The sequence below is a fragment of the Flavimobilis rhizosphaerae genome, from assembly GCF_014852685.1.
Lineage (GTDB): Bacteria > Actinomycetota > Actinomycetes > Actinomycetales > Cellulomonadaceae > Flavimobilis > Flavimobilis rhizosphaerae.
On record NZ_JACZDF010000001.1, the window covers coordinates 343,164 to 400,682 of the forward strand.

Annotated in this window: 48 protein-coding genes, 2 tRNA genes, 1 pseudogene and 1 riboswitch (2 of these 52 running past the window's edge); of the genes and pseudogenes, 25 read left to right on the forward strand and 26 right to left on the reverse strand. The window is 72.2% G+C overall.

Going from position 1 to position 57,519, the window contains the following annotated elements; translation table 11 throughout:
* Both IGS67_RS01480 and IGS67_RS01485 read left to right on the forward strand, forming a co-directional pair.
* Positions 1-1,402 carry the 3' portion of a glycosyltransferase gene (locus tag IGS67_RS01480; protein ID WP_192277132.1) on the forward strand. The gene continues 371 nt to the left of window position 1, outside the view, so the window shows 1,402 of its 1,773 coding nt (coding positions 372-1,773); its start codon lies beyond the left edge, outside the window; the stop codon is at positions 1,400-1,402.
* Positions 1,402-3,747, forward strand: a complete 2,346-nt coding sequence (locus tag IGS67_RS01485) for a glycosyltransferase family 2 protein (RefSeq protein ID WP_192277134.1) — start codon at positions 1,402-1,404, stop codon at positions 3,745-3,747. Before IGS67_RS01480 ends, IGS67_RS01485 begins: the two co-directional genes overlap by 1 nt.
* Positions 3,748-3,758: 11 nt before the next feature.
* On the opposite strand, the gene rfbA is transcribed toward IGS67_RS01485, so the two are convergent.
* Positions 3,759-4,625 (reverse strand): glucose-1-phosphate thymidylyltransferase RfbA, encoded by an 867-nt coding sequence (gene rfbA / locus IGS67_RS01490; protein ID WP_192277136.1) that lies wholly within the window; start codon positions 4,623-4,625, stop codon positions 3,759-3,761.
* Positions 4,626-4,969: 344 nt separating this feature from the next.
* Positions 4,970-6,295, reverse strand: a pseudogene (locus tag IGS67_RS01495) (ISL3 family transposase).
* On the opposite strand from IGS67_RS01495, the gene IGS67_RS01500 reads away from it, so the two are divergent.
* The gene (locus IGS67_RS01500) at positions 6,288-6,452 is read left to right on the forward strand and encodes a hypothetical protein (protein ID WP_192277138.1); all 165 of its coding nucleotides are present in this window, start codon (positions 6,288-6,290) and stop codon (positions 6,450-6,452) included. The pseudogene IGS67_RS01495 and the gene IGS67_RS01500 sit on opposite strands and share 8 nt — an antisense overlap.
* Before the next feature lie 119 nt (positions 6,453-6,571).
* Here the strand turns inward: IGS67_RS01500 and IGS67_RS14530 are convergent, their stop codons facing one another.
* From IGS67_RS14530 to IGS67_RS01520, 4 genes are read right to left on the reverse strand one after another with little or no spacing between them, the layout of a single operon-like run.
* The gene (locus IGS67_RS14530) at positions 6,572-8,581 is read right to left on the reverse strand and encodes a DUF7657 domain-containing protein (RefSeq protein WP_456237405.1); all 2,010 of its coding nucleotides are present in this window, start codon (positions 8,579-8,581) and stop codon (positions 6,572-6,574) included.
* A 6-nt stretch (positions 8,582-8,587) separates the two neighbouring features.
* A complete protein-coding gene (locus tag IGS67_RS01510) occupies positions 8,588-8,953 on the reverse strand; it encodes a DUF2304 domain-containing protein (RefSeq protein ID WP_192277144.1) in 366 nt (121 codons plus the stop codon).
* Complete coding sequence (locus tag IGS67_RS01515) at positions 8,943-9,695, reverse strand: glycosyltransferase family 2 protein (protein WP_235977477.1); 753 nt, start codon at positions 9,693-9,695, stop codon at positions 8,943-8,945. The genes IGS67_RS01510 and IGS67_RS01515 overlap by 11 nt, the downstream gene beginning before the upstream one ends.
* A 36-nt stretch (positions 9,696-9,731) precedes the next feature.
* Complete coding sequence (locus IGS67_RS01520; protein ID WP_192277147.1) at positions 9,732-10,214, reverse strand: GtrA family protein; 483 nt, start codon at positions 10,212-10,214, stop codon at positions 9,732-9,734.
* Between the two features lie 237 nt (positions 10,215-10,451).
* Here IGS67_RS01520 and rfbB point away from each other — a divergent pair, with 237 nt between their 5' ends.
* Positions 10,452-11,444 carry a dTDP-glucose 4,6-dehydratase gene (gene rfbB, locus IGS67_RS01525; protein WP_192277151.1) on the forward strand — a complete coding sequence of 331 codons (993 nt, stop codon included), beginning with the start codon at positions 10,452-10,454 and terminating at the stop codon, positions 11,442-11,444.
* A gap of 10 nt (positions 11,445-11,454) precedes the next feature.
* On the opposite strand, the gene IGS67_RS01530 is transcribed toward rfbB, so the two are convergent.
* Positions 11,455-12,117 carry a dTDP-4-dehydrorhamnose 3,5-epimerase family protein gene (locus IGS67_RS01530; protein WP_192277154.1) on the reverse strand — a complete coding sequence of 221 codons (663 nt, stop codon included), beginning with the start codon at positions 12,115-12,117 and terminating at the stop codon, positions 11,455-11,457.
* A gap of 114 nt (positions 12,118-12,231) precedes the next feature.
* Between IGS67_RS01530 and rfbD the strand changes: the two genes are divergently transcribed.
* Positions 12,232-13,110 (forward strand): dTDP-4-dehydrorhamnose reductase, encoded by an 879-nt coding sequence (rfbD, locus tag IGS67_RS01535; protein ID WP_192277157.1) that lies wholly within the window; start codon positions 12,232-12,234, stop codon positions 13,108-13,110.
* Positions 13,111-13,170: 60 nt separating this feature from the next.
* On the opposite strand, the gene IGS67_RS01540 is transcribed toward rfbD, so the two are convergent.
* The 3 genes from IGS67_RS01540 to IGS67_RS01550 all read right to left on the reverse strand — a co-directional run bounded on the left by IGS67_RS01540 (position 13,171) and on the right by IGS67_RS01550 (position 16,732).
* Entirely contained in the window at positions 13,171-14,442 is a 1,272-nt protein-coding gene (locus tag IGS67_RS01540; protein WP_192277161.1) for a nucleotide sugar dehydrogenase, read from the reverse strand.
* A gap of 206 nt (positions 14,443-14,648) precedes the next feature.
* A complete protein-coding gene (gene serC / locus IGS67_RS01545; RefSeq protein ID WP_192277164.1) occupies positions 14,649-15,773 on the reverse strand; it encodes a phosphoserine transaminase in 1,125 nt (374 codons plus the stop codon).
* Between the two features lie 149 nt (positions 15,774-15,922).
* Positions 15,923-16,732, reverse strand: coding sequence for an endonuclease domain-containing protein (locus tag IGS67_RS01550; RefSeq protein WP_192277167.1), 810 nt, complete (start codon positions 16,730-16,732; stop codon positions 15,923-15,925).
* Positions 16,733-17,022: 290 nt separating this feature from the next.
* Here IGS67_RS01550 and IGS67_RS01555 point away from each other — a divergent pair, with 290 nt between their 5' ends.
* The 3 genes from IGS67_RS01555 to IGS67_RS01565 all read left to right on the forward strand — a co-directional run bounded on the left by IGS67_RS01555 (position 17,023) and on the right by IGS67_RS01565 (position 20,028).
* Positions 17,023-17,721, forward strand: a complete 699-nt coding sequence (locus tag IGS67_RS01555) for a metal-dependent transcriptional regulator (protein WP_192277169.1) — start codon at positions 17,023-17,025, stop codon at positions 17,719-17,721.
* Positions 17,722-17,952: 231 nt separating this feature from the next.
* A riboswitch (cyclic di-AMP (ydaO/yuaA leader) is annotated at positions 17,953-18,103 on the forward strand.
* Positions 18,104-18,105: 2 nt separating this feature from the next.
* Positions 18,106-18,876 (forward strand): C40 family peptidase, encoded by a 771-nt coding sequence (locus IGS67_RS01560; protein ID WP_192277171.1) that lies wholly within the window; start codon positions 18,106-18,108, stop codon positions 18,874-18,876.
* 165 nt (positions 18,877-19,041) lie between these two features.
* Positions 19,042-20,028 carry a universal stress protein gene (locus tag IGS67_RS01565; RefSeq protein WP_192277173.1) on the forward strand — a complete coding sequence of 329 codons (987 nt, stop codon included), beginning with the start codon at positions 19,042-19,044 and terminating at the stop codon, positions 20,026-20,028.
* Between the two features lie 24 nt (positions 20,029-20,052).
* On the opposite strand, the gene ddaH is transcribed toward IGS67_RS01565, so the two are convergent.
* The 3 genes from ddaH to IGS67_RS01580 are packed head-to-tail and all read right to left on the reverse strand — an operon-like array spanning position 20,053 to position 22,215.
* Positions 20,053-20,859: a dimethylargininase gene (ddaH, locus tag IGS67_RS01570; protein ID WP_192277175.1), complete on the reverse strand. Its 807-nt coding sequence runs from the start codon at positions 20,857-20,859 to the stop codon at positions 20,053-20,055.
* Position 20,860: 1 nt separating this feature from the next.
* Entirely contained in the window at positions 20,861-21,685 is an 825-nt protein-coding gene (locus IGS67_RS01575) for a hypothetical protein (protein WP_192277177.1), read from the reverse strand.
* Positions 21,682-22,215 carry an OsmC family protein gene (locus IGS67_RS01580; RefSeq protein ID WP_235977478.1) on the reverse strand — a complete coding sequence of 178 codons (534 nt, stop codon included), beginning with the start codon at positions 22,213-22,215 and terminating at the stop codon, positions 21,682-21,684. Before IGS67_RS01580 ends, IGS67_RS01575 begins: the two co-directional genes overlap by 4 nt.
* Before the next feature lie 195 nt (positions 22,216-22,410).
* Here IGS67_RS01580 and IGS67_RS01585 point away from each other — a divergent pair, with 195 nt between their 5' ends.
* Complete coding sequence (locus IGS67_RS01585) at positions 22,411-23,259, forward strand: TspO/MBR family protein (RefSeq protein ID WP_192277179.1); 849 nt, start codon at positions 22,411-22,413, stop codon at positions 23,257-23,259.
* Between the two features lie 33 nt (positions 23,260-23,292).
* Here IGS67_RS01585 and IGS67_RS01590 read toward each other — a convergent pair.
* A tRNA-Arg gene (locus IGS67_RS01590) sits at positions 23,293-23,368 on the reverse strand.
* A 314-nt stretch (positions 23,369-23,682) separates the two neighbouring features.
* On the opposite strand from IGS67_RS01590, the gene IGS67_RS14250 reads away from it, so the two are divergent.
* A complete protein-coding gene (locus IGS67_RS14250; protein ID WP_192277181.1) occupies positions 23,683-28,482 on the forward strand; it encodes a hypothetical protein in 4,800 nt (1,599 codons plus the stop codon).
* The gene (locus IGS67_RS01600) at positions 28,479-28,757 is read left to right on the forward strand and encodes a hypothetical protein (RefSeq protein WP_210766950.1); all 279 of its coding nucleotides are present in this window, start codon (positions 28,479-28,481) and stop codon (positions 28,755-28,757) included. Before IGS67_RS14250 ends, IGS67_RS01600 begins: the two co-directional genes overlap by 4 nt.
* 122 nt (positions 28,758-28,879) lie before the next feature.
* Here IGS67_RS01600 and mscL read toward each other — a convergent pair whose 3' ends face one another.
* From mscL to IGS67_RS01615, 3 genes are all read right to left on the reverse strand, one after another.
* Positions 28,880-29,320 (reverse strand): large conductance mechanosensitive channel protein MscL, encoded by a 441-nt coding sequence (mscL, locus tag IGS67_RS01605; RefSeq protein ID WP_210766951.1) that lies wholly within the window; start codon positions 29,318-29,320, stop codon positions 28,880-28,882.
* A gap of 39 nt (positions 29,321-29,359) precedes the next feature.
* On the reverse strand, positions 29,360-30,058 hold the full coding sequence (locus tag IGS67_RS01610; protein WP_192277183.1) for an SAF domain-containing protein: 699 nt from the start codon (positions 30,056-30,058) through the stop codon (positions 29,360-29,362).
* A 92-nt stretch (positions 30,059-30,150) separates the two neighbouring features.
* Positions 30,151-30,411, reverse strand: coding sequence for an FmdB family zinc ribbon protein (locus tag IGS67_RS01615; RefSeq protein ID WP_102510209.1), 261 nt, complete (start codon positions 30,409-30,411; stop codon positions 30,151-30,153).
* A gap of 184 nt (positions 30,412-30,595) precedes the next feature.
* On the opposite strand from IGS67_RS01615, the gene IGS67_RS01620 reads away from it, so the two are divergent.
* Complete coding sequence (locus IGS67_RS01620) at positions 30,596-33,247, forward strand: penicillin acylase family protein (protein WP_328741357.1); 2,652 nt, start codon at positions 30,596-30,598, stop codon at positions 33,245-33,247.
* A gap of 13 nt (positions 33,248-33,260) precedes the next feature.
* Here IGS67_RS01620 and IGS67_RS01625 read toward each other — a convergent pair whose 3' ends face one another.
* Complete coding sequence (locus IGS67_RS01625) at positions 33,261-33,899, reverse strand: 5-formyltetrahydrofolate cyclo-ligase (RefSeq protein ID WP_192277185.1); 639 nt, start codon at positions 33,897-33,899, stop codon at positions 33,261-33,263.
* 81 nt (positions 33,900-33,980) lie between these two features.
* Here IGS67_RS01625 and IGS67_RS01630 point away from each other — a divergent pair, with 81 nt between their 5' ends.
* From IGS67_RS01630 to IGS67_RS01650, 5 genes are all read left to right on the forward strand, one after another.
* A complete protein-coding gene (locus tag IGS67_RS01630; protein WP_192277187.1) occupies positions 33,981-34,901 on the forward strand; it encodes a UTP--glucose-1-phosphate uridylyltransferase in 921 nt (306 codons plus the stop codon).
* A 4-nt stretch (positions 34,902-34,905) separates the two neighbouring features.
* On the forward strand, positions 34,906-36,138 hold the full coding sequence (locus tag IGS67_RS01635) for a molybdopterin molybdotransferase MoeA (protein WP_192277189.1): 1,233 nt from the start codon (positions 34,906-34,908) through the stop codon (positions 36,136-36,138).
* On the forward strand, positions 36,135-36,743 hold the full coding sequence (locus IGS67_RS01640; RefSeq protein WP_192277190.1) for a GNAT family N-acetyltransferase: 609 nt from the start codon (positions 36,135-36,137) through the stop codon (positions 36,741-36,743). The genes IGS67_RS01635 and IGS67_RS01640 overlap by 4 nt, the downstream gene beginning before the upstream one ends.
* Positions 36,744-36,865: 122 nt before the next feature.
* A complete protein-coding gene (locus IGS67_RS01645; RefSeq protein ID WP_192277192.1) occupies positions 36,866-38,194 on the forward strand; it encodes a hypothetical protein in 1,329 nt (442 codons plus the stop codon).
* Between the two features lie 68 nt (positions 38,195-38,262).
* Positions 38,263-38,335 (forward strand) — tRNA-Ala (locus IGS67_RS01650).
* 249 nt (positions 38,336-38,584) lie between these two features.
* Here IGS67_RS01650 and IGS67_RS01655 read toward each other — a convergent pair.
* Positions 38,585-39,088 carry a MarR family winged helix-turn-helix transcriptional regulator gene (locus tag IGS67_RS01655; RefSeq protein WP_192277194.1) on the reverse strand — a complete coding sequence of 168 codons (504 nt, stop codon included), beginning with the start codon at positions 39,086-39,088 and terminating at the stop codon, positions 38,585-38,587.
* A gap of 73 nt (positions 39,089-39,161) precedes the next feature.
* On the opposite strand from IGS67_RS01655, the gene idi reads away from it, so the two are divergent.
* The 6 genes from idi to IGS67_RS01685 are packed head-to-tail and all read left to right on the forward strand — an operon-like array spanning position 39,162 to position 45,120.
* Positions 39,162-39,776 carry an isopentenyl-diphosphate Delta-isomerase gene (gene idi / locus IGS67_RS01660; protein WP_192277196.1) on the forward strand — a complete coding sequence of 205 codons (615 nt, stop codon included), beginning with the start codon at positions 39,162-39,164 and terminating at the stop codon, positions 39,774-39,776.
* The gene (locus IGS67_RS01665) at positions 39,773-40,867 is read left to right on the forward strand and encodes a polyprenyl synthetase family protein (RefSeq protein ID WP_192277198.1); all 1,095 of its coding nucleotides are present in this window, start codon (positions 39,773-39,775) and stop codon (positions 40,865-40,867) included. Before idi ends, IGS67_RS01665 begins: the two co-directional genes overlap by 4 nt.
* The gene (locus IGS67_RS01670; protein ID WP_192277200.1) at positions 40,864-41,835 is read left to right on the forward strand and encodes a phytoene/squalene synthase family protein; all 972 of its coding nucleotides are present in this window, start codon (positions 40,864-40,866) and stop codon (positions 41,833-41,835) included. Before IGS67_RS01665 ends, IGS67_RS01670 begins: the two co-directional genes overlap by 4 nt.
* Positions 41,832-43,439 (forward strand): phytoene desaturase family protein, encoded by a 1,608-nt coding sequence (gene crtI / locus IGS67_RS01675; RefSeq protein ID WP_192277202.1) that lies wholly within the window; start codon positions 41,832-41,834, stop codon positions 43,437-43,439. The genes IGS67_RS01670 and crtI overlap by 4 nt, the downstream gene beginning before the upstream one ends.
* Positions 43,436-43,801, forward strand: a complete 366-nt coding sequence (locus IGS67_RS01680) for a lycopene cyclase domain-containing protein (RefSeq protein ID WP_192277204.1) — start codon at positions 43,436-43,438, stop codon at positions 43,799-43,801. The genes crtI and IGS67_RS01680 overlap by 4 nt, the downstream gene beginning before the upstream one ends.
* The gene (locus IGS67_RS01685) at positions 43,798-45,120 is read left to right on the forward strand and encodes a prenyltransferase (RefSeq protein ID WP_328741358.1); all 1,323 of its coding nucleotides are present in this window, start codon (positions 43,798-43,800) and stop codon (positions 45,118-45,120) included. Before IGS67_RS01680 ends, IGS67_RS01685 begins: the two co-directional genes overlap by 4 nt.
* Here IGS67_RS01685 and IGS67_RS01690 read toward each other — a convergent pair.
* The 7 genes from IGS67_RS01690 to IGS67_RS01720 form a co-directional block, all read right to left on the reverse strand.
* A complete protein-coding gene (locus IGS67_RS01690; protein WP_192277206.1) occupies positions 45,095-46,654 on the reverse strand; it encodes an SDR family oxidoreductase in 1,560 nt (519 codons plus the stop codon). The two genes, IGS67_RS01685 and IGS67_RS01690, sit on opposite strands and share 26 nt — an antisense overlap.
* A gap of 40 nt (positions 46,655-46,694) precedes the next feature.
* On the reverse strand, positions 46,695-47,186 hold the full coding sequence (locus IGS67_RS01695; protein WP_210766952.1) for a pyrimidine dimer DNA glycosylase/endonuclease V: 492 nt from the start codon (positions 47,184-47,186) through the stop codon (positions 46,695-46,697).
* Complete coding sequence (locus IGS67_RS01700; protein ID WP_192277208.1) at positions 47,183-49,330, reverse strand: MMPL family transporter; 2,148 nt, start codon at positions 49,328-49,330, stop codon at positions 47,183-47,185. Before IGS67_RS01700 ends, IGS67_RS01695 begins: the two co-directional genes overlap by 4 nt.
* Before the next feature lie 55 nt (positions 49,331-49,385).
* Entirely contained in the window at positions 49,386-50,510 is a 1,125-nt protein-coding gene (ald, locus tag IGS67_RS01705) for an alanine dehydrogenase (protein ID WP_192277210.1), read from the reverse strand.
* A 19-nt stretch (positions 50,511-50,529) separates the two neighbouring features.
* Positions 50,530-52,665, reverse strand: coding sequence for an ABC transporter ATP-binding protein (locus tag IGS67_RS01710; RefSeq protein WP_192277212.1), 2,136 nt, complete (start codon positions 52,663-52,665; stop codon positions 50,530-50,532).
* Entirely contained in the window at positions 52,665-54,401 is a 1,737-nt protein-coding gene (locus IGS67_RS01715) for an ABC transporter ATP-binding protein (RefSeq protein ID WP_192277214.1), read from the reverse strand. Before IGS67_RS01715 ends, IGS67_RS01710 begins: the two co-directional genes overlap by 1 nt.
* A gap of 125 nt (positions 54,402-54,526) precedes the next feature.
* Positions 54,527-56,281 carry a dolichyl-phosphate-mannose--protein mannosyltransferase gene (locus IGS67_RS01720; protein ID WP_192277216.1) on the reverse strand — a complete coding sequence of 585 codons (1,755 nt, stop codon included), beginning with the start codon at positions 56,279-56,281 and terminating at the stop codon, positions 54,527-54,529.
* A 54-nt stretch (positions 56,282-56,335) separates the two neighbouring features.
* On the opposite strand from IGS67_RS01720, the gene rsmI reads away from it, so the two are divergent.
* Both rsmI and IGS67_RS01730 read left to right on the forward strand, forming a co-directional pair.
* A complete protein-coding gene (rsmI, locus tag IGS67_RS01725; protein WP_192277218.1) occupies positions 56,336-57,175 on the forward strand; it encodes a 16S rRNA (cytidine(1402)-2'-O)-methyltransferase in 840 nt (279 codons plus the stop codon).
* Positions 57,176-57,270: 95 nt separating this feature from the next.
* Positions 57,271-57,519, forward strand: the beginning of a protein-coding gene (locus tag IGS67_RS01730) for a hypothetical protein (protein ID WP_192277220.1). The gene runs 1,107 nt beyond the window's last position; only the first 249 of its 1,356 coding nucleotides appear in the window; it begins with the start codon at positions 57,271-57,273; its stop codon lies beyond the right edge, outside the window.

Consider the following 57,519-nt stretch of genomic DNA (forward strand, 5'->3'; position numbering starts at 1 on the left):
CTCGACCGAGCACGTCGGCTCGCCGCTCGTCGCCGTGGCGCCGGGGGCGCCGGCCGCATCCCTCGCGCTCCTCGAGCTGCCCTGGGCCGTCCCGCCGCAGCACGAGAAGGACCCGGCTGTGCTCGAGGGCAACGACGTCGTCCTCATCGGAGCGCACGACACCGACGTCCACGAGGCTGCGCGCACGATCGTCGTCGAGCGGGACGGCCGCCCGGAGGGCGCCCTCCGGCCCGTTGTCGACCTTGCCGTGCACAACCCGATCCGGCGGCAGGCCAAGATCGGCGGGGCGACGCCGTGGCGTGCGGGCAGGCTCGTCGAGTCCGACGACTCCTGGCGGATCGTCGCCGACGAGCAGGCGGAAATCGTCGTCGACCCTGCGCGGCCGCTCACTCGCACGGTCGTCGAGAAGCTGCGTCTGGTCGCTTGGCTCGACCTGGGGGCGCTCGCTCCGCCCGCGACGTCCGAGGACGCCCGCGCGCTCGCGGGCAGGCTCGCCGAGCTCGCGGCGACGGGAGTCGTCCTGCACGGCGGTGCAGGCGTCGCGGGCACCGCTGACGGGCTCGCTCCGGAGCTCGCGCAGCGCATCGCCCGGACGCGGGCACCACGCACGGGCCTCGAGACGTTCCGGGCCGCCGTGGACCAGCGCCGGGTCGCCATGCGCGAGCACGCGGGCCGCTTCGCGCTCTCCTCGGCGCTCACGGGCGGGGCGCCCGAGCTTCCCAACGTCACGGTGCTGCTCGTGACGAACCGACCGAACCTCGTCGAGCAGTTCCTCGAGCGCGTCGCAGCTCAGACCTACCCGCACCTCGACGTCGTCGTCGTCATGCACGGGGTGCAGTCCCCCGACACGTCCGCGTGGGAACCGCGGCTCCGGGACCTCGTCTCCGCGACCCTCGAGCTCGATCCGTCGACCTCGTTCGGTGACGCGCTCGCCAGGGCGACGGCGCGGGCCGACGGCCCGCTCGTGCTCAAGATGGACGACGATGACCTCTACGGGCCGGAGTTCGTGTGGGACCTGGTCCTGGCACGCGCCTTCTCGGGGGCACAGGTGGTGGGCAAGCAGGCGGAACACGTCTACCTCGAGCAGTACGACGTCACGGTGCGTCGGGGGTTCGGCGTCGAGGACTACTCGGAGCAGGTCGCGGGTGGCACGATGCTCGCCTCGGTCGCCGACATCATGGCGGTCGGCGGGTGGCGGGGCGTGCCGCGGTCCGTCGACCGCGCGCTCATGCAGAGGGTAGTCAAGGCGGGCGGGCTCACGTACGTCGACAGGGGCGTCGGCTTCGTCTACGTCCGGCACGGGCGAGGGCATACGTGGAACGCGGACGCCTCGCACTTCCTGCGCAACGCCGAGGAGCAGTGGCACGGCGTGCACCTCCCCGCGCTCGGGATCGAGGGCTGATGGCCGGCGGTCTGCTGCGGCGTGTCGTCCGACGGCTCGGCGGTACGGCGCCCGAGCCGGCAGCCGCTGCCGGAAGGGACCCGCTCGTCTCCGTCGTCGTACCCGTCTTCGACGTCGAGGAGTACCTCGCCGAGGCGGTCGCGTCGCTCACGGCGCAGACGCACGAACGCCTCGAGATCCTCCTCGTCGACGACGCGTCGACAGACGGCTCGCTCGCCCTCGCGCAGAGGCTCGCGCAGGACGACCCGCGCATCGTCGTCGTACCCGTCGAGCACGGCGGGCTCGGCGCGACCCGCAACCGCGGGCTCGAGCGGGCACGCGGCACGTACGTGACGTTCGTCGACGCCGACGACATCGTCCCGCCGGACGCCTTCGCCGCGATGGTCGCCTCCCTCGAGGCGTCTGGCTCGGCGTTCGTCACGGGCGGCGTCGAGCGCTTCGACTCGACGCGCGCGTGGATCCCGGGCTGGGTGCGCGCCGTGCACGGCCGCGACCTGCAGGCGACGACGCTCGCCGACCTGCCCGAGGCGATGCGTGACATCCTCGCGTGCAACCGCATGTTCCGGCGCGACTTCTGGGACAAGCACATCGGCCCGTTCCCCGAGGGCATGGTCTACGAGGATCACGTGCCCATGCTGCGTTCCTACCTGCGCGGCACCCGCTTCGACGTGCTCGCACAGGTGACGTACCGATGGCGGAAGCGCGACGACGGCACCTCGCTCAGCCAACCCAAGGACGAGCTCGCGAACCTCGCCGACCGCGCGCGGGCCAAGGCCGACGCGTGGGCGCTGCTCGAGCGCGAGGGCACGCCGACGGAGCGGGCGCTGTGGATCGCGCGCGTCCTCGACCTCGACCTCGTGCCCTACCTCACCCACGGTGGCACGGCCGCGTCCGAATACCAGGAGCTCCTCGCGACCACCGTCGCGACCTACCTCGACCACGCCGCCGCGCTGCCCGAGGCCCGACGCGAACTTGCAGCACGCGTCCGGGGCCCACAGCGGCTCGCCGCCTGGTACGCCGCCCACCGCGACTGGCCCGCCCTTGCGTCGCTGACCGCTGACCTGGAACGGCGCAGGCCTCCGCTTGCGCGCCTTGACCGGGCTGACGGCACCGAGCGAGCAGCTATCGACGATCACGCCCGCGTCACGACGTCGCCGCCCCTGCCGACATGGTGGCGCGAGGTTCCGCTTGAGGTCGCGCCCACACTCACGCTCACCCGGCTCACCTGGGACGACGATGGTCTCGTCGTCCGCGGAAGCCTCAAGGTCCCGGGGATTTCTCTCACGCCCGACGATGTTGCGCTGACGCTCACCCTCGAGGGTGACGCAGCTGGGCCCGGCGCAGCCGGTCCTCGGGTGACGATTCTCGGCGCGGCACCGCGCCGGGCTGACGCCCCCGCGACCGGTAGTGACCTCGACGTGGTCGCCCACATTCCGTGGCAGGACCTCACGGCGGCACTGCCCGCGCCCGGCGACGCGACGGTTCGCGCAGAGGTCGCGCTCGCGGACACGGTCCACCTGCCCGTGACCGTCGGCGCAGGTACTGGAACGCGTGCGCCCCGCCCCCGCGCCGACGTCCTCGACGACACAACCATCGTTCCCGCGTTCACCGACGACGGGCTCGTCGTCCGTCGTCGACGTGTCAGAGCCGTCGTCACCGCCCTCGCCGTCGCGGGCGACCGCCTTCGCGTGGCCGCCACCATCGTTTCTTCGGGCGACGAGTCGCCCAGCCTCGCGTTCGGTGCGGGGGAGCAGGCCGTCGGCCTTGAGGCGTCGGACGGGACCTTCACCGTCGCGCTCGCGGCGCTCGCGGGCGCCGAGCATGACGCCGCGCTCGAGACCATCGTCGGGACCAAACCCGACCGCCTGGTTGCGTCAGCGGACCTGCGCGGCGCGCTGCCACGCGGCTTTGCCGCGTCAGCGCGCGGGACCCTCCATGTCATCCCTGGCCCCCGCGCGCGTCTTGTTGCGGTTGCCGCGGACGACGATGGGATTCGCTTCGACCTCATCGAAGCAGGGCTCGCCGACATCCCCGCGGGCAGTACGTGGCGGGTCGTCGTTCGCGAGAACGGCTCGGAGCGTCCACTCATGGTTACGGGTGATACACCCGCGACCGCGCGGGTCGACGTGCCGCGAACCGTCGGACCTGACGGCATCGATGCGTCAGTTGCGAGCGTGCGACTCGAGCTCGTAGGGCCGGACGGCGCAATCGTCCCGCTGCGCGTCGACGACCGGGTGCTCGATGCCCAGCCGTTCGCCGCCCCGTCGGGTGCCTACGACGTGCGCGTCCTTGCCCGCCGCGACGGCATCGAGATGCGCGTCGAGCACCTTGAGTTGCGCGACTGAAACTGCGGGTCTCAGCGCTCGCTGAGGAGCCTCAACAAGTACGCCCCATAGCCGGACTTCTCCAGCGCACGCCCGCGTTCTGCAAGCTCGTCGTCCGTGAGGAACCCCCGCCGCCAGGCGATCTCCTCGGGGGCACCGATCTTCATGCCCTGGCGGTTCTCGATCGTGCGAACGAAGTCGGACGCCTCAAGAAGCGAGTCAAACGTCCCCGTGTCGAGCCAGGCCGTGCCGCGGGGCAGGACGCCCACGTGGAGGCGTCCCTGAGCGAGGTACTCCTTGTTGACGTCTGTGATCTCGTATTCGCCTCGAGCCGAGGGCGCTAGGTTCTTGGCGATCTCGACGACGTCGTTGTCGTAGAAGTACAGCCCCGGCACCGCGTACGAGCTCTTCGGCTCCGTCGGCTTCTCCTCGAGGGAGATTGCGCGGCCTTCCACGTCAAACTCGACCACTCCGTAGGCGGACGGGTCGGAGACGCGGTAGGCGAACACCGCACCCCCGTCGACGTCTGCGTACGACTGCAGCTGGCTCCCGAGGCCAGGACCGTAGAAGATGTTGTCCCCGAGGACGAGTGCAGCCTTCTCCGAGCCGATGAACTCCTCGCCGAGCACGAACGCCTGCGCGAGACCGTTGGGCTCCGCCTGCACGGTGTAGCTGATCGAGATGCCGAACTGCGAGCCGTCACCGAGCAGCCGGTGGAACTGCTCCGCGTCGTGCGGCGTCGTGATGACGAGCACGTCCCGGATCCCCGCGAGCATCAGCGTCGACAGCGGGTAGTAGATCATCGGCTTGTCGTACACGGGCACGAGCTGCTTGCTCACGCCCATGGTGATCGGATGAAGACGGGTGCCGGAGCCTCCGGCCAGGATGATGCCGCGCATGGGAACATCTTGCCCCATCGCGTCCGGCGTAGCTGCATTGGCCCTCGAACCACAGCAGTGCCGGGTAGATGCCCTATCGGTCCAGGGCGGCGGCGATCTCTGCGCCGAGGTATGGGGCGAGGCTCACGCTGTAGGCGGGAGTGACATGGTTTCCGTCTCGAGTGACCTGAGCGCCACCCACCCACCCACCCACTGCTCCAGGCTTCGTCGAGGACCGCAGCTCACGGAGGACGCGAGTCGTGGCGGCACGCAGGAATCGCCTCGGCGAGCATCGTCAAGTGGTCAGCGCCTGCCGCATGTCCGGCACATACGAGCTGTCGGGCTCATCGCCGATCCGGTGGGGATCACCGTGTGAGTCCTCCCGCGGCGAGAAGCATCCGTAGTCGGTAGTTGTCGCGATTGCGGTAGCCGCGGGCGAGACGGCGGTGGAGCTCGATGATGCCGTTCATGGCCTCAGTGCCCCCGTTGTTCGCCCGGCCGGTGGTGAAGTAGGCAAGGAACGCGCAGTGCCAGCGGCGCAGGGTCCGTCCCAGGCGGGCGACTTCCGGGATCGGGCAGGTGTGGAACGACGCGAGGATCTTCTCGGCCAAGCGACGGCCCTGGGCCAGATCTCGGGCCCGGTGGGCGGCCCGTAGCTGCTGGGCGCACTGCCAGGCAAGGAACACCTCCTCGTGGGCCTCATCGGACTCGATCGCTCGGAGGAGGCGGGCCTGCTGCTTGTCGGTGAGGTTCTCGGCGCCGGCGCGCAGGATGGTCTGGATGCCGAACAGCGGGTCCCCCTTGCGACCGCGGTGGCCTGTCGTGTCCTGCTGGACCCGGCGACGCACCTCGTCGACGACCTGCGTGCCGAGCTTGACGACATGGAACGCGTCCAGGACCGCGGTGGCGTCGGTGAGCTGGTCGTCGATGGCGGACATGTAGCCGCCGAACGGATCCAGCGCCGCGACGTCGATCTTCTTGCGGAAGTCCTCGCCGCGGTCATCGAGCCAGTCGGCGTAAGCCTTCTTCGACCGGCCTGGCACCAGGTCCAGCAGGCGGGCGCGCACCTTGCCCTGCTCGTCGCGTGTGAGGTCGACCATCCCGGTCAGCTCCTAGGGACCCTTCTTGCGACGGTACCCGTGATGCCAGATGTGCGCGTCGACCCCGAGGCTGGTGACGCCCGCGAAGCGGGTCTCGTCGTCGGCGAGACGTTGGAGCTCGGGCTTCACCGCCCGCCACAGCGCCCACCAGGACACGTCGAGCCGGCGCGCCAGCCCTGCGATGGTGGCGTGCTCACGACGTAGCTGCCCGATCGCCCATGCCACGGCCCGCCTCGTGACCTGCGCGCGCGGTGAGACCAGCGTCGGGACCTGCTCGACGAACGTTCCTCGCAGGCAACCCGCCTCCGGGCACCGCCAGGTGCGTTGCCGCCACACCAGCCGGACCCGGACCTCGCCATGGGGCACGTCGTGCATGACCCGCCGCCTGCGGCCGCGGCTCGGGGCCACGCCCCCGCAGTCCGGGCAGCCCTGCAACTGCCACGGCGTCGAGACCGTCACCGTCACCGTCATCGCCGTCTCGGTCCGCTGAACCAACTCGACATGGACTGCCGGCAGGCCCAGCAGCACGTCACAGCGCAGACAAGGGTCAGTAGTGGTGGGCGCATCGGCGCACCCCGTAGCGTTGGACAACGTCGAGGTCCTCGAGGTCGATCAGTGGTTGGCGCTTCTGATCATCGGGGACCTCGACCCCTACGCCCAGCCCGTCACACAGCCAGCGCCACTCCCCACCGAATCGGCGAAGGGCCAGCTGTCGACGCTCATCGTTGACGGTGCGATCTTCCTGTGACTCCCCACCCGACTCCCTAGAGCTCGGAAAGGACGCTGCGCTTAGGTGCGCCTCCGGGTCAACGAAATGCCAACATCAAGAACTCGACGAACCGAACCGACTCGAGCCGAAGCTGCGGCCTAGGACCGTCGAACGACCTTGTACATGTGAACATCCTGACCGTCGACGCTCAGAGTGGGAGTCAACTCCTCCAGGCATTCTCTGTCTAGCTGCTCGTCCGATACGACCCACCCTGGGTCGACGACACTGAGAAGCTCGGCATAGCAAGGGTCGGCGTGAAGAAGTCGAACGGTGCCCCGGTAGGGCTCGAGCTTCATGCCCTCGCCCGCGCCGGCTGGCCGCCAGAGGTACTGGCCATAGTTGTTCCAGATATTCTCTTGGCCGGGCATCAGAGCGGAAAGCACTTCGCGGTCTGGATAGAGTGTAACTCCGGAAATGCTCTGAAGCCCCGCGGCGCGCACTTTTGCCGTCATGTCGAAGTCGCCAAATGCGACAACACGAGGGTTGCTCGACCCTGCCGTTACTTCACCCAGGCGCTTCGATAGTGGATCGTTTGTAAGTGGAGCAGTTCCCTGCATCAGGGGATTGACGAGACCCCACGATACCGTTGTGACGAGCGCAAGGGTTACGCTTGCTGGCCCCGCCGTTCTGCGGTGAAGGAGCGCGGCGAAGAGTGCTCCAAGGCCCAAGCCGCATGCGAACACGAGAGCAGCGTTCACCTGCGAATGGTCCCAGGGGATTCTATCCGCCGCGAGCACTGCGATGAATCCCGCGTCGACAGCTGCCCCAATGAGAAGGGCCCATATCCAAGCCGGGTACACGCGCCGACTAGAGGCGAGCGCTCCGAAGAGGAGGACGCATGCGAATCCGAGAGCGAGGGGGGTGCGTGTGGGCTGAACCCTATCCATAACGGTAACAGCGCCCAGCCAGTCAGGGAGAGGCAGGAACGACCATGCAGTGAGAAATGCGATGGCTGCCGACACGGCTAGCGGCAACCAGATCCCTCCGTGGTCTTCTGCCGGCGGAACGCTGTCAAGAGTGCGCGCTAGGCGACGTCGTCGGAGGGCTTTGGCGACGATGACGACCGTGCCCGCCATCACGAGGGCGGTCACGGGCAACGGAAGCCAACTTGATGCAATTTCGGATTGATTGGCAAACTGCCCTACGCGTCCTCCCGAGGCTCCCAGGGTTCCGCCAGCGGGACCCGTGAGCCAGAAGTTCAAGGGCGCCGACAGGAACGCCGAGCCAGACGCTCCGCCAGCATGCGTCTGTCTTTGCCCTGGATACTCTGTCCCGACGATTGCCTGGATTGTCGTTTGATGAGAGGCGAACCATGACCCAACCAGTAGAGCAACTACCGCTCCGACTACTGCGAGGGACGAGGCGATTCGACGCCACGGTGTTCTCTGGTCGGCGGCATGTCCGAAGCACGCGGCGGCCACGACGATTGCCAAGGAGATCTGCCACGGCGGATATAGGGCTAGAACTAGCATCGAAGCCGATATGCCGCCTAGCGTTGCCCAAACAATCCAAGTAGTAGTTCGACTCGCTCTCCACGCCCAGAGGATGGCGGCTCCAGTTAGGGCTGCGTATCCTACAAACAACGAAGGTGGAGGGGATGACCACCATGCCGAATAGGGAGTGAATGTCGCCACGATCGACATTGCAGCAGCGAGGCCGGGCCGACGGGTTAGTGTCCCGATGAGGGCAAAGCATCCAATTAGCGATACAGCAAATGACCACCACCAACTCCATGAAAGGCCCCGGCTCGCGCCTAGCGTCAAGTATCCCCAGTCCTGCGGCTTCAGGATCGTTGCAAATTCCAGCGCTGGGCCGCCGTGGGCCGTCGCTACCTGGTCTGTCGGCGTAAGGCCGATCCACGGCCGATCTGGGAACCCTTGGAGTGCCGCTGAGATTGCGATTGGTGTTCTCAGCTGATATTCGTCACTTCGAATTGCCCGAGGGGTGCCCTGCACGAGGCCTTCAACTCGCTCGCCAGCCGATATTGCTCCCATTGAGGAGCCATTTAGATCGAGGCCGACAAGGGCGCCGAAGATGACGATTGTTGCTGCGGGGAAGACAAGCCATCGCCACTTCACGCTGCGAAAGTTGATTCGCGATGGTGTCATGATCGGTCAATCCTCCGCGGGGGTTGAGTCGCCTGCCGCACGAACGGGGCGCGATAGGTTGGCAAGCGCTTGGTCCTCCGCGAGTCTCTGTATCCGTGCCTCGATCCTCGTCAGTTCGACGCTGAGTTGAAGAGTCACGAGAAGCATGAGACCGAATCCCGCGAAGAAGAGCAGGTTGGCCGGAACGGCGAATCCCAGCGCGTCTGCGATGGAGTTGATCAATGTCGGAACAGCGCCAAGAATGAATAGAGCGATGCTGACAGTGAGCCATAGAGCCGCGTACTTGACCAGCAGGCGACGCCGGACTACGAGCCGAACGACGATGACGATGACAGTGACCGCCGTGAGGGTTCCCCAGAGCTCAGGCTGCACCGGAGTTCTCCTTGCTGCGGCGACCGCGTGTTCCTAGAAGTCGAAGTGTTGACAGCACAATCATCGTGATTGCCCTGACGAGATAGATCGCGGATCGAATGGGGCCGTGACTTGCGACACCGCCCTGGCGTTCACGCATGTATACGGGTACTTGGGTGACGCGGAGACCGTATTCTTTAGCGATGACTAGCGCTTCGACGGTGTCGCCGAGATATTCGGCAGGCATGTGGGTGCTGAGGACGTCGATCGCTCGTGGGCCGAAGGCGCGGAAACCTGAAGTCACGTCTGTGAGCTTGGTGCGATGGAGTCGAGACATGGTCCAGGCCAGCACGGTGATTGCGTACTTCCGTAGGCCGCGCACCTCGTAATCGCCCGTACCCGCGAATCGTGCACCGATAACTATGTCGTTGCCCGCGAGGGCCTCCAGGAGTGAAGGTATGGCCTCCGGAGGGTGCTGGCCGTCGGCGTCGCACTGCACCACAACCGATGTGCCTGATCGTCGCGCGAGGAGGAGCCCGGCGCGGAGTGCACCTCCGACACCTACATTGAAGGGGAGAACCACCACCACGGCTCCGGCGCCTCGTGCGATCCTGGCGGTACCGTCGGTCGAGCCATCGTCCACGACGACCACCTGATCGAGGGGGACGTGGGCGCTGACCTCGCTCAGAACGGTCTCGATCGACGCGCTCTCGTTGAACGCTGGCAGTACTACCAGCATCTTCTGCGCCGCTGCGCTGTTCAACCTCGTCTCCTCACGATTGTGCTCGCCGGGATGAGACTACCGCGGACTCTCGGACTCGTTGTCACGAACCCGTTGATCCGACGATGACGAGAACACCCAGGCCCGGTACCCGAGGACATTCAGGGGGAGGATCAGAGCCGTGGTTAGAGCCTTTCCAAGCAGGAGCGCGACGTCCCAGTTTCCGGTCGACGCGCTTAGAGGGTGTGCTAGGAGTGGTACGAGGAGTGATACCGCGAGTGTGTTAGCCAAGAGGAGGACGGCGTACCGAAAGAGCTGTGTCCTCCTAGCACTTCCGTGCTTGGTGCGGAAAACCGCTCGGTTGATAAGGAAATTCGCGACGCCGGAGGCGAGGAATGCGGTGGCTGCTGCGACGCTCGTCGGGAGACCTACTCTCGTGTCGAGGACCCAGAGGAGAGCGACATCCACGATCCAGCCGACACCTCCGGCGACGAGGACGCCCGTCACCTGGTACATCCAGTGCTTCACCTGGCCTGTGATAACGCCGGGACGTCTAGACATGCCCCTATCATGCACTGTCTCGGAGAGCCGGCTGGCATGGGAGCGGAACTGCCTGTGAGTCTTCCGAGGGGCTGGGCTGGGGCCCACGGCTGAGGATCCTGCCGTAGGTAGCGGACGACCTCCGCCTTTCGGCGGCCCGCTGGTAGGCTCGCGAGTCGCGATGCGTGTCTCCGTGATCGCGCGGAATCAAGGGCCTTCGCGTTCTTGCAACGCGTTGACAAACACCTGGGAGCAACAGTGCGAGTCCTCGTAACCGGCGGCGCCGGCTTCATCGGCGCCAACTTCGTCCACCAGACCGTCCGCGAGCGTCCGGACGCGACGGTCACGGTGCTCGACGCCCTCACGTACGCCGGCAACGCGTCCTCGCTCGACGGCCTCGAGCGGGTCGAGCTCGTCGTCGGGGACATCGCGGACGCGGAGCTCGTCGACTCCCTCGTCGCCCGCCACGACCTCGTCGTCCACTTCGCCGCCGAGTCCCACAACGACAACTCGCTCCACGACCCCTCGCCGTTCGTCCGCACCAACGTCGTCGGCACGTTCACGCTCCTCGAGGCCGTGCGCAAGCACGGCGTGCGCTACCACCACGTCTCGACGGACGAGGTCTACGGCGACCTCGAGCTCGACGACCCCGCGAAGTTCACGCCTGAGACCCCGTACAACCCTTCGAGCCCCTACTCCGCGACGAAGGCGTCCTCCGACCTCCTCGTGCGCGCCTGGGTGCGCTCGTTCGGCGTGCAGGCGACCATCTCGAACTGCTCGAACAACTACGGGCCCTACCAGCACGTTGAGAAGTTCATCCCGCGGCAGATCACCAACCTCGTCGACGGCGTCCGCCCCCGCCTCTACGGTGCTGGGCAGAACGTCCGCGACTGGATCCACGTCGACGACCACAACTCCGCGGTGTGGGCGATCATCGAGCGCGGCCGCATCGGCGAGACCTACCTCATCGGTGCCGACGGCGAGAAGAACAACCTCGAGGTCGTCCAGCTCATCCTCGCCGAGTTCGGCCTCGGTCCGGACGACTTCGACCATGTCACCGACCGCGCTGGCCACGACCTGCGCTACGCGATCGACGCGAGCCGCCTGCGCGACGAGCTCGGCTGGACGCCCCGCTACACGAGCTTCGCCGACGGCCTGCGCGCGACGGTCGAGTGGTACCGCGCCAACGAGGCCTGGTGGCGCCCCGCCAAGGAAGCGACCGAGCGCAAGTACGCGGCCGCGGGTCACTGACCCCCGTCTGTCAGGGCCCATGCACACGACCTGTGTGCATGGGGCCCTCACCGTTGCCCCACCGGAGCGAGGCGACGTACGTCGCGACCGCCTCCTGCGTCGGCAGCAGGCCCGACGCGCGCGCCTCCGCGAGCGTCGGCGCCGCCTCGTCCTTCGCCGAGAGCTCGAACGTCAGCGGGCGCCCGTCCCGCGCGACCGTGGGCCACTCGATGCCGATCTCCGGGTCGAGCGGATGGATGCCGTGCTCACGGCCCGGCGCGTACGGAGTCGAGCACAGGTACGCGACCGTCGAGCCGTCCTCGAGCGAGCAGAACGCGTGCCCGAGGCCCTCACCCAGGTAGATCGCCCGCCGGTCGACGTCGTCGAGCAGCACCGAGTCCCAGCGTCCGAACGTCGGCGAACCCACGCGGATGTCGACGACGACGTCGAGCACCGCACCCTTGACGCACGTCACGTACTTCGCCTGCCCCGGCGGGACGTCCGCGAAGTGCACGCCCCGCAGCACCCCCGCCGCCGAGACCGACATGTTCGCCTGACGCAGGTCGAGCGGATGGCCGACCGCCGCCTCGAACTCCGAGCCCTTGAACCACTCGAGGAACACGCCGCGTGCGTCACCGTGCTGCTGGGGCGTGATCTCCCACGCGCCGGGGACGTCAAGCTCTCGGAACTGCACGGGGCCTCCTTGGGTCGTCTGAACGTGCGACGACAGACTACGGCGTCACGACGACGCCCGACGGTGCACACTGGGACACGGCCCGCCTGGGCCGCGGAGCAGAGAGGGGACGACGTGCGCTGGCTCGTCATCGGTGGAGCGGGGATGCTCGGGACGGATGCGGCACGCGTCCTCACGGACGCGGGGGAGGACGTCCGCACGGTCGACCGGACTGAGCTCGACATCCTCGACGCCGCCGCATGCCTCGGCGCGGTCCAGGACGTCGACGTCGTCCTCAACTGCGCCGCCTGGACCGCTGTCGACGACGCGGAGACCCAGGAGCCCGCGGCGTTCGCCGTCAACGCGCTCGGCGCAGCCCACCTCGCACGCGCCGCGACCGCGGCAGGCGCGCGCCTCGTCCACATCTCGACCGACTACGTCTTCGACGGCGCCGCCTCGAGCCCGTACGAGGCCGACGACGTCGTCGGGCCGCGCTCCGCGTACGGTCGCACAAAGCTCGCCGGCGAGTGGGCCGTCCGCGCGCACGACACGGCCGGACGCCACCTCGTCCTGCGCACCGCGTGGCTCTACGGACAGCACGGCGGCAGCTTCCCCCGCACGATCGTCCGAGTCGCACGCGAGCGCGGCACCGTCGCTGTCGTCACCGACCAGCAGGGGCAGCCCACGTGGACGCGCGACGTCGCGGGCCTCGCGCTGCGCCTCGTGCGCGCCGACGCCCCCGCAGGCACGTACCACGCGACGTCGTCGGGCACCGCGACGTGGCACGACCTCGCGAGCGCCGCCGTCGCGTCCGCAGGCCTCGACCCGGCGGTCGTCACGGCGACGACGAGCGACGCGTTCGTCCGCCCCGCTCCTCGGCCCGCCTGGTCGGTGCTCGGTCATGCAAGCGTGCGCGCCGCGGGCGTCGAGCCCATCGGCGACTGGCGCGAACGCTGGAAGGCCGCCGTCGCGTCCGAGGGCTTCGCAGGGACGGTGCTCGGCGTCACGAGCTGAGCGTGCGGGGCACCCGTGGGCCGAGAGCGGTCTACGGGCGCGACTGACGGGCGCATGACCTCAGAGTTGCGCGACGGCGGGCCCGCTGAGCACGTGCTGCGTGTCGAGGACGGTCGTGCCGTGCTCGACGAGCAGCTCGTAGGGCACACCGCGGTGAGGCGTGACGATGACTGCCGCCGTCGTCCGGGCGAGCGTTGCCGCGTCGAGCGCCACCCGTTCGACACCGTGCGGCCAGTGATGGTCGTCGACAAGGTCGTCGACAGCGATGACCTCGGCACCGAGGGTCTGCAGATGCGTGACCAGACGCAGCGCCGGAGACTCCCGGACGTCCCTCGTGTCCCGCTTGTACGCAAGGCCCAGCAGCAGGATCGTGCTGCCGCGCACCGAACGCTCGCAGTCGTTGAGGAGCGTGACGACCCGGCTCGCGACGTACTGCGGCATGTGCTCGTTGACGTCGTTCGCCAGCTCGACGAAGCGGAAGCTCTGGCCGAGCCGCCGGCGCACCTGCCAGGAGAGGTAGCTCGGGTCGACCGGCAAGCAGTGCCCGCCCACGCCGGGGCCGGGCGTGAACTTCATGAAGCCGAACGGCTTGCTCGACGCAGCCTCGATCGCCTCCCAGATGTCGATGTCGAGCTGGTGCGCGAAGACCGCGAGCTCGTTGACGAGCGCGATGTTGACGTGCCGGAACGTGTTCTCGAGCAGCTTCGTCAGCTCGGCCTCGCGCGTTCCCGAGACTGGGACCGTCGTCTCGATGAGACCTGAGTAGAACGCGTCGACGCGGGCGAGGGACGCCGCGTCGATCCCCGAGACCACCTTGGGGGTCTCGACGAACCCGAACGTCGGGTTGCCTGGGTCGATGCGCTCGGGCGAGTAGCCGACGTGGAAGTCCGGCCCGGCGGTGAGGCCGGAGACCTCCTCGAGGATCGGGATGAGCATCTCGTCGGTCGTGCCCGGGTAGGTCGTCGACTCGAGGACGACGAGGCACCCGCGCGTCACCCACGGTGCGAGGTCGCGCGCGGCGTCCCCGATGAACGAGAGGTCGGGCAGCGTCTCGCGCAACGGCGTCGGCACCGAGATGACGGCGACGTCGAAGCCGCGGCACGTGGCGTAGTCAGTCGTCGGCAGGTAGCGGCCGGTCGCGAGAGCCGCAGCGAGCTGTGCGTCGGAGATGTCCTCGACGAAGGACACTCCGGCGCCGAGCGCCTTGACGCGGCGCGCGTCGATGTCGAGGCCGACGACGTCGTAGCCCTGCTCGACAGCGCGCATGGCGAGCGGCAGACCGACATACCCCTGACCGACGACGACGACCTTCTGAGCGTGCTGCACTGACATCAAGTTCCCCCGTCCGGGCGCGCCAGGGCGAGGCGCGCTGCGTCCTCACGCTACGGACGGAGGGGACGAGGGCGACAGCGGAACGAGCGTGGATCACCCTGGCTCCACCCCGGAGCACCTCCCACCTCGCCTGGAAGGTTCGAGAGGCGGTGGGACGGACGCGTGAGGGGCGGGCACCCACCGGTGCCCGCCCCTCACGTCCGGGCTCAGCCGAGCTGCGACACCACGTGGTCGACAGCCTGCGTGAGCCGCTCGACGTCGCTCGGCTCGACCGCCGGGAACACGCCGACGCGCAGCTGGTTCCGGCCGAGCTTGCGGTACGGGAAGACGTCGACGACGCCGTGGTCGCGAAGGACCTTGACGATGCGTGTCGCGTCGATGCTCTCGTTGACGTCGATCGTCGCGACGACGTTCGAGCGCGCAGCCGGGTCCGTGACGAACGGCGTCGCCCAGTCCCGGGCCTCGGCCCAGCGGTAGAGGATCGACGCCGACTCGGCGCAGCGCGCCGTCGACCACGCGAGCCCGCCCTGCGCGAGCAGCCACTCGACCTGCTCGGCGAGCATGACGAGCGTCGCGACGGCCGGGGTGTTGAGCGTCTGGTCGAGGCGCGAGTTCGTGAGCGCGATGTCGAGCGAGAGGATCTCCGGGATCCACCGTTCCTTCGCGAGGCGCTCGGTGCGCTCGACAGCCGCGGGGGAGAGGGTTGCGAGCCACAGGCCGCCGTCGGACGCGAAGGCCTTCTGGGGCGCGAAGTAGTAGACGTCGGCCTGCGACGCGTCGAGCGCGAGCCCGCCCGCGCCGCTCGTCGCGTCGATCGCGACGAGCGCGCCGTCGGTGCCCTCGGGCCGGACGACGGGCGCCATCGCACCCGTCGACGTCTCGTTGTGCGGCCACGCGTAGAGGTCGACGTCCTCCCGCACCTCGGGCAGGCACACCGTGCCGGGCGCCGACGTCCGCACGAGCGAGTCCGCGAGGAACGGCGCCTTCGACGTCGCGGAGGCGAACTTCGCGGAGAACTCCCCGAACGACGCGTGCGACGCGCGGTCGTCGACGAGCGAGAACGTCGCGACGTCCCAGAACGCGGTCGCGCCGCCGTTGCCGAGGACGACCTCGTAGCCGTCGGGCAGCGAGAAGAGCTCGGCGAGGCCCGTCCGGACGCGGCGCACGACGTCCTTGACGGGCGACTGCCGGTGCGAGGTGCCGAGCAGATGCGCGCCCGCCGCAGTGAGCGCCTCGACCTGCGCCGGACGCACCTTCGACGGGCCGGAGCCGAAGCGCCCGTCGACGGGCAGCAGGTCGGCGGGGATGACGATCGGGGAGTTCTCGCTCACGCAGGCGAGCGTACGCGCCCCGCGCCGGCTCTGGTGGACGTGTCCGCACCCCGGCTGCACCGGCACACCCTCCCGCTCTCTTCGGGCCTAAGCACACGATCCGTGTGCACAGGCCCGAACAGAAGCGCGCCCACGGGCGACGAGTGGCGTCAGCGTGCGTGGGCAAGGAGCTGCCGGATCTGGGTGACGAGCGCGTCGGGACGCTCAGTGAGGTCCCACCACGTCACCCGGACGACGACCCACCCCGCGGCGCTCAGCGCCGCGTCCCGTCGGCGATCGCGGACGAAGTGCCGTTCGTGCGCGCTGCGCCCGTCGACCTCGATGGCGACGCGGGCCGCAGGGAACACGATGTCAGGGCGCACCCGCTGCCCCGGCAGGTCGATCGTGACGTTCGCCTCCCACCCGGTGATGCCCGCCCGCAGGAGCAACGTGTGGAGCAGCTCCTCGGCCTTGCTCCACGCGCCGGCAGCGGTCCGGCGCAGCAGCTGCTTGAGCTGTCCGTTGCCACGGCGGTGCGGGTGCGCAGCGAGGTGCGCCTCGATGTCGCCCCGCTGCAGCTGCTCGAAGGACGCGAGGTAGGCGTAGAGGTTGCGTGCCTCGTCCCAGGGCATCGTGGCGAGCGCGTCGATGAAGGCCCAGCGCCTGGGTGCGACGCGTCCGATCCCGGCGATGCGGAGGATTCCGGGTTCGTCGACGTCGACCATGCGTCCGACGAGGCCCGAGGGGACGGACCACCCGGGGGCGTGGACCTGGATCGCGACGGGCGGCAGGGCAGCGACAGGGGCACCGTGATAGGCCGCAGCGATGCGCCCGACGACGAGGCAGCCGGGCCTGGCCAGCCCTGCCGCGAGGACCAGGTCGCTCGCCGTGACGGTGTGGTCGCGGTGTGCGAGGACCTGTGCGACGACGCGTCGCCAGACACCGCGGGCGAGCCGGTGGTCGACCTGACGTCGGGTCATCCCTGCCGCATACGCGTCACGCCGCAGAAAGACGCCGTGCGTACGGCGCGAGGGCACCCAGGTCTCGGGGAATCGTGCAGCCACGTCCCCACCCTGGCCCGCGACACGGCCCAAAGCCGCCTATCCACAGCCCCGACCTCGTGCTCCGGCACCTCTCTTCGTGCCTGTGCACACGTTTCGTGTGCACAGGCACGAAGAGTGGGGCGGTCCGGCCGGGCACGGACGGGCCCCGCGTCAGGACGGACGGCCTAGACTGGGCCGCGACCGACGACACAGGGAGGCTGGGCGCCGTGAGCGACCTCATCGACACCACCGAGATGTATCTCCGGACCATCTACGAGCTCGTCGAGGAGGGGATCGTCCCCCTCCGCGCCCGCATCGCCGAGCGGCTCGGGCATTCCGGCCCGACGGTCTCGCAGACCGTGGCTCGTATGGAGCGAGACGGCCTCGTCGTCGTCTCTGGCGACCGGCACCTCGAGCTCACGACCGAGGGCCTTGCGAAGGCGACGCGCGTCATGCGCAAGCACCGCCTCGCCGAGCGCCTCCTCACCGACGTCATCGGCCTCGACTGGGAGTTCGTCCACGACGAGGCGTGCCGCTGGGAGCACGTCATGAGCGACCGTGTTGAGCGCCGGCTCCTCGATCTCCTCGGTCAGCCCACCGTGTCCCCGTACGGCAACCCCATCCCCGGGCTCGGCGAGCTCGGCGCGGCCGCGGCCGGCGGCGAGTTCCTCGACGGCGTCGTCTCCCTCCAGACGGTCCACGAGGCGCTCGAGGACAGCGCGCCGCGCGAGGCGACCGTCGCGCGCCTCGGCGAGCCGCTCCAGACGGACATCGAGCTCCTCGCGCGGCTCTCCGCGGCCGGAGTGACCCCCGGTGCGACGGTCTTCGTGACGCGGCAGGCCGACAGGCTCGAGGTCTCCTCCGCGGACGCGGACGGCGTCGACCTTCCCGTCGAGGTCTTCCGGCACGTCTTCGTCGAGGCCTGAGGGCCTCCCGCGGGCTCCGCCCAGGGGCCTCGCACGGCTCTGACGAGGGGCGTCGCACCGATGGTGCGGCGCCCCTCGTCCATGTCGCGCGACAGCCCAGATCGACACGGCGGAAAAGATCGTGACCTCCGCGTGACATGGCGTGGGTGGGTGAGGTACCTTCGATCTGCCCGACCGGTTCTCCGGACGGGACCGCGACCGGAACGCCGAGCTCTGCCACCGGTCGCGAACCATGATGAACCGCTGGCAGAGGCGGGGGAACCACCTGGTTCCGTGGAGACACGGAGCCCGGGGTGAAGCCGGGACGACCTTGGTCGGACCGGCCGGGCACTCTTCAGCCCGAACCCGACAGCTAACTTCGCAGGCGTTGGAGAGAGGCCAGCAGTGACCCTGAGCAGCACCCGTGGGCGCCACCGCGCCGCACGCCGCCCCCTCGGCCAGGTCATCGTCGACGTCGCAGGAGAGGGCATCGGACGGCGGACAGCCGTCGTCGCAGCCTCCTCCGGACTTCTCGTCTCGATGGCCGTGGCCCCCGCCAACGCCTCTGTCGGCTCCGACGCCGTCGCGCTCGGCTCCGCCGACGTCTCTGCGCTCACGTCGCAGGCCCGCGCACAGCTCGCCGCAGCCCCGGCCGTCACCGTCTCCGACGGCTCCTGGGCCGAGGACATCAAGGACGTCGCCGTCGTCAAGGTGACGCCGGCGCCCGAGGTCCGTGCGACGCCCGCGCCCGCGCAGCGCACCGTCACCCCCGTGTCGCGCTCCGCTGAGCGCACCGAGGCCCCCGCACCGAAGGTCGAGAACAACCCGATCCCGCAGAGCGTCTCGGGCTCCAAGGTCCTCGAGATCGCCTCGCGCTACGTCGGCGTCCCCTACGTCTACGGCGGCACGACGCCCCGCGGTTTCGACTGCTCGGGCTTCACCTCGTACGTCTACGCGCAGCTCGGGATCAACCTCCCGCGCTCGTCGAGCGCCCAGCGCCACGCCGGGAAGGTCATCTCGCGTGCCGACGCCCGCCCCGGCGACCTCATCTGGACGCCCGGCCACATCGCGATCTACGCAGGCGGCAACTCCCAGATCGACGCGCCGCGTCCCGGCAAGACCGTCCAGTTCCGCAAGATCTGGCAGCGCAACCCGGTGTTCATCCGCGTCAGCTGACACAGCCCGTCCCGACGGCCCGGCCCCTCCCCAGGGTGCCGGGCCGTCGGCGTCCACGGACCGGACCGCCCCCGTGCGGTGTGCAAGAACAGGTCCAGGACGAGTAAAGTCGACGGAAGGACGACGTGGTCCGCTCGCGCCGTCACCTCGAGAAGGAGGCATCCCGTGCCGCACCGTGACGTAGTCCTCGTAGGAGTCGACGGCTCCGCCCCGAGCCTCCACGCGCTCGACTGGGCCGCAGCGGAGGCGAAGAAGCTCGGCTGGCCGCTCCACGTCGTCTGCGCGTACTCACTGCCCTCATTCACCGCCGCGTCGCTCGACGGCGGCTATGCGGCGCTCGACGACACCGCGATCCTCGACGGCGCACGCAGCGTCCTCGAGGAGGCCAAGACCCGGGCCGCCGCGCACGGCGTCGCCGTCACCGCGACCGTGACGACCGGCGACCCCGCAGGAGCGCTCGTCGACCTCTCCAAGGAGCACCGCCTCGTTGTCGTCGGCACCCGCGGCCACGGCGGCTTCGCAGGCCGCCTCCTCGGCACCGTGTCCTCCGCGCTGCCCGCCCACAGCCACTGCCCGACGGTCGTCGTCCCCTACCTCGGGGAGGACGGCGAGCGCACCGCCATCAGTTCCGTCGCCTCGAACGCCGGGCTCGACCCGGTCGACCAGCGGCCCCTCTTCCCGCTGCGGCGCATCGTCGTCGGCATGGACGGCTCACCCACCGCCGAGGACGCGCTGCGCGCGGCCCTGCGCCAGCAGAAGCTCTGGGACTGCGAGCTCGTCGCGGTCGCCGGCGTCCCCGTCGGCTCGGGCGCCGGCATGCTCGCGTGGCTGCCCGCCGCCGTCGACCACGAGGCCGTGCTCGCGGACGTCGCCGAAGGACTCGGCGTCATCGTCGACCGCGTCCTCGCCGACCACCCCGGCCAGACCGTCCGCCGCATCGTCCTCGACGGCACCGGCGCCGAGCTCCTCACGGAGTTCTCGACCGCGTCCGACCTCGTCGTCGTCGGATCCCGCGGCCGTGGCGGGTTCGCCGGCCTCCTGCTCGGCTCGACGTCCCAGGCCGTCCTCCACCACGCCAAGTGCCCCGTCATGGTCGTGACGAAGCGCTCCGCCGCCGCCGACAGCCCCCAAGAGACCGCCGACGAAAGCTGACGGCGCGCAGCGTGACGGGAGGGCTTAGCGCAGCACGAGCGTGCAGCACTTCACCGAGCCGCCGCCCCGGAGGATCTCCGAGACATCGACCGGCACCGGTGTGTAGCCCCGCGCCCGCAGGCGCTCCTCCCACGAGGGCGCGCCCGTGCCGAGCCACACCCGCTCGCCGTCGCTCAGGGCGTTGAGCGCGAACGACGTCGCCTCGGCCTCCGAGGCGAGGAGGGCGTCCGGGAAGAGGCGCTGCAGCGCCTCCTGCGACGCAGCGGAGAACGCACCCGGGAAGTAGGCGACGTCGACGGCACCGTCGACGTCACGCAGCACCGTGAGCGCCGTGTCGAGGTGGTAGAAGCGCGCATCGATGAGCTCGAGCGTCACCACTGGAAGGCCGAGCGCGCGCGACGCCTCCGCGTGCGCCGCACGCTCCGTGCGCCAGCCGGTCCCCGCGAGCAGGACGTCACCCGCGACGAGCAGGTCACCCTCGCCCTCGTTGACGTGCTCAGCCGCGTGTGGCTCGAAGCCGAGTTCAGCGAGCCGCGCGAGGTATGCGGGTCCCTCCTCGCGTCGCTCCGCGACGAAGAACCTCGCGCCGTACGCGGCCCCGCCGACGACGGTCGCGCCGTTGGCCGCGTAGACCATGTCCGGCATCCCCGCGAGCGGTGCGATCGTCTCGACCGTGTGCCCCGCCGCGACGTACGACGCGCGGAGCGCCTCCCACTGCGTCACGGCGAGCTCCGTGTCGACGGGCCGCGACGCGTCCATCCACGGGTTGATCTCGTAGCGCACCGTGAACTCGGTGGGCGGGCACATGAGCAACCGCAGCGTGCGTCCCATGTCAGCGCTCCGAGGCCCCGGGACCAGGTCCGCCGCGGTCGGCCCCGCCGAGCGCGGTGGGTCCGCCGAGCAGGTCGGGCCGGTCGGCCACGGCCTCGAGGCGAGGCGCGGCGTCTGCGGACGTCCCCTCGACGACGCGTAGGCGCGGCGGGAACTGCGCGGGCGGCTCGCCGAACGCGGCGCGCGCCTGCGCGACGATGCCCTTGCCGAGCGCCCGGCCACCCAGCACACCGATCGCGGCACCCACCCCGAACGGCACGAGCCGGCCGAGGAGCAGGCTCGAGCGCCTCAGGAGGTGTTTCTTGACGAAACGACCCGCGAGGACCTTGTTGACCCGCTGGATCGTCGTCGACGGCATCGCCGCGAGGCCGACGCGCGCCCATGCCGTCGGGCTCAGCCCCGCCGACTCGATCGCGCGCGGGCCGTCCTCGCCGAGGAGGGACGCGAGAAGCAGGGTGCGGCGACGACCGACGTCGTCGACCTCGATGCCGTGGACGTCCGCGACCGCGAGCGTGTACGCGGCGGCCGCCGCGAAGAACGCGGCGACGTCCGCGGCCGTGAGGGTCGCGGCCACTGCGGTGCCGACCGCGGGGATCGCCGCTGTCCCGCCGACGGCGCCGCCGGTCGTCTGGACGACCGCGAGGAGCTCGGAGTCGAGGATCGCGAGGAGCTGCGCCGGCGTCGCCTCAGGGTTGCGTCGTCGCAGCTGGTCGACGTGCGCGCGGATGACCGACGACGGCACTCGCACCGCGGCGTCGACCGCCCGACTCACGAGGCCCGTGCCGGGGACGCCCGCGAAGCGCTCGAACGGGTCGCCGGCGCTCATCGAGGCGGCTCCTCGGCGATGTGCGCCGTGGTTGCGCCCGTCGCGGTGTCGACGAACGTCAGGTGCACCTCCGCGCCCGCCTGGACCGTGCGCCCCACCGTGCAGTTCTTGTCGACGGCACGCCCTGCGGCGGCTAGCAGCCGTGCGGCCGCGTCCGGCTCGAGGGCCGAGAGATCGACCTCGAGACGCTCGTGCGCCTCCGTGTAGCGCTCCTCCGCAACGTTCTTGACGGTCGCCCCGTGGAGCGTCGCCGCGTAGTCGTCGCCGAGGCGCCGCGCGAGCGTCACGTCGGTCGACAGGCCCGTGCAGCCGAGGAGCGCAAGCTTGAGGAGCTCACCCGGCGTGAAGCGCTCGTCGTGCTCCGCCGAGCCGATGTGGACGACCGCACCGCGGCCGTTGTACCCGACGTACTGGCGCGGACCCACACGTTCGATGCGCACCGCGGCGGGATCGTCGGGCATGGCTCCCGCGGCCTCGGCCGCGTCAGCGGCGAGAGCGGCGGCGAGCTCGAGATCGGGAGAGGACGTCATGCTCGCCAGTTTTCCACGACACACCCCGGACGGCGACGTGCGAGACGCACGTCCCACGCCGACGACGCCTCCCGGGAGGTCGGCCCCCTCGCCGTGCGGACACTCGGGCGTCCTGTCACTGTGTTGGGATCCGACGCCCCGGAGGTGCCCGTGTCCCACGTCCCGACCCCGTCCCACGTCCCGGACCCGCCCCACGTGCCAACCCCGTCCCGCGCGCAGTCCCGCGACCGCATCCGCCAGGTCGGTGTCACCGTCGCGGCAGTCCTCATGCTGCTCGGCACGCTCGTGGGGGTCGGCGTCCTCGGCACCCGCGTCGCCGAGTCCGCAGGCGGCAGCCTCTCGGCGACAGCGACGCCGCTCGCACCCGCCGGCCCCGCGTTCTCCATCTGGTCGGTCATCTACGTCGGGCTCTTCGCGTACGTCGTCCTGCAGTGGCTGCCGCGGCACGCGACGACCGCTCGGGCGCGCGCCACCGGCTGGCTCGCCGCGATGACGATGGTGCTCAACGGCGCGTGGCTGCTCATCACGCAGGCCGGATGGCTGTGGGTGAGCGTCGTCGACATCGTCGTGCTCGCCCTCGCGCTCGGCGTCCTCGTGAAACGACTCACCGTGCTGCCTCGCACCGGGGGCACCGTCGAACGGCTCGTCGTCGACGGCACCTTCGGCCTCTACCTCGGCTGGGTCGTGGTCGCGACCGTCGCGAACATCGCGGCCGCGCTCGCGGACTCGGGCGTCGAGCCGGCGCCCCGGACCGCGGAGATCCTCGCCGTCGTCGTCCTCGCCGTCGCGGCGGGCCTCGGCGTCGTGCTCGCGCGCGTCCTCGGCGGGAGGTTCGGCGTCGCAGCTGCCATGGCGTGGGGTCTCACGTGGATCGCTGTCGGGCGGCTCACCGACGCACCGACGTCGACGACGACGGGGATCGCTGCAGTCGTCGCCGCGGTCGTCGTGATCGTCGCGGCGGTGCTCTTCCGGCGCCCTGCGCCGGGCGTGGCGAGCTCCGCCGGAGGTGCGCGGAGCGATGTCGGCGAGCCCGGACGAGCATAGGGCGCCGACCGGACCTGATCGAGAGCCGCACGATGGTGCGCCTGGGCAGATTCGAACTGCCGACACCCGCTTTAGGAGAGCGGTGCTCTATCCCCTGAGCTACAGACGCTCGGCGCGGGACCGGCCCGCGCACGGAGGAAGCCTACCCTGCCCGGCGCCACGCACTCGCGCACGCGGTCGTGACAGTGCCCGACGACACGCATGAAAGCGGTTCCCTCACCTGCATTGACACCCGGTGGTTGAAGATGCAAACTTCTCGATGACGGCGCGCATCGCCTGCCCCCTGCGTGGTGCGCGCCGTCCCTCATGCCCGGGCCAGGAGCCTGCGAGCGCAGCCGGAGCGGCACCCCCGAAACCCCCGTGGCGCGCGCGTACGCGGCGTGGCATCGCAGTCACGTCGTCCGCCACGGTTAGCGTGGCGGGGTGAACGTCGTCGCCAGCCACAGCACCCCGGGGGAGCACGACCGGCAGGGTTCCGCGCCCGCGCCCGCGAGCCCCCGCATCGTCGTGCCGCCGACCACGTCCCAGGTCGTCGCCCGCGCCGTCGCCGGATGGCGCCGCACCCTCTCCGACCGCGCCGGCGCCTCCTCGCTCGCCGACGTCAACCTGCTCGGCGAGGCCGTCCTCGAGCTCACGCACGCGCACCCGTCGGGCGTCGCGCAGCTCTTCGCCGGACGCACGACCGCCCTCGCCAACCTCTTCCGCGAGGGTGTGTCGCTGCCGACGGCACGTCGCCGCGCCCGCGCCGTCGCCGCGCGCGCGACCGAGCAGACCGAGCGCTTCGGCATCGCCCCCACCTTCCTCGCGATCGGCGTCGCCTCGTGGACCGTCGATGCGACCGCGTCGACCTCGCACGACGACGTCGCCGCGCTCGCCCGCATCGCCGGGGCCGCCGGTGACCCCGCGGACGACGCGTCCGACGCCCCCGCACCCGACGGCCCCCGCACCGTCCACGCACCCGTCCTCCTGCGCCCCGTGCGCCTCGCCGAGCGCACGAGCGGCGACGGCGACTTCGAGATCGGGCTCGAGCCGACCGCCGAGCTCAACCCGTTCCTCGCCCGCGCCCTGCGCGCCCGCGGCGCGCTCCTCGACCCCGCCGCGCTCGCCGCGAGCGCGTTCGACGGCGGCGGCTTCGACCCGCGCGCCGTCACCGAGCGCATCCACGCGCTCGGCACGGCCGTCCTGCCCGGCTTCGAGCTCGTCGAGAAGCTGCTCGTCGGCTCGTTCGTCCACCCCGGCCAGGCGCTCGTCGACGACCTCGACGCGCTCGTCGGGCTCGAGCACAACGACCTCGTCGTCGCGCTCGCGCACCTCGACCTCGAGGACGCGCACCTCGTCCAGCACGCCAAGGAGTCCGACGTCCCCGCGGCCGAGCTCCCCGACGACGCGCCTGCCGCCGCGGCCCGCATCCACGTCGCGCAGGAGCTGCCGCCCGTGCGGCTCGCCGACGAGGACCCCGCCGACGAGCGAGGCGTGGGCGACCTCGACCGTGCGCAGCGCCACGCGCTCGACGCCGTGACGTCGGGCCGCCACGTCCTCGTCGACGCACCCGCCGGGGCTGACGTCGCCGGCACGATCACCGCGATCCTCGCCGACGCCGCCGCGTCGGGCCGCTCGGTCCTCTACGTGCCCGGGCACCGGCGCGCCGCCGAGCAGGTCCTCGCGCGCATGACCGAGCACGGCATCGACGACCTCGTCCTCGACATCGAGCCCTCGTCGTCGTGGCGCGCCGGCGTCTCCCGCCGCCTCCTCGCAGCCATGACGCTCGAGCCGCCGTACGTCGACCGGCAGGCCCTCGGCCGCACGCGCGCCGACCTCATCGACACACGGCGACGTCTCGCGGGATACATGCGGTCCCTCCACCTCGTGCGCTCCCCGTGGGACGTCTCCGCGTACGACGTCCTCCAGTCGCTCGCACGCCTTACCGCCGAGCGGCCCGCGCCGTCGACGCACGTGCGGCTCGACCTCGCGGCCGCGACCGCCCTCCGCGGCGACGCTCGCCTCGACGCTGCGGACGACCTCGTCCGCGCGAGCGAGCTCGGCGCGTTCACGCTGCGCCCCGGCGCGACGCCGTGGTTCGGTGCCGACCTCGTCGACGACGACGCCGCGGCCGACGCCCTTGCGCGCGCCGCCCGCCTCGCCGACACGCTCTTGCCGACCGTCCTCGCCCAGATCGAGCACGTCCGACGCACCGCCGGCCTCGTCGAGCCCCGCACCGTCCGCGAGTGGGGCGACCGCCTCACGATGCTCGACGGGCTGCGCACGACCCTCGACGTTTTCCAGCCCCTGATCTTCGAGCGCACCGCTGCCGGGCTCGTCGCCGCGACCGCCGACGCGCGCACGCGCCGCGAGACGCACGACGACATGACGGCGCTCCAGCGCCGCCGCCTCGTCAAGCAGGCCAAGGACATGCTCCGTCCCGGCACTCGCGTCCCCGACCTCCACGCGGCCCTCGTCGAGGTCCAGGCCCAGCGCGAGGCGTGGACCGCCGTGTGCCCGGGCGGTGGCTGGCCCATCCTCCCCGACGGACTCGCCGACATGGAGCAGACCTGGGACGAGCTCGTCGCCGACCTCGACGCGCTCACCGCGGTGCTCGCGACGACGCCCGCGGGCGCCGACCTCCTCGACACGCCGCTCGACGACCTCGCCGCACGGCTCCGTGCGCTCGCCGACGACCGTGAGGCGCTCGACCACCTGCCCGAGCGCACCCGGCTCGTGAGGTCCCTCGCCGCGCGCGGCCTCGGCGACCTCGTCACCGACCTGCGCGACCGCCGCGTCGACGTCGGGCTCGTCGTCGCCGAGCTCGAGCTCGCCTGGTGGGCGACCGCGTTCGAGGCGATCCTCGCCGAGGACCGCTCGCTCGCGATCTACGACGGCGCCGGCCTCGAAGCCCTCGCCCAGCGTTTCCGCAGCCTCGACCGCGCGCACGTCGCAGGCCTCCCCGGGCCCGTGCTCGTCGCCGCGCTCTCCGGCATCACGCTCGCCGTGCGCCGCCACCCCGACGACGCCGAGGAGCTCTTCGCCGAGCTCCTCGAAGGCCGCTTCGGCGGGCTCCGCGACGCCCTCGATCGGTACCCCGCGCTCGTCCGTGCGCTGCGCCCCGTCGTCGTCGCGAGCCCCACGCTCGTGCCGCACGTCATGCCCCCGAGCCGCACCGTCGATCTCGTCGTCCTTGACGCCGTCCACCACCTGCCGCTCGACGCGCTCCTGCCCGCGATCGCGCGCGCCCGCCAGGTCGTCGTCGTCGGCGACCCCCGCCGTGCCTCTGGCACGGGCCTCCAGAACCTCGCGCGCCTCCTGCCGTCCGTCACCCTCACCGCCGACGTCTCCGCACGCGACCAGGACCTCGTCGAGCTGCTCGCCCGCCATGGCTACGACGGCGTCCTGCGGACGACGCCGCTGCCCGTGACACGCGAGCTCGTGAGCTTCGAGGACGTCGCCGGCGCGGGCGTGCCCGCCGCCGACGGCACCGTCCTCACGACGCAGGCCGAGGTCGCACGCGTCGTCGAGATGGCCGTCGAGCACGCTCTCGTCCGCCCCGAGGAGTCCCTCGCGATCATCACGCTCTCCGCGACGCACGCCGAGCGCGTCCGCGAGGCCCTCCACACCGAGGTGCGCCGCAACCCCGCGCTCACGAACTTCTTCTCCGCCGAGCAGCCCGAGCCCGTCGTCGTCGCCGACATGACCGCCGTCGCCGGCCTCGTCCGCGACGCCGTCATCCTCTCCGTCGGGTTCGGCCGCACACCGCACGGCCGAGTCCTGCATCGTTTCGGCGCCGTCGCCGAGCCCACCGGCGAGGCCATGCTTCTCGACGCGCTCGCCGTCTCCCGCGCCCGGCTCGACGTCATCGCGTCGTTCTCCGCGGCCGACCTCGACCCCGAACGGCTGCGCGCCCCCGGCACGCGCCTCCTCGCCGACCTCCTCGAGCTCGCCGAGTGCCGCACCCACGCGGGCCCGACCGTCCGCACCGAGTCCGTCGAGGCGGGCCTCAACCCCGACCGCCTCGTCATCGACCTCGCCGAACGGCTCTGGCGCGCCGGCCTCCTCGTCGAGACCGACTTCGGCGTGCCCGGCGGCGAGCGCATCCCGCTCGTCGTCGGCCACCCCGACCTGCCCGAGCGCATGCTCGTCGCCGTTCTCACCGACGACGACGCCTACATCGCCGAGGAGTCCGTGCGCGTCCGCGACCGGCAGCGCGCCGAGCACCTCGAGCGGCTCGGCTGGAACGTCGTCCAGGTGTGGAGCGCCGCCGCGTTCCTCGACCCGGTCAAGGAGGCCAACCGCATCCGCACCGCTGTGCTCGACGCGGCAGCCGCACTCCGGCAGACGCCGCTCTTCGGCGGTGCGGCGCTCGGCCACACGACCGACGAGCTCGCCGAGGGCGTGCCGACGCCCGCGGTCGCCGGTGCGCTCTCCGGTCCGCCTGCGGGTGCGAGCGGCGACGCGGCCCCGACGGTCGGAACGCCGGCCTCCGCGGACGGGACGCCCAGCGTCCCCGAGAGCGCCACCAGGACGGCGGGCGAGAGCCTGCCGCGGCCGAGAGCGGCCTCGCCGAGCGCGACCACCCCCGACGAGCACATCGCCGCACCCTACGAACCGGGCGTCCGCAGCGCGATAGGTGCGTCGTCGGCATCGGCAGGGTCCGGTGGGACGGGCGCCTCAGCTGCGAGCGGCACGTCGAGCGACTCGGCCGCGTCGGTTCGTTCGGCATCTTCGGTCACGTCGAGCGTCTCGAGCGCGTCCGCGCTCTCCGGCGCATCCACGGTGTCGGTGGCGTCCGCGCTCTCGACCGTGTCCGTGGCCTCGACATCGTCCGTCGCGACGACAGCGTCGGCCGCCGACGCTGTGGACGACGTCGTCGCCGAGCCCCGCAGCTTCGTCCGTGGCCCCCGCACCCCGGGCTCGACCTCGGGCGGCGAGGCCGTGCTCCAGGGGGGCTTCGCGATGGTCGGCGGCATGCAGCCCGACTTGCTCTCCTCGCTCGCGGGCGATGACCCCGACACCGACCGTCCCGCTCGCCCCGCCGTCCAGCCCGGGCTGCCGATCAGTGCCTACGGCGACAACGACCTCGACGCCCTCGCGCGCTGGATCGCGTCCGACGGCATCGTGCGCGACGAGCAGCAGCTCGCGGGAGCACTGCGTGCCGAGCTCGGCGTCGTGCGCCGGTCCAACCGCGTCGACGCTGCCGTCTCCGCGGCGGTACGCAGACTCCTCGGACGATGACCGAGCCGACCGAGCCCGTCGACCTTCCCGAGCCCGTCGACGTGCCCGGGCCGACCGAGCCCGTCGACGTGGACGAGCCGACCGAGCCCGACGGCGCGCGGCCGCGTCGACGCCACCGTCGCGTCGTACGCCGGGGCACGGAGACGAGTACCGTCGCCGGGACGAGCGCGGACGAGCGCCCCGAGGGCTGGTCCGAGCCGGGCGCGACGCACCACGACGCCGAGCTCCTTCGCGATCTGCCGCCCCACTGGGGCGGCGCAGGTTACCGCGACTAGCCGGCCCAACCGCGCCCCGGTCCCACCCCCAGACACAAGAATCCGCGCGGATGGCTATGGGGAATAGCCATCCGCGCGGATTCCTGGGGGTGGGCGGGCGCCACGCGGGGCGCGCGCCCGCGTCAGGCCTGGGGCGTGCCCGGCTGGGGCGTGCCCGGCTGGGGGCCGGCCGCCTGGGCGCGGAGGAGGTCACGGATCTCCTCGAGGAGCTGGATGTCCTCGGCCTTGACCTCCGGCTCGGGCTCGAGGCCGCGCGCGCGACGCTCGGCGAGCTTGTTCATCGGCAGGACGATGAGGAAGTAGACGGCGGCGGCCACCGCGAGGAAGTTGATCATCGCGTCGAGGACGAGCCCGGGCCTGAAGACCGCATCGTTGATCGAGAAGCTGAGCGCGCTCGCGAGGCTCGTCGAGCCGAAGACCGCGGCGATGAGCGGGGTGATGATCGCGTCGACGATGTTCGTGACGATCTTGCCGAACGCGCCGCCGATGACGACCGCGACCGCGAGCTCGACGACGTTGCCCCGCGAGATGAAGTTCTTGAAGCCTTCGAAGATGTCCTTCATGGCGTTCCTCCTGCGCTGTGTCCGCTGTGTGCGGGCCGATCATCCCACGAGGACGACGCTGAGGCTCCCTGACACAGCCGAGGCGGCGACGGTCGGGGCATCGTTCACCCGCACGGCGAGGAGCACGACGGGCTCCGCGGCCGGCGCCACGCCGAGCAGGCCGCCGTCGGACGGCGCCGCCGGCGCGGGGGAGGGCAGGACGAGCGCGGCGCGGGTGAGGACGCGCCCGTCCGCGACGACCGGCTCTCCGGACGCGTCGGGCGCCGACGGCACGACGACGTCGACCCGCATCCCCGGGGCAAGGAGCGCTGCGACCTGCGGGTCCGCGAGCCGCACGGGCACGGCGGCCGAGCCGGGAGGGAGATCCGCGGTGCCGCGGACGAGCAGCTCGGCGCACAGGAAGGTGCCCGCCCGCAGGTCGACCGCAGGGACAGCACCCACCGCGTCACCCGGAACGGTGAGCGCGCACGGAGGTGACCCGGCGGCGGGGACGTCGACGCGCGTGAGGGCCGCCGCGGTGAGCGGCTCACCGGCGGGAACGTCGCGTGCGAGCGCGACGACCTCACGGTGCGGGGGCGGCGGGGGGCTCGCAGCCGTGACGGCGGCCGCAGCGAGCACGCCGAGGCCGACGCTCACGAGGACGCGGCGACCGCGCCACGTGACGACACGGAGCGTGCGGGCCCGGCGGCTGCGCGCCACCGCACGAGCGTGCGTGCCAGGACGAGGGGAGCGGGTCATGCGCCGACGCTAGGCGAGACGCACCGCTCCCGTCCGGGGCCGGTGGACGCGCACGCGTGCAGCGGGACCTGTGGGCAGGAGGCCCGGACGCGTCAGGCCGCGCCCGTCGACGTCGACGTCGACGCGGGCTTCGCGGCAGGCTTCGCCGCCGGCGTCGAGACGCTCGACGACGAGCCCGAGCGTGAGTCGGTGCGGTAGAAGCCCGATCCCTTGAAGGTCACGCCCACTGTCGAGAAGATCTTGCGCAGCCGGCCCGAGCACTCGGGGCACACCGTGAGGGCGTCGTCCGCAAAGGACTGGTGGATGTCGAAGCTGTGACCGCACGCGGTGCACGTGTACGCGTAGGTGGGCACGGTTCTCTCTCCTTGCTCGAGGGGGCGGGCCGCGACAGGGCCGCCGCGGGCTGGCACTCCGTCGTTCCGAGTGCCAACTATACGTCGGACCGCCGCCGACGAGCCGTGCGCCCCGTCACACGCCCTCGCTGCCGTCCCGGTGGACCACCCTGCCGTTGTCCGACGTCCGGACTAGGCTCGACGCGTGCTCAGTCGCCTGTCCGCACCGCGCAAGGTGCTCCTCGCCGTCGTCACGCTTCTCGTCGTCGTCCTCGTCGCGACGACCGTCGCAGCCGTCGTCGTCGTGCGCAAGCCGTTCCCCGCGACCTCTGGCGAGGTGACGATGCGCGGCCTCGACGGAGCCGTCACCGTCGAGCGCGACGCCCGCGGCGTGCCCTACCTCACGGCGACGACGAGCGAGGACCTCTTCCGGGCGCAGGGATACGTCCACGCGCAGGACCGCTTCTTCGAGATGGACTACCGCCGGCACGTCACCGCGGGCCGGCTCGCCGAGCTCGTCGGCGACAACCCCGACGCGATCGCCGCCGACCGCGTCGTGCGCACCTTCGGCTGGCGCCGCGTCGCCGAGCAGGAGTGGGACCTCCTCGAGCAGAGCACGCGCGACAACCTCACGGCCTACGCCGAGGGCGTCAACGCGTACCTCGCGGAGCGTTCGCCTGCCGAGATCGCGCTCGAGTACACCGTGCTCGGCACCCAGGTCGACGTCGCCGACCCCGAGCCGTGGCAGCCCGTCGACTCCGTCGCGTGGCTCAAGGCCATGGCCTGGGACCTCCGCGGCAACTTCGACGAGGAGCTCGAGCGCGCCGCCGCGTTCGGCACCCTCCGCGACGTCACCGCGGTCGAGGCCCTGTTCCCCGCCTACCCCGACGACGCGAACGCCCCGATCCTCGCCGCGGACGAGGCCACCGCGACCCGCGGCGAGCGCCGCGCCGCCGCACCGAAGGACGCCGAGGGCGGCACGGGCGGCGCGAGCCGCGCCGCACCCGAGGACGGACTCCCGCTCGAGGACGCGGGCGTGCGCGCCGCCCTCGACGCCGCGGCCGACGCGCTCGCAGCCGTCCCGCAGCAGGTCGGACGTGGCGAGGGCACGGGCTCCAACTCGTGGGTCGTCGCCGGAGAGCACACCGCGAGCGGCAAGCCGCTCCTCGCGAACGACCCCCACCTGTCGCTCGCAGCACCGAGCATCTGGGCACAGATCGGCCTGCGCTGCGCCCAGGTGAGCGACGCCTGCCCCTACGACGTCGCCGGCTTCTCGTTCTCCGGCCTGCCCGGCGTCATCATCGGCCACAACGCCAACCTCGCGTGGGGCCTCACGAACCTCGGAGCCGACGTCACCGACTTCTTCGTCGAGGCGGTCCGCGCGCACACCTACCTCCGCGACGGCTCCTGGGAGCCGCTCGACATCCGCCAGGAGACCATCAAGGTCAACGGCGGCGACGACATCGTCATCGACGTCGCCGAGACCGTCCACGGGCCCGTGATCTCCGGAGAACTCGGCGAGTCCCTCGCCGCCCTGCTCTCGCCGACGGCGGACGCAGGGCTCTCCGGCGTCACCTACGGCGTCGCCCTCAGCTGGACGGCGCTCACGCCCGGCCGCACCGCCGACGCGATCTTCGCGCTCAACCGCGCGGCCGACGCCGACGACGTCGCGCAGGCCGCAGCGCTCTTCGCCGTGCCCTCCCAGAACATCATCTTCGCGACGACCGACGGCCACATCGGGTACCAGGCCCCCGGCAGGATCCCGCTGCGTGGCAACGTCACCGGACCCGTGCCGTCCGACGGCACCTGGCCGCGGCCCGGCTGGGACAGCGCCTACGACTGGCAGGGCTACGTCGACCCGGCCGACATGCCCGCCGTCCTCGACCCCGAGTCCGGCGTCATCGTCGCCGCGAACCAGGCCGTCCTCCCCGCGGGCGAGGGCCCCTACCTCACCGCCGACTGGGACTACGGCTACCGTTCGCACCGCATCTCGACGCTCCTCGACACTGCGATCACCGGCGGCACCAAGCTCTCGGGCGAGACCATGAGCGCGATCCAGTCCGACGTGTGGAGCCCGTTCGCAGCTGCGCTCGTCCCGACGCTCCTCGGCATCAGCCTCGACGACGACTTCGCCGCACAGGGCCAGGAGCTCCTGAGGAGCTGGGACTACAACACCGACCCGTCGTCGGCCGCCGCAGCCTACTTCAACGCCGTCTGGGCGCACATCGTCGACGGCGCGTTCGCCGACGACCTGCCGGACTCCGTCCAGCCCAGCGGCTCGAGCCGCTGGCTCGCCGTCGTCACCGAGCTCCTCGACGACCCCGAGGCCCGGCTCTGGGACGACCGCACGACCGTCGACGTCGTCGAGACGCGCGACGAGATCCTCCGCCAGGCGCTCGTCGACGCCCGGCTCGAGCTCACGACCGCGCTCGGCCGCGACACCGACGACTGGCAGTGGGGCAGGCTCCACCAGCTGAGCCTCGAGCACCCCGTGCTCGGCGGCGAGTCGATCCCGTGGCCCGTGCGCGCGTTCGTCAACCCCGCGACCCAGCAGCTCGGCGGCGGATCGTCGATCGTCGATGCAACGGCCTGGGACGCATCAGCGAGGACCGCGACAGGCCGCACCGACTTCTCGGTGACGTCCGGACCGTCGATGCGCATGGTCGTCGACCTCGGCGTGCTCGACGCGTCGACATGGGTCGTCGTCACCGGCACCTCAGGTCACCCGGGGCACCGGAACTACGCGGACCAGTTCGAGGCATGGTCGGTCGGCGAGACGTTCGCGTGGCCGTTCAGCGCCGACGCCGTGACCCGCGCAGCCGGCGAGACGCTGCGCCTCGTCCCGAGCGCCGAGTAGGAGCAGCTGGGGCTCAGCCCCGCTCCGCCCACTGCCAGCCCGACGGCGTCGCGAACGCGTCGACCGGTACATCGTGCGGCTCCGTCGGGATGGGGGAGTCCGCCGCGTCGTAGATCTCCTCGGGGAAGACGAGCGCGACGACCTTCGCGTCCGGCCGCTTGTGGCCGAGCGCTCGGTCGTACCAGCCGCCGCCCTGCCCGAGGCGCGCTCCCGCAGTGTCGACGGCGAGCGCGGGCGCGATGATGACGTCGGCCTCCGCGAGCGCGTCCGCACCGAGGTGCTCGGTGCCCGGCTCCGGCGGTCGGCCCGGAGCGCGCTCGAGCAGGTCGTCTGCCCCTGCGAACGGGGCCCAGCCGCGCTCGAGCCCCGTGCCGAGGACCGGCAGGAGGACCCTGACGCCGCGCAGCGCGAGATCCTCGAGGAGCGGCAGCGTGCCCGGTTCGGAGGGACGCGAGACGTACGCGGCGACGCAACGTGCCTCGCGCAGCTGCTCGAAGTCGGCGAGCGAGTGGACGAAGCCCGCGGCAGCCTCCTGGCGCCGTCGCGAGGATCGGTGCTCCCGCGCCGCGCGGATCGCCTTGCGGACCATCGTCTTGGCGTCCTCCGGCTCCAGGCCGGGAGGGACATGGATGGGCTGCGCTGCTCCGCTCATGGCTCCATCATCCCAAACTTTCCCCGCTCCACCGCCGCTGACGGTCCCAGGTCCGGTTGCGGTGGTCGCTAAGGTATCTGCATGGAGATCACCAAGGCTGTCATCCCTGCTGCAGGTCTGGGCACCCGGTTCCTTCCCGCGACGAAGTCGACCCCCAAGGAGATGCTCCCCGTCGTCGACAAGCCCGCGATCCAGTACGTCGTCGAGGAGGCCGCAGCGGCCGGCCTCGCGGATGTCCTCTTCATCACGGGACGGTCCAAGCGTTCCCTCGAGGACCACTTCGACGGGGTCCCCGAGCTCGAGGCGAACCTCGAGGCCAAGGGCGATGACGCCCGCCTCGAGGCGGTCCGCGAGTCGTCGGCGCTCGCCGATGTCCACTTCGTCCGGCAGGGCGAGCCCATGGGGCTCGGGCACGCGGTCCTGCGCGCCAAGAACCACGTCGGGGACCACACGTTCGCGGTCCTTCTCGGTGACGACCTCATCGACGAGCGCGACCCGGTGCTGCCCGCGATGATCGAGGTCGCACGCCGCACGGGCGGCTCGGTCGTCGCACTCCTCGAGGTCGACCCAGCGCAGGTGTCGCTCTACGGCTGCGCCGCTGTCGAGCCAGCGCCGCAGGTCGGTACGGTCGACGGTGTGCCCGGCAGCGACGTCGTCGGCGTCACGGGCCTCGTCGAGAAGCCCGCGCCGGAGGACGCGCCGAGCAACCTCGCGGTCATCGGCCGCTACGTCCTCAACCCCGCGGTGTTCGAGGTCCTCGAGCGCACCGCGCCCGGCCGTGGCGGCGAGATCCAGCTCACCGACGCGCTCGCCGAGCTCGCGACCATGCCTGCCGAGCAGGGGGGCGGCGTCTACGGCGTCGTCTTCCGCGGTCGCCGCTACGACACGGGTGACAAGCTCGACTACCTCAAGGCCGTCGTGCGGCTCGCGTCCGAGCGCGACGATCTCGGCCCCGACTTCCGGGACTGGCTGCGGGGCTACGTCCCGACGCTCGACGCGTGACCTCGTGCTGAGCGTCCAGGCGCACCTCGCGGAGATCCTCGCGGGGCTCAGCCCCGTCCCTCCGCTCGACGTGGTCCTCGGCGACGCGGCAGGTTGCATCCTCGCCGAGGACGTCCGCGTCGACGTCGACGTCCCCGCGCACGCGACCGCGGCGCACGACGGTTACGCCGTCCGCGCCGACGATGTCCACCCTGCGACCGATGCCGCGCCCGTGACGCTCCCCGTGGTCGCCGACCTCTGGTCGGCCGCCGAGGCGCCCGAGCGGCTCGTCACCGGGCAGTCCGTGCGGATCTCGTCGGGCGTCGCCCTGCCGGTCGGCGCGGACGCCGTCGTCCCGCTCGACCACACCGACCGCGGCACGGCGCAGGTACGCGTGCGCCGGTCGGTCGGCGTCGGCTCGGGCGTGCGACGTGCGGGGGCCGACGCACGCGCCGGGCAGGTCGTCCTCGCCGCCGGCCTGCGCCTCGGTGCGCGGCAGATCTCCCTCGCCGCGGCACTCGGACGTTCCCACCTGAGGGTGCACCCGCGGCCGCGCGTCGTCATCGTGCCCGTCGGCGACGAGCTACGCGTCCCCGGACGTCGCAGCGCCGGAGCGGGCGTCTTCGAGGCCAACGCGCAGGCCCTCGCGATCGCCGTCGAGGACACGGGCGCCGTCGCGATCCCCGTCGCACCCGTGAGCGACGACCGTGCGCACCTCCGCGAGGTCCTCGCCGACCAGCTCGTGCGCGCAGACCTCGTCCTCACGACGGGCGGCCTGTCCGAGGGCAGCCACGACACGCTCAAGGACGTGCTCGGACCGCTCGGCACCGTGCGCTTCGACCACGTCGCGCTCGCCCCCGGACGCGGCCACGGCTTCGGCACGATCGGCGAGGACGACAGCGTCGTGCCGATCGTCGCCCTGCCTGGGCACCCCGTCGCGGCGCTCGTCGCGTACGAGGTCTTCGTGCGGCCGGCGCTCCTCGAGATCGCGGGGCACACCGATCTCTTCCGCCCGTCGGTCGTCGCGTACGCGGACGCCGAGTGGAACAGCCCGGCGGGGCTGCGCGAGTTCGTGCCCGCGCACCTCACGGGCAGCCCCGACGAGGGCTACCGCGTCGTGCCCGTCGCGGACCCGCGTGCGATCGACCAGATGTCGCTCTCGTCGCTCGCCGCGGCGAACGCGCTCGCAGTGGTTCCCGAGGGCGAGTCCTTCGTGCGGCTCGGCTCGCGCGTCCACTGCCTGGTGCTCGAGGGATGACGTCCGGTTGGCCTGCGACGCTCCGCGCGCTGTCGGCCGCCGGAACGGTCACCGTGCGTCCGCTGCGGCGACGGGACGCGCGCGCATGGTCCGCCGTGCGGGCGCGCAACGGAGCGTGGCTCGAACCGTGGGAGGCGACGTCGCCGACGGGGGCTCCGGCCGCGTCGTTCGGCGCGTACGTCGCGGCGGCGCGTGCGCACGCGCGAGCCGGCACGCACCTGCCGTTCGTCATCGAGCTCGACGGCAGGCTCGTCGGGCAGGTGACGGTCGCGAGCATCGTGCGTGGCTCCGCGTGCACCGCGTCGATCGGCTACTGGATCGACAGCGCGGTCGCCGGGCGGGGGATCGTGCCGACGGCGGTCGCCCTCGTCATCGACCACTGCTTCGCCGAGGTGGGCCTCCACCGGATCGAGATCGCCATCCGACCCGAGAACGCGCCGAGCCTGCGCGTCGTCGCCAAACTCGGCCTGCGGGAGGAGGGTGTGCGCGAGCGCTTCCTCCACATCGACGGGCGCTGGCGCGACCATCGGGTGTTCGCCGTGACCTCGGAGGAGGTGCCGGGAGGGTTGCTCGCGCGGCTGCGGGAGCGGGCGGAGAGTGCATGACCGATCGCAGAGGGTTGCGCGGTTCGGGCGGCGAGCGTCCCACGACGGGTGGAATCACACCCGTGTAAGACACGCCGGAGGGCGTCCGTGGGAGCGTGCCACAGCTCGCATACCGTCGGGGAGTGGAGAATCTGGCCGGGGCGGCGGTGCTCGCCATCGCCGCGTTCTGGGCGGTCTACCTCCTCCCTCAGCGCGTGTCGCAGCGGTCGCAGGTCGCCACGGCACGCACCGAGGACCGGCACTCGGGCGCCATGCGGATCCTCGCGGTCGCCCGGCGTGACGGCAGGGAGGAGCCCGGGACGTCGCGTGACTGCCCGCCAGGACAGCTTCCCCACGGTCGTCTGCTGACGGGTCCGATGCCCGTCGTCGTCGCGCAGCCGGCCGCAGCAGCAGAGGGAGTCGTCACCATGGACCGACCGGTCATCGCGTCGCAGCGTCGCCCCGGCGCGCCCGTCAGGACGCGCCCTGCCGCGCCTGCCTCCCCACGTCCTCAGACGGCGAGCCCCGGCGCCGCGGCCGACGCAGCCGAACGTGCCGCTGCCCGCCCCGTCGCCCACCCTGCCGCTGCGCGCGCCACGGCCTCCGAGCGCGCCCGTGCGGTCGCCGAGCGTCGTGCCGCCGCTGCGCGCCGCCGCCTCGCCCTCACGCTCACGCTCCTTGCCGCGTCCGCGATCGCGTGGACCGCGGTGAGCGCGTTCTCCCTCCACGTCGCCGTGCCGACCGTGCTCACCGTCGCGCTCGGAGGGGTCCTCGCGCTCGGGCGTCGCGCCGTCGTCGCCGCCCGCCGCTCCGACGCAGAGCTCGCAGCTCGCGCGTCCGACGCTCGTCCCGCCCGACGCCCTGCGCCTGCCGAGCAGCCCGCCACCCGTACCGCACGTCCTTCCGCGGGCGCCCGGGCCCACGCCGGCAGCGCGCGCAGCGCGAGCGTCACCGGTCGCGCCGTGCACGGCAGCCAGACGACGACGCAGATGATCTCGAGCGCCGAGGTCCTCGAGCGCGCCTCGGCCGCCGCCGGGCGCGCCGCAGCGGCTCAGGCCGCTCCCGAGGCCTCCCCGCTGTCCGAGGGCCCGGACGTCAGCGAGACGCCCGCCGCCCGCGCCGCGGCTCCGGCCGTCACGGCCGACGCTCCCGCGTCCGCCTCTGCTGCGTCCCCCACCGCCGTGCCCGACGCGACCGGCTCGGCGACCGCGGAGTCCTCGGCCACCGACGACGACCGTGTCCTCGGTGGCTTCTCGCTGCCGCGTCCGACGTACACGATGAAGGCCGCTGCGCCCCGTCGTGAGGTCGCGCCGCTCGATGACGCGGACGTCACCACGCCCGCGAACGCCGCCGAGCGCGCACAGGACTCTGGCAGCACGGCCCGGTCCGCGGAGGAGCCCGCGACGACGACCGAGGGTCTCGGCCTCGGTCTCGACGCGATTCTCGCGCGCCGCCGCGCCTCCGGAGCCTGATCGTCCTGCGCGTGCCCCGCCGATTTTTCTGCGGAGTCCAGCGCGTGCTAACGTAGTTCTCGCTTCACGGGGCTATGGCGCAGTTGGTAGCGCGCTTCGTTCGCATCGAAGAGGTCAGGAGTTCGAATCTCCTTAGCTCCACAGCGAGGGCCGCATCCCAGTCGGGATGCGGCCCTCAACGTTTGGACGTGCCTCATGTGCGCCTCGGCAGCCACCTCACCCGCGTCTGCGGCGAGCTGCGTGACGCCAGCACATGTGGCGAGCGTCGGAGCGGGGGACTCGTCGTCGACCACGAGGTGCCCGTGCGAATACAGGAGGCGGGCCGACTTCGGGCAGCGGGACGTCGCAACACGGACAGGCCCGCCTCCGAGACGTGAGGAGGGTGGGCGCTCACGTGAGCGGCGCGATGCCTTCCTGGTGGTCGAGGACGTCAGCCATGCCGTCGAGGAACGCGGCGACGTGGGCGCGGGATTCCTCGGGGACGGCGCGTGCGACGCGCTCCATCTCCGCGTGCATGAGGGTGAGGCGGGCGCGGATCTCGTCGTGTGCGCGCGGGGTTGGCAGGAGGCGCACGGAGCGCCGGTCGTGGGGGTGGGGTTCCCGCACGAGGTAGCCGGCGGCCTCGAGGCGGTCGACGAGCTTGGTCGTCGACGCGGTGGAGATGTCGAGGTGGTTCGCGATCGCGTTCGGGGTGACGACCGTCCCGTGGCGCTCGGCGGCGACGACGAGCTGGAGCGCGACCATGTCGGACTCGTTCATGTCCATGGCGCGCGCGGTGCGGCGGCGCATCCCTGTGTCGGCCAAGCGGAAACGCCTCATCGCCTCGAGCAGGACGCGGATACCATCGTCGTGGAACCAGTAGGGAGCTTCGGGCTGCGGGGCTTCTTCGTGCACCGTCTAATCCTAGCGTGACAAGTTGCTAGTCTGGCTAGTAAACTGGTGCTCAACCTACTGCTGAGGAGTCGCCATGACACTGCTCGCACCCTCCCCCAGCACCACCCACCCCGGTCCTAGCGAGGCAGACGTCGGTCCCGCCGGCCACGTCCTCGACCACGTCGTCCTCCTCGACGACGACGGCCACCCGAGCGGTACGTCGCCGCGCGAGCACGTCCACGGCACGCGCACACCTCTCCACCTGGCCTTCTCCTGCTACGTCCTCGACGACGACGGCGCGGTGCTCCTCAGCCGTCGCGCCCTCACGAAGCGCTCCTGGCCCGGCGTCTGGACGAACGCGTTCTGCGGCCACCCGAGGCCCGGCGAGGACCTCCTCGACGCCGTCCGCCGGCACGGCCGCGACGAGCTCGGCCTCGAGGTTCTCACCGACCTCGACATCGTCCTGCCCGACTTCCGCTACCGCGCCGTCGATGCGCACGGCACCGTCGAGAACGAGATGTGCCCCGTCGTCCTCGCCCGTGTCCCCGGACACCGCCCCCGCGTGGTTCCCGACCCCACCGAGGCCGTCGAGGTCACCTGGGTCGACGTCGCCGACCTCGGCCGCACGAGCGTCTGCGCCCCCTGGGCGCTCAGCCCCTGGTCCGTCGCCCAGCTCCGCGAGCTCGCCGAGCTCGAGGTCCTCCCGTGAGCGCCGTCGCCGTGGGCAGCACCCACGCCCCCGCGCGAGCCTGGACACCCGATGCGCTCGTCGGCACGCTGCGCGGCCAAGCCACCCGCCTGCCCGACCCGGACGGGCACCTCGCCTCGCTGTGGGACGCGCTCGCCGACGCCGCCGACGGCGGTAGCGGGGTCCGCCCCGCACTCCTCCTCGCCGCCTACCGTGCGCTCGGGGGGCAGCGCGACGACCTCGCCCGGGAGCTCGCCGACGCGACAGAGCTGCTCCACACGGCATTCCTCGTCCACGACGACGTCATCGACCACGACGACGTCCGACGAGGCCGGCCCACCGTCGCCGCCCGGCACGGTGCGGCCGCGCGCGCCCGCGGCGCGTCGCCCGCCGGGATCGCCGACGCCGCGCTCGCGGGCGGCATCCTCGCGGGGGACCTCGCGCTCGTACGCGCCGTGAGCGCCGTCGCGGCGCTCGACGTCAGCCCGGCGACCCGCACCGCGCTGCTCGACCTCCTCGGTGACGTCGTCGCCGAGTCCGCCGCGGGCGAGCTCGCCGACACGACGGCGCTCGCCGCCGGTCGTCCCTCGCTGCCGACGGCCCTCGCGACCGCCGAGCGCAAGACCGCCGTCTACACGTTCGTCTGGCCGCTGCGCGCCGCCGCGCTGCTCGTCGGCACGCCCGCCGCACTCGCGCTCGGGCCCGCGCTCGAGCATGTCGGACGGCTCGTCGGCGTCGCCTTCCAGATGCGCGACGACCTCCGCGGGACCTTCGGCGACCCGGCAGCCACCGGCAAGTCGTGCGTCTCCGACCTGCGGGCCGGGCGCGCGACCGCGCTCGTCGCGGTCGCGGCAGGTACGGGCGCGTGGCCCGAGGTCCTCCGTGTCCTCGGTGACCCGGAGCTCGACGCGGCCGGGGCCGAGCCGGTACGCCGTGCGCTCGCCGAGCACGGTGTTCCCGAGGCCGTCGCACGGCTCGCCGATGACAGGATCATGAGCGCGCTCCACGTGGGCCGCGCCGCCGGCGTGCCCGAGGAACTGCTCGACCTCCTGTGCGCGGGCGCCCGACCCGACGCCGAGACTCTCGCCACGACCGTGGGGGCCGACGCATGAGCGCCTCCGAACGTGCACGCTACGATGACGCCGCGCGCGCTGCGAGCGAGACCGTCATCGCGAGCTACTCGACGAGCTTCTCCCTCGCGGTGCGGCTCCTGCCGCCCGCGCAGCGTGCCGACGTGCGTGCCGTCTACGGGCTCGTGCGGCTCGCTGACGAGATCGTCGACGGCGCGCTCGACGACGTCGACCCCGCAGCCCGCGCAGCGCTCCTCGACGACCTCGAGGACGAGGTCGCGCGCGCACGCGCCCGGGGCTGCTCGACGAACCTCGTCGTCCACGCGTTCACGCTCGCCGCGGCGCGCTGCAGCATCGGCGACGACCTCACGGGGCCGTTCTTCGACGCGATGCGCACCGACCTCGTGCGTGACGCGCACGACGCCGCGTCGCTCGCGACGTACGTCCACGGCTCCGCGGAGGTCGTCGGGCTCATGTGCCTGCAGATCTTCGCCGCCGACCTTCCCACGCCCGAGCGCACACGACTCGTGCGTGACGCGGCACCGGGCGCGTGCGCGCTCGGCTCCGCGTTCCAGAAGGTCAACTTCGTCCGCGACCTCGGCGCCGACCTCGACGACCGTGGCCGCGCCTACCTCGCCGAGCTCGTCGCCGCGCCGAGCGACGCGGCCCGTGACGCCGCGCTCGACGACGTCGACGCGGAGATCGCACTGGCCCGCACGGCCATCCCGCTCCTACCCACGGGCGCACGCCGGGCCGTCGTCGCCGCGACGGCGCTCTTCGCCGAGCTCTCCCGGCTCCTGCGCGCCACACCGGCCGCCGAGATCGCGACGACGCGCGTGAGTGTCCCCGCCGCGCGCAAGGCGCTCGTCGTCGGCCGAGCCCTCGCGCGCGACGCACTCGCACGCGACCACGTCGCGCGGGGGCGCGGCGCCGGGTCCCAGCGAGCGACGCAGCCCGCCGGGCAGCGCCCTGGCCAGCACACCGGTCTGCGCGCCCGGGCGGCGCGATGAGCCGCGTCGTCATCGTCGGAGCCGGAGTCGCGGGGCTCGCGACCGCCGCTCTCCTCGCCCGCGCGGGCGACGACGTCGAGGTCGTCGACCGGCTCGACACCGTCGGCGGCCGCGCCGGCACGTGGCAGCGCGACGGCTTCACGTTCGACCTCGGACCGTCGTGGTTCCTCATGCCCGAGGTCTTCGAGTCGTTCTACCGGGAGGTCGGCACGACGACCGCCGAGCAGCTCGACCTCGTCGATCTCGACCCCGCCTACCGCGTGCTCGCCGAGGACGCGGAACCGCTCGACGTCCGCTCGGGACGCGCTCGGGCGACGGAGCTCTTCGAATCCGTCGAGGCCGGTGCCGGCGCACGCCTCGGACGCTACCTCGACGAAGCGCGCGACGCGTACCGCGTGGCCGTCGACCACCTCCTCCGCACCGACTTCAGCCGCCCGCGCGACCTCCTCGTGCCCGCCGTCCTGCGGCGCCTGCCGACGCTCGCCCGGCTCCTCGCCGTGCCGCTGTCCCGGCACGTCGATACGCGGTTCACCGACCGGCGCCTCCGGCAGGTCCTCGGCTATCCCGCGGTCTTCCTCGGTACCCGGCCCGAACGCGCGCCGAGCATGTACCACCTCATGAGCCACCTCGACCTCGTCGACGGCGTCCGCTACCCCCGCGGCGGCTTCGGCGAGGTGACGCGCTCGCTCGCGCGCCTCGCCGAGGACGCTGGCGCCCGGCTCACGCTCGGCACCGAGGTCACCGCGCTCCGGACCACGACGGGCGCCGGGAACGTCCGCACCGCGAGGCGACCCCGCGCCCACGTCACCGGCATCGACGTCGTCGGTCCGGACGGCCCGCGCACGATCGACGCGGACGTCGTCGTCCACGCGGGCGACCTCCACCACCTCGAGACGCAGATCCTGCCAGCTCACCTGCGCACCTACCCGGAGCGCTGGTGGTCGCGGCGCGACCCCGGACCAGGTGCTGTCCTCGTCCACCTCGGCGTACGGGGGCGGCTCCCCGAGCTCACGCACCACACCCTGATGTTCACGCGCGACTGGACCGAGGGCTTCGACGCCGTCGACGGGCAGCGGCCCCTGCCGGACCCCGCGTCCGCGTACGTGTGCGCCCCCTCCCGCACCGACGCCACCGTCGCGCCCGACGGTCACGAGACCCTCTTCCTCCTCGTGCCCGTCCACGCCGACCCGGAGCTCGGCCGCGGCGGCCTCGACGGGACAGGCGACCCGGGCGTCGAGCGGATCGCCGACGCCGCGATCGCCCAGCTCGCCGCGTGGGCCGGTGTGCCCGACCTCGCCGAACGCATCGTCGTGCGCCGCACCGTCGGCCCCGGCGACATGGCCGCCGACCTCCACGCGTGGCGCGGCGGGGCCCTCGGCCCCGCGCACACCCTCCGCCAGTCCGCGATGCTCCGGGCCCGCAACACCTCCCGGCGCGTCGACGGCCTCGTCCACGCCGGGGCGTCGACCATCCCGGGCGTGGGAGTGCCCATGTGCCTGCTGAGCGCACAGGTCGCGCACGACACGCTCGCGCGGGCACGCGCCAGGGCGTCGATCGACGTTCCGACGACGACACAGCCCCACACGTCGTCGGACGCGCGATGACCGGCGCCTACCTCGCGGCGCTCCTCGTCTCGGCCGCCGGAGTCCTCGCGATCGACCTGCGCTGGCGGCTCCTCCTCGGGGCGCGTCGCAGCCCGTTCGGCACGCGCCCGCGCGTGCTCGGCGTCGTCGGCGCCGGCGCCGCGCTGCTCCTCGTGTGGGACGTCGTCGCGATCCGCGCCGGCTTCTACGGACGCGGCCTCGGCGACGCGCTCGTGGGCGTCGAGGTTGCACCGCACCTGCCCATCGAGGAGATCGTCTTCGTCGTCTTCCTCGCGTACGTGACGCTCGTCGTCGCCGCAGGGATGCTCCGGTGGCTCGGGCGGCGTCGCGACCAGTGGCCCGACGGGAGGGACGCCTCGTGACGTACGCAGGCCTTGCCGCCCTCGTCCTGGCCCTCGCGGCGCTCGGGCACGTCGTCTGCCGGGCGGTTGCGCGCTCGCGCGGGACACTCCCCGAGAACCTCGGCGCCGCGACGGCGCTCACCGCGCTCGTGCTCCTCGCGCTCACCGTCGTCTTCGACTCCGCGATGATCGCCGCGGACCTCTTCCGCTTCGACGCGTCACAGTTGCTCGGCGTGCGCGTCGGGCTCGCGCCCCTCGAGGACCTCGCCTGGCCGCTCGCGACCGCGCTCGTCCTGCCCGCGCTTGCGGCCGCGGCCGCGCCACGGCCTGCCGAGCGGGTGCGCGTCGACGGGGGAACGTCGTCAGCGCGGGGAGAACGCCTCGCGGCCACGGACGTGACGCTCCCGCGGCCGGCGACCCCGGCGGGCACCGCCTCAGGCGCTCCGGCCGAGGCGCCCGGACGCGCCCCGGCACGGCGCGTCCTCGCGCGGCTCGTCGGCACCGCGAGACCCGTCTCGTGGATCAACACCGCCTACCCGTTCGTCGCGGCCTACCTCCTCGCGGGAGGGTCCTCGTGGTGGCTCGGGATCGTCGCGTCGCTCTACCTCCTCGTCCCGTACAACCTCGCGATGTACGGCATCAACGACGTCTTCGACCACGAGTCTGATCTCGCGAACCCCCGCAAGGGCGGCGTCGAGGGGATCGTCCTCGAACGCGGCCTCCACCGCACGACGCTCGTCGCGGCCCTCGTGACGAACGTGCCGTTCCTCGTCGTGCTGCTCGCCGCCGGGACGACGCTCGCCAACGTCGTCCTCGTCGTCGCGGTCGTCGCGGTCGTCGGCTATTCGGCACCGCCGCTGCGGCTCAAGGAGCGGCCCGTGCTCGACTCGCTCACGAGCTCGACGCACTTCGTCGCGCCGGCCGTCTACGGGGTCGCGCTCGCGGGCGGCGCGTGGACGAGCGAGGTGCTCGCGGTGCTCGCGGCGTTCTTCTGCTGGGGCGCCGCATCCCACGCGTTCGGGGCGGTCCAGGACGTGCGCGCGGACCGGGCGGCCGGCATCGGCTCGGTCGCGACCGTGCTCGGGGCGCGGCGCACGACGCGTCTCGCGCTCGCGGTCTACGCGCTCGCGGTCGTCGTCCTGCTCGTCGGCGCGGGCTGGCCGGGGCGTGTCGCGGCACTCGTGCCGCTCCTCCACCTCGTCAACGTGTGGCCGCACCGCGACGTCACCGACACGACGTGCGAGACGGCGAACGCTGGCTGGCGACGCTTCCTGTGGCTCAACCAGGTGTGCGGGTTCATCGTCACCCTCGTCGTCATCGCGGTCCTCGCGGGCTGGTGACGCGCAGCTCGCGGGCGCGCGCGAGGATGTTGCGCGCCATCGACGGGAAGACGATCGCGTGGAACGGCGCGATGAGCCCCCAGTAGAGCCTGCCGGGCAGGCCGTGCGGCAGGTAGACGGCCCGCTGGTCGTAGCGGGTGCCGCCGCCGGGGGCAGGCTCGACGCGCATCTCGAGCCACGCCCGGCCGGCGACGCGCATCTCGGCGCGCAGCCGCAGGTAGCGGCCGCGCTCGAGACGCTCGACGCGCCACCAGTCGACGGGGTCGCCGACGGCGAGCGTCTCGGGGTGGCGTCGGCCACGCCGGGCGCCGGGCCCGCCCGCGAACGTGTCGAGGATCCCGCGGATGGCCCAGGCAACGGGCCACGAGTACCACCCGTTGCGTCCGCCGATCCCCTCGACGACGGGCCACACGTCGGCGGGCTCGAGGTCGCGGGCGATGCGCGAGCGGGCGTCGACGCGCACCGTCGCGCCTGACCACGGCGGGTCGGACGGCAGCGGGTCAGCGGACACGCCGCCGCTCGCGCTCGCCCACGTCGTCGTCACCTCGCCGCGTCGCTCGCGCGCGAGCGCGAGCCGCACCGCCTCCCGGTACCCGGTGAGGCCGCCCGGGGGTGGCGGGATGATGCCGTCGATGCGGGTGTCGCGGCAGATCGCGTCGTGCTGGAGGGACTGGACGAGCGGGACGGCCATGGCGTGCGGCACGGGCGTGACGAGCGCGACCCACCAGCCGGCGAGCCGCGGCGCAGGCACGGGGAACGCGTAGATGCGTCGTCGCCCCAGCCCGGCCTCGTGGCGGTAGCCGTGCATGAGCGCCGCGTATGTGAGGACGTCGCGTGAGCCGATGTCGAAGCGGCCCGAGACGCTCGCGGGCACGCGCGCGGCCCCGCGCAGGTAATGGAGGACGTCACGCACCGCGATGGGCTCGACGAGGTTGCCGACCCACGACGGTGCGGGCATGAACGGCAGATTCTCGGTGAGGTGCCGGATCATTTCGAACGACGCGGAGCCGGAGCCGATGACGACGCCCGCGTCGAGGACGAGCGTCGGCACGCCCGAGCCGAGCAGCGCGTCACCCACGGCGGTGCGGGACGCCATGTGGGGCGAGAGGTCGACGCCGCGCGGGTGCAGGCCGCCGAGGTAGACGATGCGTCCCACGTCCGCAGCGGCGCACGCACGCGCGACAGTGCGCGCGATCGTCAGCTCGGTGTGTGCGTAGTCCCCACCCGTGCTCATCGAGTGGACGAGGTGGTAGACGACGTCGACGTCGCCGGGCGCGTCGGGCGCCGCACCGCGCGGGCGGAGCGCGGCCGCGACCGCCTCGGCGTCTCCGAGGTCTGCGCGGCGCACGTCGACGTCGTCGCGCCATGGGACGTCGGCGAGCCGCTCGGGCGCGCGCACGGCGACGCGCACGTCGTGCCCCTCCGTGAGGAGTTCGGGGACGAGCCTGCCGCCGACGTACCCGGTCGCGCCCGTGACGAGCACGCGCCGGGGGCCGTCGAGGAGGTGGGGACCGGCTGCAGGGGTGGTCGTCATTGCTCTAGCCTCTCCCGGGGGGCCGCGCGGCGCGCGTCGGTCAGGTCTGTGCCTGGGCGGCAGGCGCCGCCACCGTGCGTGCCGGCGCGCCGGGCGCGGCGTCGGGCAGTGCGCGTTCCCACGACGCGACGGGACCGTCGACGACGTCGAAGAGCGGGTGCGCGTGCACCTCCGGGCCGAGCCGGGCGAGGTCGTCCGGCGCCCGCACCGCGAGCTTCGCCGCGAGGTGCGCGCGCTCGAGCTCGAGCTGGCCGGTCGTCACGGTGAGCCGCGTGGTCGCGGCCCCGGGCCGGTCGATGCGTGCGCGGTCGAAGCGGTAGCCGCGCACGTCGGCCTCGTCGGCGAGCGCCGTGAGATAAGCGCCGACCGCCCCGAGCGGGTCGGGAGCGTCCCGGAACCGTTCGAGCTGCGGGTGGCGCGTGTACCCGCGCGTGCGCCCCGCGAGGACGGCCTGCGCGAGCAGGGTCTCGCGCCAGCACGCGACGAGCCCGACGCGGTCGAGCTCCGCCGGGGAGAGCGACCAGATCCTCATCGTTCGCCGCGCGCGAGCTTCGACGGCCACCAGATCGCGCGGCCGACGTCGTAGCCGAGCGCGGGCACGAGGACCGTCCGCACGAGGAACGTGTCGACGAGCACGCCGAACGCGACGATGAATGCGAGCTGCACGAGGAAGAGGATCGGCAGGACGGCGAGCGCCGCGAACGTCGCGGCGAGGACGAGCCCCGCCGAGGTGATGACGCCGCCCGTGATGGCGAGGCCGCGCGTCATGCCGTGGTGCGTGCCGTGCGCGAGCGACTCCTCGCGCACACGCGTCATGAGGAAGATGTTGTAGTCGATGCCGAGCGCGACGAGGAACACGAAGCCGAAGAGCGGCACCGCAGGGTCCGCGCCCGGCATGTCGAGCACGTGGTTGAAGACGAGAGCGCTCACGCCGAGGGTCGCCGCGAACGAGAGGACGACGGTCGCGACGAGGAGCAGCGGCGCGACGATCGCGCGCAGCAGCAGCCCGAGGATGAGGAGGATGACGAGAAGCACGACGGGGATGATGAGGTTCCGGTCGTGGACGGAGGCGTCGTCGGAGTCGATCGCTGTCGCGGTCGTGCCACCCACGAGGGCGTCATCCGCGAGGGCGGTGCGCAGCGCGCGCACCGTCGTCTCGGCGGCCGTCGAGTCCGCGGCGTCGGTGAGGGTCGCCTGGAGGAGGACGTTCCCGTCGACGACGGTCGGTGCGGGCGCCTCCGCGCCGGGGCGGCCGACGGGCTGGATACCGTCCGCGGTGACGGGTGCGGTGCCCGACGGCGAGTCCTTCGCCGTCACCGCGAGGCCGGCGACGCCGGGGGTGCCGAGGATCGTCGTCGCGACAGCGTCGAGTGAGGCCTCGGGGGCCAGGACGTACGTCGGTGAGCCGGAGCCGCCGGGGAAGTGCTCGGCGAGGAGCTGCTGTCCGGTGCGGGCAGGGGAGTCACCGAGGATGAGGTCGGACTGCGCGACGCCGTCGGCCTTGAGCTGAGTGAGCCCGACGCTCGCGAGGAGCAGCACGACCGTCGTGCCGACCCAGAGCGTGCGGGGGCGGCGGGAGACGGCGCCGGGCAGCGCGTGCCAGAGGCCGCGCTGCGGCATGCGAGCGTCGGGGTCGGCGACCTGCTCGGGAGTGAGCGGCTGCGGGCGGCGCGGCCAGAATGCGGCGCCGCCGGTGAGCGCGAGGAGCGAGGGCAGGAGGGTGAACGACGCGATCATCGCCCAGACGATGCCGATCGCGGCGATCGGGCCGAGGTCGCGGTTCGACTGGAGATCGGAGAGCAGGAGGCACAGGAGTCCCGCGATGACGGTGCCGCCCGAGGCGACGATCGGCTCGAACGAGCCGCGCAGGGCCGCACGCGTCGCGGCCCAGCGGTCGGGCTGCGCGCGGAGCTCCTCGCGGAAGCGCGAGACGTAGAGGAGTCCGTAGTCGGTGGCCGCGCCGATGACGAGGATGAAGAGGATGCCCTGCGTCTGCCCGGAGAGGAGGACGACGCCCTCCTTGGCGAGCAGCCACACGGTCGCGAGCGCGGCGCACAGGGCGAAGACGCTCGACGTGAGGACGAGGAGCGGCAGGACGGGGGAGCGGTAGACGACGATGAGGATGACGAGGACCGCGGCGAGCGCGACGCCGAGGAGGAGGCCGTCGATGCCGGCGAACGCGTCACCGAGGTCCGCGGAGAGGCCGGCGGGTCCGGTGACGAGGACCTCGACGCCGTCGGGCGTCTGGGAGGCGAAGGCGGCACGGATCGCCTCGACGCCCTCGCCGAGGTCGGACTGCGTGCTGAGGGGCACGAACACCTGCACGGCCTGGCCGTCCTCTGACGGGATCGCGGGGCTCGCGCCGCCTGCGACCTGCTCGATCGCGCCTGCGGCTTCGGCTGCGGCGCCGAGCGCTGCGAGGTCTGCCTCGGTGAGGCCGCCGTCGCGGACCGCGACGACGACCGCGGGGATCGCGTCGTCGCCGAGGAAGCCCGTGAGCTGCTTCTGGACCTGGGTGGCCTCGGCGCTCGTCGGCAGGTAGGCCGTCGGGTCGTTCGACGACACCTCGTCGACGCGGCCGAAGAGCGGGCCGCCGAACGAGGCGAGTCCGAGCCAGGCGATGACGAGGAGCGCGGGGACGAGGGTGCGCAGGAGGCGGGTGCGGGTTGCGGTCACCCCGTCAGCATAAACCTAGATTGGCTAGGTATCCAAGGTGGTGGCGCCGAGAGACTCAGGCTGACGCAACCTCAAGACCGTGCGCCTCCGCGACACCTGCGTGCCACAGCAGGCCGTCACGCGTCGTGAGCCCCGCCCGCAGCCCCGCCCGCAGCGCAGCCTGCCGCGGCGGCAACCCGTCGGCGATGAGGTCCCCACCACCCGCCGCAAGCTCGAGCAGGTACGGCAGCGTCGCGTTCGTCAGCGCGCGCGTCGACGTCACCGGCACTGCTCCGGGCATGTTCGCGACCGCGTACACCCGTGAGCCGTGCACCTGGTAGACGGGGTCGTCGTGCGTGGTCGGACGCGAGACCTCGAAGCACCCACCCTGGTCGATCGCGACGTCGACGAGCACCGACCCCTCACGCATCCGCGCGACGAGCTCGTCCGAGACGAGGTGCGGCGTCCGCGCGCCGGGGACGAGCACCGCCCCGACGACGAGGTCGGCCTCGAGGAGGAGCGGCTCGATCTCCCACGCGTTCGACGCCGCCGTGCGCACGTGACCGTTCGTCTCCGTGTCGATCGCCCGCAGCGTCTCGGGGGAGATGTCGACGACCGTGACGTCCGCGCGCATGCCGAGCGCGATCTGCGCCGCGTTGCGCCCGACGGTCCCGCCGCCGAGCACGACGACCTTCGCCGGAGGCGTGCCCGGCACGCCGCCCATGAGGATGCCGCGGCCGCCGCGCGAGCGCATGAGCTCGACCGCGCCGACCTGCGCCGCGAGCCGCCCCGCGATCTCGCTCATCGGCGCGAGCAGCGGCAGCCCGCCGTGCGGACCCGTCACAGTCTCGTACGCGAGGCTCGTCACTCCGCGGTCGAGGAGCGCGCGCGTGAGCGTGAGGTCCGCGGCCGCGTGGAGGTATGTGAAGAGCAGCTGGCCCTCGCCCATGAGCGGCTGCTCGTCGGCCGTCGGCTCCTTGACCTTGCACACGAGGTCCGCCCGCTCCCAGACCTCCGCACCGTCCGCGACGATCGTTGCGCCCGCCGCGGCGTACTCGTCGTCGAGCATCGCGGAACCCGCGCCCGCACCGGCTTGGACGAGAACCTCGTGGCCTGCGGCCACGAGCGCGTGCACCCCTCCCGGGGTGCACGCGACGCGGTACTCGTGAGGCTTGGTCTCCGTGGGAACTCCGATACGCATGGGGTCACGGTAGTCCCCGCTACGCCTGGGTGTCCGGCACCTCCGCGCCCGATGTCTCCCCAGCCGGCGCCCCAGCCGGTGCGCCAGCCGGTGCGCCGACGGGCGCACCGGCAGCATCCGCCGTGGCCTCCTCGTGCCCGCCGCGGAACTGGCTCTCGTAGAGCTCGTGGTACGCGCCGCGCCGCTCGAGGAGCTCCGCGTGCGTGCCCTGCTCGACGATCCGGCCGGCCTCCATGACGAGGATGAGGTCCGCGTCGCGGATCGTCGAGAGCCGGTGCGCGATGACGAACGACGTCCGGTCGGAACGCAGCGCGTGCATCGCGTGCTGGACGAGCAGCTCGGTGCGGGTGTCGACGGAGCTCGTCGCCTCGTCGAGGATGAGCAGCGACGGCTGCGAGAGGAACGCTCGCGCGATCGTGATGAGCTGCCGCTCGCCTGCGGAGACGGAGCCGCCGTCGGAGTCGACGACCGTGTCGTAGCCGTCGGGCAGCTGCCTCACGAAGCGGTCGACCATCGTGGCCCTCGCGGCCTCGACGACCTCCTCGTCGGTCGCGTCGAGACGTCCGTAACGGATGTTGTCGCGGATCGTGCCGCCCCACAGCCACGCGTCCTGGAGGACCATGCCCACCTGCCCGCGCAGGTCGGAGCGCGTGAGGTCGCGCACGTCGACGCCGTCGAGGAGGATCTGCCCGCCCTGGATCTCGTAGAACCGCATGATGAGGTTGACGAGCGTCGTCTTGCCGGCGCCCGTGTGCCCGACGATCGCGACGGTCTGCCCGGGCTGGACCGTGAGCGAGAGGTTCTCGATGAGGGGGCTCGCCGGGTCGTAGGAGAACGAGACGTCGCGGAGCTCGACGTGGCCGTCGGTGCGGGCGGGGAGCGTGGCCGTCGCGGCGTCGGGCTCCTCCTCCTCGGCGTCGAGCAGCTCGAACGTGCGCTCCGCGGACGCGACGCCGGACTGCAGCATGTTCGCGATGCCCGCCATCTCCGCGATGGGCTGCGTGAACTCGCGCGAGTACTGGATGAACGCGGTCGCGTCGCCCAGCGTCATGCTGCCCGAGGCGACCCGGAGGCCGCCGCCGACGGCGATGAGGACGTAGGAGAGGTAGGAGACGAAAGTCATCGCGGGCATGATCATGCCCGAGACGAACTGCGCGCCGAAGGACGCCTCGTAGAGCTTGTCGTTGCGCTCGTCGAACTCGGCGAGCATGACCTCGTCGCGGCCGTAGGCACGCACGAGGTCCATGCCGGAGAACGTCTCCTCGACGTGGCCGTTGACGGCGCCCGTGTGCGTCCACTGCGCCTTGAAGAGACGCTGCGCGCGTACGCCGATGACGCCGGCGACCGCGCCGGACAGCGGGAGGGCGATGAGCGCGAGCAGTGCGAGCTGCCACGAGACGACGAACATCATCACGAGGATGCCGAGGACCATCATGATCGACTGCACGAGCTGGCTGAACGCCTGCTGGAGCGCGGCCTGGACGTTGTCGACGTCGTTCGTCACGCGCGACATGACGTCTCCGCGCTGGCGCGTGTCGAAGTACGACAGGGGCAGGCGGTTGAGCTTGCGCTCGATGTCCTCGCGGAGGTTGAAGACGACGCGCATGACGAGTCGGTTGAGGATGAACCCCTGCGCCCACATGAAGAGCGAGGAGACGACGTAGAGGCCGAGGACGGTCGCGATGAGCACCGCGAGCCGGTCGAAGTCGATGCCCTGGCCGGGCACGGCGCCCGAGCGCAGGAGCATGTCCGCCATGGTGTCCTGGCCCTGAGCGCGCAGGCCCTCGACGATGGTCTCGAGCGGAGCGCCGGGGAACTGCTTGCCGATCCACGCGCCGATCCAACCGCTGAAAATCACGTCCATCGCCTTGCCGAGGACCTTCGGCGCGATGACGGACAGGATGACGCTGCCGACGACGAACGCGAGGACGACGCCCATGAGCGCCTTCTCGGGGGCGAGGAGCCCCACGAGGCGCTTGGCCGACGGCCAGAAGTGCTGGGCCTTGCGGGCGGGTGGGCCGCCCATGAAGGGGTCGCCGTCCATCTCTCCCGGCGTGAAGTCAAGCTCCTCCTCGGCGGCGACGGCCGCGACCGCCTCGGCGGTCGCTTCGATGGTCGCCTCGGCGCTCTCGCGCTGGCGGTCCGTGCGGGCCATCAGGCCACCCCCTCGATGCTCATCTGGGACTCGACGATCTCGCGGTAGGTCTCGTTCGAGGCGAGGAGCGCGTCGTGCGTGCCCTCGCCGACGACCTTGCCGCCGTCGAGGACGACGATGTGGTCGGCCGTGCGGATTGTCGAGATGCGCTGCGCGACGATGATGACGGTCGCGCCTTCGGTCGCGTCGGCGAGCGCCTCCCGCAGGAGTGCGTCGGTCGTGACGTCGAGCGCGGAGAACGAGTCGTCGAAGAGGTAGACCTGCGGGTCCGCGGCGAGCGCGCGCGCGATGCACAGGCGCTGGCGCTGTCCGCCGGAGACGTTCGTGCCGCCCTGGGCGACGGGCTCCTCGAGGCCCCGGGGTTTGGCCCGGACGAACTCGGCGGCCTGCGCGACCTCGAGCGCGTGCCACATCTCGTCCTCGGTGGCCTCGGGCCGGCCGAAGCGCAGGTTGGAGGCGATCGTTCCGGAGAAGAGGTACGGCTTCTGCGGGACGAGCCCGACGAGACCTGCGATCTGGTGGCGGCCGAGGGCGGAGACGGGCACGCCGCCGATCGTCACGGCGCCCTGCTGCGGCTCGAAGAGCCGGGGGACGAGCCCGAGGAGCGTCGTCTTGCCGGAACCGGTCGAGCCGACGATCGCGGTCGTGCGGCCCGCGCGGGCGGTGAACGTCACGTCGTCGAGGACGGGCAGCTCGGCGCCCGGGTACCCGAAGGTCACGTGGTCGAAGACGACGTCGCCGCCCTCAGGGGCGGGCGCGGAGCCCTCGGCCGGCGCCTTCATCGTCGGGACGGCCTCGAGGACCTCTTCGATGCGCTCGGCGGAGACGACGGCGCGCGGGATCATCATCATCATGAAGGTGCCCATCATGACGGCGACGAGGATCTGCAGGAGGTACTGGAGGAACGCAGTGAGCGCGCCGACCTGGATCTGGCCCGCGTCGACGCGGTGCCCGCCGAACCACAGGACGGCGGCGGTCGCGAGGTGGAGCACCATCATGATGACGGGGAACATGAGGACGAAGAGGTTGCCGACCTTGACGGACACGTCGGTGATCGCGAGGTTCGCGTCCTGGTAGCGCTGGGCCTCGAAGGGCTCGCGGACGAACGCGCGGATGACGCGGATGCCGGTGATCTGCTCGCGCAGGACGTCGTTGATGGCGTCGATGCGGTCCTGCATCTGGCGGAACAGCGGCAGGAGCTTGACGACGAGGATCGACACGACGACGAACAGCAGCGGCACGGACACCCACACGAGCCACGACAGCCCCGGGTCCTCCCGCAGCGCCATGATGATGCCGCCGATGCACATGATGGGCGTCGACACCATGAAGTTCAGCGTCATGAGGACGAGCATCTGCACCTGCTGGACGTCGTTCGTCGAGCGCGTGATGAGCGTCGCGGTGCCGAAGCGGGAGACGTCGAGCGTGCCGAGCGAGTCGACCTTGCGGAACACCTCGCGCCGCAGGTCGCGTCCGATGCTCATCGAGGTGCGGGCGCCGAAGTAGACGGCTGCGATCGCGGTGACGACCTGGGCGAGACACACGACAAGCATCTGGACGCCCGTGCGCCAGATGAAGTCGACGTCGCCGACGGAGACGCCCTTGTCGATGATGCGGGCGTTGAGGCTCGGCAGGTAGAGGGCCGCGATGGTCGAGGCGAGCTGGAGGACGCCGACCGCGGCGATCCACCACCAGTAGGGGCGGGCGTGTCGGAGCGCGAGGCGCAGGAGTGTCACCGGGGTGCCTTCCGTCGGAGGGGGGCAACGACCGACGATAACCCTCGCCACCGACATCCGGGAGTGGTTTTCCCGGCGGGACCGTCAGCGCTCCGCGAAATCGGCGTGCGTAGACTCTGCGTGCGTCAGATCCAGGACTTCAGCCACATGTGCCACTGCCAGAACTCGAAGGGCACGACCTTCGCGGTCCAGATGGGGTAGAAGAACACGCTCACCAGTACGATCGCTGCGCCGACGCCGAGGAGGACGTTCCGCACGACACGTCGTCGTCGGCGGTGCCCCTCGGTGTGCTCGAGAGCGAGCACGACCGCGTAGCCGAGTGCGAGGTACACCCACGGTGCGAACGCGATCGTGTAGAACGTGAAGATCGTCCGGTGGGCGTAGAGGAGCCACGGCATCCAGCCCGCGACCACCCCGGAGAGCACGGCGACACCCCGCCAGTCCTTGCGCCACACGACCCACACGACCGCGAGGACGAGGGCAGCGGTGCCGAGCCACCACACGAGCGGATTGCCGAGCGACGTGATCGCGACCGAGCACTTCTCGTACGCGCACGTGCCAAGACCGTCGGGCAGCTCACCGCCCCGCTCGACGGACCGGTAGTAGAAAGACGTCGGACGCAGCTGGAGCAGCCAGCCCCACGGGCTCGACTGGTACGTGTGCGGGGTCGTGAGCCCGGTGTGGAAGTCCCACATCTGCACGTGGTACTCGACGAAGGACCGCAGCGAGTCGGGCAGCCACTGGATGCCCTCGCCCGGGTGGTCGGCGGCCCACGTGCGCTTGTACGAGCCCTGGTTGAGGAACCAGCCGGTCCACGACGCGAGGTAGGTGAGGCCCGCGAGCGGCACCATCGTCACGGCCGCCGGCACGGCGTCCTTCCACAGAGTGCCGTTGGCCCAGCCCGTGACACCGACGGTGCGGCGCGCCGACGCGTCCCAGAGGACGACGATGACGCAGAGGACAGCGAGGAAGTACGCGCCCGACCACTTCGTGCCGATGCTCAGGCCGAGCGCGACCGCCGCCGCGAGCCGGTACCAGCGGATGCCGAGGGACGGGCCCCACCGGCCGAGGTCCTTGCCCGCGTCGATGAGCTCCGCGGCCCGCCGTGCAAGCCTGCGGCGCGAGTCGAACCGGTCGAGCACGACGAACGCGAAGCCGACGAGCGCCCAGAACATCACGAAGCTGTCGAGCAGGCCCGTGCGCGCGTGGACGATCCCCACGCCGTCGATCGCGAAGAGCCCGCCCGCGACGACACCCGCGAGGGTCGAGGAGAAGAGGCGGCGCCCGACGCGCGCGACGATCCACACCGCGAGGATCCCGACGACCGCGGTCGCGAGGCGCCACGCCCACGTGTTGTCCGGTCCGCCGAGCCGCAGGCCCAGGGCGATCATCCACTTGCCGACGGGCGGGTGGACGACGTAGTCGGCGCGGTCGAGGAAGATGTCGCGGTTGCCGGCCTCGAACGACGCGTTGGGCTCGTCGGGCCACGCGGCGTCGTACCCGACCTGGAGCAGCGTGTAGCCCTGCTTGACGTAGTACGTCTCGTCGAAGACGAGCGTGTGCGGACGGCCGAGGTCCCACAGCCGCAGGGCCGCGGCGAGGACCGTGACGAGGAGCGGCCCGAGCCACCCCCACAGGCGGTCCTGCGCGGTGAGGCCGAGGCGCAGCGCCCGCTCGCCGAGCAGGTCGCGCAGCAGCCGCTGCTCGGTCGGCTCCGCGGGCGGCGTGGCGTCGACGTCGGGCACGCTCACGTCGACGGGATCGAAACCGGGGGCGACGTCCGCCTCCGTGGCGACGGACGTCGGCACGGGCGCGGCGTCGTCGGGGTGCTCGGCGGCATCGGTGTCGTCGGGCGTCGGGGCGGTCGTCACGGGAGCCATCGTAGGGGAGGGGCAGCGCCGTCGGAGGGTGGACGGCGTGGCAGTCTTGTGGGCATGACTGGAGCGCTCATCCTCGCGGCCACCCCCATCGGCGACGTCGAGGACGCCTCGCCGCGCCTGCGGCGGCTCCTCGTCGAGGCCGACGTCGTCGCGGCCGAGGACACGCGGCGCCTCCTCGCGCTCGCGGCACGCCTTGACCTCCGGGTGCCGGGGCGGCTCGTCTCGCACCACGAGCACAACGAGTCCGACCGCGCCGACGAGCTCTGCGACGTCGTCGAGGGCGGCGGAACCGTGCTCGTCGTCTCGGACGCCGGCATGCCGACCGTCTCCGACCCGGGCTTCCGCGTCGTCCAGCGCGCGGTCGAGCGCGGCCTGCGCGTCACCGCGGCACCCGGGCCGAGCGCCGTGCTCACGGCGCTCGCGCTCTCGGGCCTGCCGACCGACCGCTTCTGCTTCGAGGGGTTCCCGCCCCGCAAGGACGGCGACCGGGCGCGCACGTTCGGTGCGCTCGCCGACGAGCGCCGCACCATGGTCTTCTTCGAGTCGCCCCACCGCATCGCCTCGACGCTCGCGTCGATGGCGTCCACGTTCGGAGCGGACCGGCCCGCCGCCGTGTGCCGCGAGCTCACGAAGACGTACGAGGAGGTCCTGCGCGGCACGCTCGGCGACCTCGCGGAGAAGGCTGACGCGGAGCAGCTCCGCGGCGAGATCTGCGTCGTCGTCGCCGGCGCCGAGGCGCCCGCCGCCGCCGAGCCCGCCGACCTCGTCCCCGAGGTCCTCGCGCTCGCCGACGGCGGCGTCCGGCTCAAGGACGCGGTCGCGCAGGTCGCGGTCCGCGCGGGCGTCGCCAAGCGCGACCTCTACGAGGCCGCGCTCGCGGCCCGGGGCCGCTGAGCCGCGCAGGTGTGCGTTGGACGTGCGATCCGCACCGCGCGACCCTAGGGTCGGAACGGTCGGCGGCAGGGGGCTGCCGGCGCCAGGAGGGAACCTTGATCGACACACCGACTCGTCTCCGTCGTCCGTACGCGCTCGCGGCCAGCACCGCCGTCGTCGCGCTCACACTTGCTGCGTGCTCGGGCGGCGGGGCCACTGACGACGGCGTCACAACGGCGCCCGCGGCGACGTCCACGCCCGGCGCGGACCCGTCGACGGACGTACCCAGCGACGCAGCGAGCGGTCCGGAGGCGGGGATCGTCACGACCCGCTGGAGCTACCGCCCCGAGGAAGGGTCGATCTCG

Coding starts and splice junctions, on each gene's coding strand:
- IGS67_RS01485 (WP_192277134.1), top strand. CDS start 1,402: ATGGCCGGCGGTCTGCTGCGGCGTGTCGTCCGACGGCTCGGCGGTACG.
- rfbA (WP_192277136.1), bottom strand. CDS start 4,625: ATGCGCGGCATCATCCTGGCCGGAGGCTCCGGCACCCGTCTTCATCCG.
- IGS67_RS14530 (WP_456237405.1), bottom strand. CDS start 8,581: ATGACACCATCGCGAATCAACTTTCGCAGCGTGAAGTGGCGATGGCTT.
- IGS67_RS01520 (WP_192277147.1), bottom strand. CDS start 10,214: ATGTCTAGACGTCCCGGCGTTATCACAGGCCAGGTGAAGCACTGGATG.
- IGS67_RS01540 (WP_192277161.1), bottom strand. CDS start 14,442: ATGTCAGTGCAGCACGCTCAGAAGGTCGTCGTCGTCGGTCAGGGGTAT.
- IGS67_RS01550 (WP_192277167.1), bottom strand. CDS start 16,732: ATGACCCGACGTCAGGTCGACCACCGGCTCGCCCGCGGTGTCTGGCGA.
- ddaH (WP_192277175.1), bottom strand. CDS start 20,859: ATGGGACGCACGCTGCGGTTGCTCATGTGCCCGCCCACCGAGTTCACG.
- IGS67_RS01575 (WP_192277177.1), bottom strand. CDS start 21,685: ATGAGCGCCGGCGACCCGTTCGAGCGCTTCGCGGGCGTCCCCGGCACG.
- IGS67_RS01580 (WP_235977478.1), bottom strand. CDS start 22,215: ATGACGTCCTCTCCCGATCTCGAGCTCGCCGCCGCTCTCGCCGCTGAC.
- IGS67_RS01600 (WP_210766950.1), top strand. CDS start 28,479: ATGACCGAGCCGACCGAGCCCGTCGACCTTCCCGAGCCCGTCGACGTG.
- mscL (WP_210766951.1), bottom strand. CDS start 29,320: ATGAAGGACATCTTCGAAGGCTTCAAGAACTTCATCTCGCGGGGCAAC.
- IGS67_RS01610 (WP_192277183.1), bottom strand. CDS start 30,058: ATGACCCGCTCCCCTCGTCCTGGCACGCACGCTCGTGCGGTGGCGCGC.
- IGS67_RS01625 (WP_192277185.1), bottom strand. CDS start 33,899: ATGAGCGGAGCAGCGCAGCCCATCCATGTCCCTCCCGGCCTGGAGCCG.
- IGS67_RS01630 (WP_192277187.1), top strand. CDS start 33,981: ATGGAGATCACCAAGGCTGTCATCCCTGCTGCAGGTCTGGGCACCCGG.
- IGS67_RS01640 (WP_192277190.1), top strand. CDS start 36,135: ATGACGTCCGGTTGGCCTGCGACGCTCCGCGCGCTGTCGGCCGCCGGA.
- idi (WP_192277196.1), top strand. CDS start 39,162: ATGACACTGCTCGCACCCTCCCCCAGCACCACCCACCCCGGTCCTAGC.
- IGS67_RS01670 (WP_192277200.1), top strand. CDS start 40,864: ATGAGCGCCTCCGAACGTGCACGCTACGATGACGCCGCGCGCGCTGCG.
- crtI (WP_192277202.1), top strand. CDS start 41,832: ATGAGCCGCGTCGTCATCGTCGGAGCCGGAGTCGCGGGGCTCGCGACC.
- IGS67_RS01680 (WP_192277204.1), top strand. CDS start 43,436: ATGACCGGCGCCTACCTCGCGGCGCTCCTCGTCTCGGCCGCCGGAGTC.
- IGS67_RS01690 (WP_192277206.1), bottom strand. CDS start 46,654: ATGACGACCACCCCTGCAGCCGGTCCCCACCTCCTCGACGGCCCCCGG.
- IGS67_RS01695 (WP_210766952.1), bottom strand. CDS start 47,186: ATGAGGATCTGGTCGCTCTCCCCGGCGGAGCTCGACCGCGTCGGGCTC.
- ald (WP_192277210.1), bottom strand. CDS start 50,510: ATGCGTATCGGAGTTCCCACGGAGACCAAGCCTCACGAGTACCGCGTC.
- IGS67_RS01710 (WP_192277212.1), bottom strand. CDS start 52,665: ATGGCCCGCACGGACCGCCAGCGCGAGAGCGCCGAGGCGACCATCGAA.
- IGS67_RS01720 (WP_192277216.1), bottom strand. CDS start 56,281: ATGGCTCCCGTGACGACCGCCCCGACGCCCGACGACACCGATGCCGCC.
- rsmI (WP_192277218.1), top strand. CDS start 56,336: ATGACTGGAGCGCTCATCCTCGCGGCCACCCCCATCGGCGACGTCGAG.